Below are 56,202 nucleotides of genomic sequence, written 5' to 3'. Positions count from 1 at the left end.
TACGTCATGTCTCTACCTTAATTCAGCGGAATGGGGGCCCAAGGCGGCGACACCGGCATTCCACTGCATGCGCAGGACCGAACGCGGGTCGCCTAGATTCGGCGGCCGCCGCGGCGTCGGCGCACGACAGAGACGCTCACAACGAGCGTGGTCGACGGCTGAGCGCAAGGCATGGTGCGAGGTTACTCCTGTTTCACAATGGGCGGCAAATCGCGCCCGTCACATAACGACGGTGGGCGAGAGTCATCACTCTCGCCCACCGTCGTTTGATCGCGTTGATCTCGTCAGTCGCGGATCTGCGCGCCGAACTTCTCGGCAGCAACGGCGACGCCCGCAAGCTTGGCTTCTGTCGCCTCCGCCGCCGTGAGCGTGCGGTCGCTGGCGCGGAAACGCAGGGCGAACGTCAGGCTCTTCGACCCGGCGTCAACACCCTGGCCCCGGTAGTCATCAACGAGGCGCGTCGATTCGAGCAGCTCGCCCGCTCCGGCAACCAGCGCCGAAGCTACCTCGGCGGCCGGAACATCTGCGGCGACGATCAGCGAAACGTCTTGCGTCGCGGCCGGGAAGCCGCTCAGCGTTTCGGCGACCTGCAGCGGACCAACAGCGCCGATCACCGCGTCGAGGTCAAGCTCGGCAACGGTGATGCGACCGTGGAGGTCAGCCGCTTCGGCAACGGCCGGCAAAACCTCGCCGACATAGCCCACCGTGGTTCCGCCGACGCTGAGCACTCCGGTGCGCCCCGGGTGTAGCGCGGCACGCTCACCCTGCACCACGTCGATGCGCACACCTGCGGCCGCGGCGATAACACGAACCGCGTCGAGAGCTTCGCTGAGTCCGGCCGCCTCGGCCGCGTGTTCGGGCTGCTTGGGCGTGATGTTGCCGGCAAGCAGCACGGCGACATGCCGCGGCTGCGGCGGAATCGCGGCAAACAGTTCGTTCAGCGTTTCTTCGCTCGGGTGCTGCCCGAGAGCTGGAACATCCGCGGTTCCGTACTCGACACCTGGCTGCGGGAGAAACACCGTGCCCGTCTCAAACAGCGACAGGTCCGTGAGGCCGCGCGAGGCGTTGCGGTGAGCGACGGCCAACAGCCCCGGAACCAACGAGCGGCGCAGGTACGGCGACTGTCCGTCGAGCGGGTTCGCGAGCTTGATGCTGGGAACCTCCTCCCCCGTCGCCGAGCCGTGCAGGTTGTTAGCCTCAGCGGTTGTGAACGGGAAGGAGGGGGTCTCGACAAAACCGGCGGCCGCGAGCGCGTTCGAGACGCGGCGTCGAGCCTGCTGCGCGGCGGTGAAACCCCGACCAGAGGGCGGAGTGGGGAGCACGGAAGGAATGCGATCCAGACCGTGAACGCGAGCCACCTCTTCTGCGAGGGTCCACTTGTCGGTGAGGTCGGGGCGCCACGTCGGCGGCACAACCTCGTAGGCGTCGGCCTCGTCGGTGACATCGCAACCGATACGCGTGAGCGCGTCAACAACCTCAGCCGTCGAGTAATCAACGCCAATGAGCCCAGAAACAAAGCCGTGCGGCAGCGCGATGGCCTCGGTGAACACCTCGGTGAACAGCGCACCACCGACCGGGTCGTGGGTGCCACCGGCAAGCTCGACCATGAGGTCAGCCACGCGGCGTGCCGCGACGAAACCGATAAGCGGGTCGACGCCACGTTCGAAGCGCTTGGAGGCTTCGGAGGGCAGCTTGTGGCGGCGCGCGGCGCGGGCAATCGAAATCGTGTCGAAGTTCGCGGCTTCAATCAGCACGTTCTTCGTGGTTCCGGTCATTTCGGAGTGCAATCCACCCATCACACCGGCAAGACCAATCGGGCCGTTGTCGTCGGTGATGAGGAGGTCTTCGGTGTGGAGCTTGCGCTTTTGGCCGTCGAGCGTCTCGAAGGTCTCACCCTCGCGCGCACGGCGCACCGTGATGCCGCCGGTGAGCGTGTCAAGGTCGTAGCCGTGCATGGGGTTGCCGAGTTCGAGCATCACGTAGTTGGTGATGTCGATGAGGATTCCGAGCGGGCGAATGCCGGCAAGGGTGAGGCGTGCAACCATCCACGGCGGTGTCGGGCGGGACGGGTCGACGTCGCGCACGATGCGCAACACGAACTCGTTGACCGCAGCCTTGCCACGGATCGGGTTGTCGTCTTGCACCGCGAGCGGAAAGCCAGTGCCCTGTTCGAGCGCGGCGAAGTCAACGTCTGCCGGGTCGTGGAAGGCCGCTCCCGTGGCCAGTGCGTACTCACGTGCCACACCGCGCAGGCTCATGGCGTAACCGCGGTCGGGGGTGACGTTGATTTCAACGGCAACGTCGTCGAGCCCGAGGAGCGCGAGCGCGTCGCTACCCACCGGTGCGTCAACGCCCAGTTCGGCAAGGCGAATGATGCCGGCGTGCTCGGTGCCCAGACCAAGCTCCTTCGCAGACGCCATCATGCCGTCAGAGACGTGACCGTAGGTCTTGCGCGCCGCAATCGGGAACGGGCCGGGCAGCACGGCACCCGGAAGGGTAACAACAACCTTGTCGCCCTTGAAGAAGTTCGAGGCGCCACAGACAATGCCGTGCACGGCGTCGCCACCGTCAGCCGCGGTCTCCCCCTCGGGGGCAACCTGCACCTGGCACCAGCGGATCGTCTTGCCGTTGGACTGCGGCTCTTCGACAAAGTCGAGCACCTGACCAACGACGATCGGGCCGGTCAGCTCAAATCGGTGAACATCTTCTTCTTCAAAGCCGACAGAAACGAGCGACGCCAGAATGTCGTCGGGCGTTGCCTCCGCCGGAATTTCAACGTACTCGCGAAGCCACGAAAGCGGGACGCGCATCAGACCACCATTCCGAACTGCTCACTGAAGCGAACATCGCCTTCGGCCATGTCGCGCATGTCTTGAACGTCGCTACGGAACATGAGCGTGCGCTCAATGCCCATACCGAACGCGAATCCTGAGTACACCTCGGGGTCAAGCCCCGCCGCACGCAGAACGTTGGGGTTGATCATGCCGCAACCGCCCCACTCGATCCAACGCGCCCCACCCTTGAACGTGGGGTGCCACAGATCCAACTCAGCCGATGGTTCCGTGAACGGGAAGTAGTTGGTGCGGAACCTCGTCTTGGCTTCCGGCCCGAACAGCACCTTGGCGGCGTGGTCAAGCGTGCCCTTGAGGTGAGCCATCGTGATGCCCTTGTCAACGACGATGCCTTCGAACTGGCTGAACACCGGCAGGTGCGTGGCGTCGAACTCGTCGGTGCGGTAAACGCGGCCAGGGCACAGCGCATAGATGGGCACGTCGCGCTCCAGCATGGTGCGCATCTGCACCGGCGACGTGTGGGTACGCATCACCAGGTGACGCTCAACCGGGTCGACGAAGAACGTGTCTTGCATCTGGCGTGCCGGGTGATCGACGTCGAAGTTCAACGAATCAAAGTTGAACCACTCGTGCTCAAGCTCGGGGCCTTCGGCAATTTCCCACCCCATGCCGACAAAGATGTCGCTGATCTGCTCTTGCAGCAGGGTGAGCGGGTGGCGAGCACCAACGCGGGTGCGCGATGCGACTGCGGTGATGTCGATGCGCTCAGCCTCGAGGCGAGCGGCCGTTTCTGCCTGCGCGAGTTGTTCCTCGCGCTCGGTAAAGGCCCGGTTCACCTCACCTCGGGCCTGCCCCACAAGCTTGCCGAATTCGGCCTTGTTTTCGGGGGCAACAGAGCGCAACGAGGCGTTGAGCTTCGCCAGGGGCGAGGCTTCCGCAGCGTGCGCGGCTCGAGCCGCCTTCAGCGCGGCAGTGTCCTCGGCAGCGGTGAACGCGGCGAGGGCATCCTGCACGGCTGCGGCGACCGCTTCCGGAGTGATGGTGAGTGAATCAGACACAGTTACCGAGTCTACCGGCCGTGTCGCGCGGTGTTTCCCGCGACCGTAGGTCGGGGGTTCCGGGGTTTTGGGGTTTTGGGGTTTTGGGGTTTCGGGGTTCGGGGTTCGGGGTTCGGGGTTCGGGGGTTCTGGGTGTCTCTCCCCGGGTGGCGCTCCTGGGTTCCGCTCCCCTGGCGGTGCCCCCTGGTTCCGCACTCATGGTTCCGCTCCCGGGTTCCGCTCCCATGGTTCCGCACCCATGGTTCCGCTCCATGGGTGGTGCTCCCCTGTTGTGCACGATGAGAACCCTGTTATGCACGATGAGCGCCAGCAAAACCCCAAAATTCCCGGCGTGGCGCGGCCCAGACGCCATTTGATCGTGCAGAACAGGAATTTGGTCGTGCACAACAGGATTTTGATCGTGCGTAACGCGGGATGGACGTGTGAGTGAAGGTTCGCACAAACACCGATGGTGCCCGCCGGGAATTCTCACCGACGAGCACCATCCTTGTGGCGCGGGAAACTACCTCTTCGGCTTCTTGCCCGACGATTGTGCGGCGATGACCTCGGTCACGGTGCCTTCGTGCATAACAGCGGTCTCGTCAGCTTCCACGCGTACGGCCTTCGGCGACGCCGAAACGCGCTTCTGCACAACGTGAGCCAGCCACGACAACAACAGACACATGCTGATGTAGATCGCCGACACGATGATGGTTGCGGGGATGATGGGTCGCCCGCTTTGCGACATCAGCGTCTTCGCAAGATCAAGCAACTCGTCGTAGCCGATGATCGAACCAAGCGATGTGTCTTTCAGCGTCACCACGAGTTGAGCGATGATGACCGGAAGCATTGCGCGAATAGCCTGCGGGAATTGAATGAGCGCCAGCACGCCGGACTTACGCAAGCCGATGGCATATCCGGCCTCCGCTTGTCCGCGGGGCAATGCTTCAATGCCCGCGCGGAACACCTCGGCAAGCACGGATCCGTTGTATGCCACCAGTGCGACGACCACCGACCAGAAGGTACCGAGGTCGATGCCGATGCTCGGGAAGCCAAAGAACAGCAGCATCATCAGAACAAGCACTGGGATCGCTCGCAGGATCTCCGTCACCCACGTGACCGGAACGCGAATCCAGGCGCGATCGCTCAACCGTCCGACCACGAGAATAACGCCGAAGATCAAGGATCCGACAGCGGCGACAGCAAATGCGCTCAGCGTTGCCATCACGGCAGGAATGACCATGTTGGTCCACACCGTCGAGAACGTGAAAACATTCCACTTGGCGGCGGTGAACTGCCCCGTGTCAATAAAGCGCCAGATCACGAAGCCGACAAAACCAACGAGCGCGACAACTGTCGCGGCGCCGATCAACGCATTGCGTCGTCGGGCCTTAGGGCCGGGAACGTCGTACAGCACGGAAGTCATCGGGCGATCCTCCACTTCTTCTCGAGCGCACGCTGGAGCCAGCTCAGCAGCATGACCAATGCCACAAACACGGCAGCGGTCAGGAGCAGAATCTCCATCAGGGTTCCGGGACGATCGCCAGAGTCAGAAATCGAGGCCCGAGCGGCCGCCATCTCCGCGACGGAGAAGCCTGCGGCAACCGTCGTGTTCTTCAGAAGCGCGATAAACACACTGATCATGGGGGGCACCACTGCTCGCACTGCCTGCGGCAAGACGATCAGAGTCATGACCTTCCCATACGGGAGCCCAATCGCGCGCGCGGCTTCGGCTTGGCCGGGCTGCACGGTGTTGATGCCGGCGCGAATGGCCTCGGCAACATACGTCGCGGTGTAGACGCCCAGCGCCACGATCGCCGTGGGGATGTAGTCGAGCGGAACCAAATCCAGCTGCGGGTAGGCAAACACGAAGAAGAAGAAAACCAGTGTCAGCGGCGTGTTACGGATCCAGTTGACGTAGACGATTGCAACGGCGCGGGCGATCGGAACCGGTGACACACGCATCGCCGCGACGATGAACCCAAGCACCAGCGCAAGCGCGCCGCCACCGAAGAACAAGATGAGCGTGTTCCCGAGCGCCTCGCCCCAAAGATCGAGGTTGCCAAAGATGACGTCCATGGCCCTCCTCTCCGAAAGTTGACGAAGGGACGGAACCTGTGGTTCCGTCCCTTCGGTGAGTGATTAGTAGTTGTCGACTTCGGGCTGCTCGACAGTGATACCGGATTCACCCAGGTTCTTGTCGAAGATTGCCTGCCAGGTGTCGCCACCGTCGGTCAGCAGGGTGTTGATGTGCTCGCGCAGGGCGTCGTCACCCTTGGCAAGACCAATGCCGTACTTCTCGACCGAGAACGGTTCGCCGACGACCTTGATGAGATCCGGGTCCTTGGCGGCGTAGCCGATAAGGATGGCCTGGTCGGTCGTTACGGCCTGCACCTTGCCATCGATAAGGTCCTGCACGCAAAGGGAATACAGGTCATACTCCTTCGTCTCAACCTCGGGGAAGTTCGCCTTGATGTTCTGAATCGGCGTGGAACCCGTTGCCGAGCAGACGATCGTGTCGGCGTTCAAGTCCTTCTCGCTCTTGATGTCGCTGTCGGCAGCGACGAGCAGGCCCTGACCCGTGATGAAGTAGGGGCCAGCGAAGTCGATCTGCTCTTTGCGCTTGTCGTTGATCGAGTAGGTACCGACGTAGTAGTCGATGTTGCCGTTGACGATCTCCTGCTCGCGGTTTGCCGAGGGGATCGCCTTGAACTCGATGTCAGCCTCGTCGAAACCGAGCGAAGCGGCGATCCAGCGCGCGATGTCAACGTCGAAACCAGAACGCTCATTCGTCGTGGCATCGAAGTATCCGAGGCCCGGCTGGTCTTCCTTGACGCCGATAACAACCTTGCCGTCGGCCATCATCTTGTCAAACGTCGGTGAACCTTCGAGGGTGACGTCGGTCGCAACCGTCCACGGGTTCGCCGAGCTGCTGCTGCCGGAGTCTGAGCTGCCGGAGTCCGTGCTGTCGCCGGAGTCGGCGGGCGAGCCGCTCTGGCAGGCCGTGAGTGCGAGAAGGGCAACGGCTGCGATACCGATGCCGGTCAGGGTGCGTGACTTACGCATTTTTCCTCCTTGGTAGGGGTATGTGGAGCCCACGTCAGTGCGTGAGGAGCTTAGAAAGGAAGTCTTTGGCGCGAGCGCTCTTCGGGTTGTTGAAGAACTCTTCTGGCGTTGCCTCTTCAACGATCTGGCCATCAGCCATGAACACCACGCGGTTGGCTGCCTTGCGCGCGAAGCCCATCTCGTGGGTGACGACGATCATGGTCATGCCTTCTGCGGCAAGCTCAACCATGACATCGAGCACCTCGTTGATCATTTCTGGGTCGAGAGCCGAGGTCGGCTCATCGAAGAGCATGACCTTGGGGTGCATCGCCAGTGCACGCGCAATAGCAACACGCTGCTGCTGACCGCCGGAGAGTTGAGCGGGCATCTTCTGCGCCTGGTGCGCAACACCAACACGTTCGAGCAGCTTCATAGCCTCGGCCTCAGCCTCGGACTTCTTCTTGCCAAGTACCTGGATCGGGCCAAGCGTCACGTTCTGCAAGATCGTCTTGTGCGCGAAGAGGTTGAACGACTGGAACACCATCCCCACCTCGGCGCGCAAGTGCGCGAGCGCCTTGCCCTCGGCCGGAAGCTCCTGGCCATCGATCGAGATCGAACCGCTCGTGATCGTCTCGAGTCGGTTGATGGTGCGGCAAAGTGTCGACTTACCAGACCCCGACGGGCCGATAACGACAACGACCTCTCCCTTGTTCACGGTGAGGTTCACATCTTTTAGTGCGTGGAAGTCGCCATAGTGCTTTTGGACGTCTTTGACCACGACAAGGGGCTGTCCGCTCTCTGTCATGCTCCGACACTAGGAGCCTCAGGGTGCTTTCAGCCACCTGTGCGCGCGACGGTTACGCACTCGTAACATTCGTTAACCAACAGATGGCTGACCTATTCAGTCAGCGCCGTCTGCAATCCGCTAGGACGCGGAACGCTGCGCGAACGCGGATTCGTACAGGCACACGCTGGCGGCGGTTGCGAGGTTCAGCGATTCGGCTCGGCCGTAAATCGGCAGCTTCAACGCCCGATCGGCCAGCGCGAGCGCCTCGTCTTCGAGCCCCCGCGCCTCGTTGCCAAACAGCCACGCGGTCGGTTGTGCCAGCACGCCGGCGGAGCGCGCCGCGAGCAGGTCGTCGCCCTTCACGTCGGCAGCAATGGTGGTGAGGCCCGCAGCACGGCAGCGCGCCATCACGTCGGCAACGTCGGCGCCGACAACGATCGGAACGTGAAACAGCGAGCCGGTCGTCGAGCGCACCACTTTGGGGTTGTACGGATCCACCGTCTTGCCGGTCAAAATCACCCCGTCTGCCCCCGCCGCATCCGCCGCTCGAATAATGGTTCCGAGGTTTCCGGGGTCGCGCACCTGCTCGCAGACCGCAAGCAGCACGGGCTTCGCCGCGAACACCTCATCCAGCGTCGCCGGAGACTGCTTGGCCACCGCAATCACACCCTGCGGCGTGACCGTGTCTGCCATCGCGTCCAAGACGGCCTCGCTCGCCAGCGTCACCGCGATGCGATGAGCGTCTGCGTTGTCGCGCAGATCGGTGTGACGGTCCCACGCGGCTGGCGTCGCGTACAGGTCAACGATGCTCCGCGCCCGGTACTGCAGGGCCTCACGCACGGCCTGGGGCCCCTCCAGCAGAAACAGGCCGGAGTCGTTGCGCGCACTGCGCTTGGTCAGCTTTGCGACGGCGCGCACGCGCGGGGACCGGGGGTTCTCGAGCACATCACCAGTCTAGGGCGGCCATGGCACCCTTCGAGCGAGCGGCGCGTGAATTCTCGGCGGCGCAGGCGGGTGTCGGAACCACGGTGCAGGCGGGTGACGGAACCACGGTGCAGGCGAGAGGGTCATCTCGGTTGCAGAACACCAAGGGCGCCCTCTGAATCAGAGAGCGCCCTTAGAGAGTGAAGAGCTTATGCAGCCGACTTCGGTGCGTTGACATCGCTGGGCAGAGCTGCCTTAGCGGTTGCAACGAGCGAGGCGAAGGTTGCGGCGTCGTTCACAGCAAGCTCAGCGAGCATGCGGCGGTCAACCTGAACACCGGCAAGGCCAAGGCCCTGGATGAAACGGTTGTAGGTCATGCCGTTCGCGCGCGTTGCAGCGTTGATGCGCTGGATCCACAGGCGACGGAAGTTGCCCTTGTTCTTGCGACGGTCGCGGTATGCGTAGACGAGGGAGTGGGTGACCTGCTCCTTGGCCTTGCGGTACAGACGCGAACGCTGTCCGCGGTAACCGGATGCGCGCTCGAGAATAACGCGGCGCTTCTTGTGGGCGTTTACCGCCCGCTTTACACGTGCCATTTCTGGTTTTTCCTAATCTTCAAACGGGCGCGATTAGCGGCCGAGGAGCTTCTTGATGACCTTGAAGTCGTTGCCAGATACAACCTGGTCAGCGTTCAGACGACGCTTACGACGGCTTGCCTTCACCTCGAGGTTGTGGCGCATACCTGCCTGCTGCTTCATGATCTTGCCGGTACCGGTGACCTTGAAGCGCTTCTTGCTGCCCGAGTGGGTCTTCTGCTTCGGCATCTTCTCTTCCTTAGTGTTTCGCCCTGTGGGCGTCTGGTTCGCCCGGAGGCGAGGCTTATGTGCCTATTCGGCGGAATCCGAGGGAGCGGCAGCGCCGTCGACCTGCGACTTCTCAGTGCGAGCGTCACGTGCGGCCTGCTTCGACGCGGCGCGAACAGCATTCTGCTCGGCCTTCGCCTCCGACTTGTTCTTGTGCGGCCCGATCACCATCACCATGTTGCGGCCGTCAATCGTCGGGTTTGACTCGACGGTTCCGAACTCGGCGACGTCTTCTGCGAATTTCTTCAACAGACGAACACCCTGATCGGGACGCGACTGCTCACGGCCACGGAACAAGATCATTGCCTTGACCTTGTCGCCCGCCTTGAGGAAGCCCTCAGCGCGCTTGCGCTTGGTTTCGTAGTCGTGTGCATCGATCTTCAGGCGGAACCGCACCTCCTTGAGGACGGTGTTCGCCTGGTTGCGGCGAGCTTCCTTAGCCTTCTGAGCAGCTTCGTACTTGAACTTCCCGTAATCCATGATCTTGACAACGGGAGGCTTCGAGTTGGGAGCAACCTCAACAAGGTCAAGGTCTGCTTCCTGTGCGAGGCGAAGAGCGACCTGAATGGCGACAACGCCAATCTGCTCGCCACCGGGGCCGACGAGTCGGACCTCCGGAACGCGAATGCGCTCGTTGGTGCGGGGATCGCTGATGCGGAACTCCTCTGGATGCGTGGTTCATGGCCACTGCGATACGAGGGTTCGTGTCGCAGGCGAAGGTCTATCACTCCACCCGCACGGCGTCTAACGCCGGCTTTGCACCCTAACTACCCCCGACAGATTCGGGGGCGGAGCGCAGACCCGGTAGCCTAGAACGGCAAGCGCGGGTGGGATGTGATCCACTTTCGTACTGGAGCGTAAGCCCCAGAGCCCGCATAAGTTTAGCAGAGAGTTGCACGTGAACACGATTCCGGCCGAAAGTAGCCACGAACACGACCCTGAGCGCCTCGCGCAGTGGGAGAAAGCAGACCAGGCGGCAGCAGAAGCCGCGCGTGATATCGCCGATGTTCCGGCCGTTGAAGTCATCACAACGGCAGCAGTACACCTGCTGAGCGCCGCGGCCGTCAAGCTCGGACTCGCCGATGACCCCAACGCCGCCCAACAGATTGACCTGGATGAGGCGCGCAAACTTATCGACGCGCTCGCAGGACTCATTACGGCCGGCGCTCCCGCCGTGAGCGATATGCACGCCCGTTCGCTGCGTGATGGCCTGCGCTCCGTGCAGCTGGCCTTCCGTGAGGCCTCGGCCATTCCCGATCCGATCGGCAAGGGCCCGGGCGAGAAGTGGACCGGCCCGGTCAACTAACCCCGAAAAACTCCTGCGAGGCGGGCGCGAGTGCGAAGGCACTGACGCCCGCCTCGTTTCGTTGCGTGACGCCACCGCCCCGCAGGAGGCGTATCCTGGTGGCAAGCACACGTGCTCCGGGGTCAGTGAAAGTCTGAGCCGGCGGTGATAGTCCGCGACCCATCTCCTTCGGGAGGTGGTTGATCTGGTGAAATTCCGGAACCGACGGTTAAAGTCCGGATGGGAGGAGACGTGGCGTCATTGGTGGCGTCGCATATTTTTTGCAACCCCCGGTGTCGCCGTTGTTCCTGCATACCCCGGCGCCAGGACCGGAGGTAGCAATGTTCACGGGAATCATCGAAGAACTCGGTGAGATCACTCAAATCACGCCAGCGGCGGGCGGCGAGGTACGCGTTCGCATACGCGGCCCGCTGGTGACCAGCGACGCTCGCCTTGGCGACTCGATCGCCGTCAACGGCGCGTGTCTCACCGTTGCCGAGCTCATCGGCGACGAATTTGAGATTGAAGCGGTTCCGGAGACGATGCGCCGTACGGCACTCGGGGAGCTGAAGGCCGGTTCCCCCGTCAATCTGGAACGCGCCATGATCGCCGGCGCGCGGCTCGACGGCCACATCGTGCAGGGGCACGTCGATGGCGTTGGGCGCCTCCGCTCACGCACCTCTGGCGGCCGCTGGGAGGAGCTCGTGTTCGAACACGCACCGGAACTTGCCCGCTTCATCGCCGAAAAGGGCTCGATCGCCGTCAATGGCACCTCGCTCACCGTCACGACGGTGACGGCAGACTCTTTCGGCGTGGCATTGATCCCCCTCACCCTCGAGCGCACGACGCTTGGTGGCCTGGCCGTCGGCGATCCGGTCAACCTCGAAATTGACGTGATCGCCCGCTACGTCGCTCGCCTGCACGAGACGGAGGTCGCGGCATGACCATTGAACGCGCCCTCGAAGAATTGCGACGCGGCAGGCCGGTGCTGGTCGCAGACGCCGCGACCCGCGAGAACGAAGTCGACGTGATTCTGTCGGCGCAAGCAGCGACGGAACCATGGATTGCGTGGACCGTGCGGCACACGTCTGGCTATTTGTGCGCGCCGCTGCCCGCCGATGTTGCCGATCGTTTGGAGCTGCCGCTCATGGTTCCGGCGTCACAAGATCCGCGTCGCACCGCGTATGCCATCAGCGTTGATGCGGCCGATGGCATCACCACCGGCATTTCTGCCGCCGACCGCACCCGCACCCTGCGGGTGCTCGCTTCGCCCGATGCGACGGCGGCCGACCTCATTCGACCCGGCCACATTCTCCCGCTCCGCGCCGTCGGAGGCGGCGTTCGTGAACGCGCCGGCCACACCGAAGCGGCCGTTGATCTGTGTCGCGCAGCGGGGCTTCACCCGGTGGGCGTCATTGGCGAACTCGTGCACGACTACGGCCCGGTAATGCGGTGGGATGACGCCGCGAGCCTCGCCGCCGAATATGACCTCGTACTCATCAGCATCGAAGACCTCATCGCGTGGCTCAACAGCCACCCCGCTCACCAAGGAGAACTCGTATGAGCAAGCATGGCTCACCCACCCTCACCCCGCGCGGCGACGGCCTGCGCGTCACGATCGTCGCGGCAAGCTGGCACACCGTCATCATGAACGGTCTGATCGAGGGCGCCCAGCGCGCACTGCGCACCGCCGGCGTCACCGACGTGCATCTGCTGCGGGTTCCGGGCTCTTTTGAACTGCCCCTTGCCGCTCAGCACGCGGCGACCGCCGGGAGCGATGCCGTCATCGCGCTTGGCGTTGTAATTCGCGGGGGCACACCACACTTCGACTACGTGTGCCAGGCCGCGACCCTCGGCATCAACGACGTCGCCCTTACCACCGGTGTGCCGATCGGGTTCGGCCTGTTGACGTGTGACGATGAGGCCCAAGCGTTCGATCGCGCCGGGCTTGAAGGCTCGTCGGAAGACAAGGGCGCTGAGGCTGCCGAGGCGGCCGTGGAGATGGCGACGTTGCTGCGAGACAGCCCACTCAGGGCAGCCTCGTAGGGTGCTGATCTAGCTCGCGGAGCGGACGAGCTTGACCGAAAGCGAATCAACCAGCACGGCGACGCGGTTATCGGCCGCCCACCGCTGCGCGAGGCGCTGCAACACGGCATCGAGCTGCGTCTGGTCAAGCCCGTCAACGAGTTCCAGCGAGACGACGAGTTCAGGCCCGTGTAGCCGCGCTTGCGGGTCACCGGAGGCCATCGTGAGGTCGATGACGGCAAGCTCGGTTGCGACCGATTCTTGCAGCGCCGCGAATACCTCCGGCGACTCGGCGCTCGGCACCCACGGCACATCCTGCGCCAGCGCCCAGACTGCCGGGCGCCGCACGATGTACTCGGTTTCTGCCGTCGGGTCGATGACGATGAGGTCAGTTTGGTCGGATGCCGCGGAGAGGGCGGCACGGACGCCTGCGACCGGAATCGGCCGCGCCAGCGGATCCCACGTGCGCATCGCATCAACGCTGGTAAAGATGGGGAGCACCGTGCGGCCGTCAGGCGCCGCAACGGTCACGATGGAGAGTTCCTGCGTCTTGTCGACAGCAAGACCGCTGGGGGCGACACCCTCCTCACCCTTTTCGGCAATGAGCGGAATCAGCACCCGCGCCGTGCGCAGCGCCTCAACAATGGCGATCTGGTCGCCGGAACCATTGCGAAAGTTGGTGAGGGCGGCATACAGCGCCGGATCTGCGGAACCATCGTCGCCGGCCGCGGGATTGGGCTCGAATCGGCGCCCCTCCCACGGAACGCCCGCCGAGTCAGCCGAATTAGTCTCCGGCGACATCCAGCGCCTCTGGCAACGTGAACGCGCCGGAGTACAGCGCCTTGCCGATGATCGCGCCCTCGACGCCGAGCGGAACCAGGTCACGCAGTTCGGCAATGTCGTCGAGCGAAGAAATACCGCCCGATGCCACGACGGGCTTGACGGTGCGGGAGCAGACTTCGCGAAGCAGCTCTAGGTTCGGGCCGCGCAGGGTGCCGTCTTTGGTCACGTCGGTGACGACGTAACGCGAGCATCCCGCATCTTCGAGGCGTGCGAGAACTTCCCAAATATCGCCGGCGTCTTGCGTCCATCCGCGAGCAGCCAGCGTGGTTCCGCGAACGTCCAGACCGACCGCAATCGCCTCACCGTAGCGGCCGATAACGTTGGCTGCCCACTCGGGGTTTTCCAACGCCGCCGTGCCGAGATTGATGCGGGTTACGCCGGTCTCCAGCGCGGCCTCAAGAGACGCGTCGTCACGGATTCCGCCGGAAAGTTCGACGTTGAGCCCGCGCACCTGCTTGATCACGCGGCGGATAACGCCGGTGTTCGCGCCTCGCCCGAAAGCAGCGTCGAGGTCGACCAGGTGCAACCACTCGGCACCCTGCTCTTGCCACTGAGCCGCGGCGTCCACCGGGTCGCCATAGCTCGTCTCGGAGCCGGCCTCGCCCTGGGTCAGGCGCACAGCCTTTCCGCCCGCAACGTCGACGGCCGGCAACAGAACCAGTGCAGGGGTGTTGGTGAAGTCGTTCATGTGTCCTCTAGCAAACAAGCTTCGTGCAAACGGCATAGACGTTAGAGCGTAGTCCCGCCGAGCGTGCCGATCCAATTCGAGAGCAGCGCAATGCCGGCTGCACCCGACTTTTCGGGGTGAAATTGAGTCGCCGATAGCGGGCCATTTTCGACCGCGGCGATGAAACGGGAGTGGTGCGTCGCCCACGTCACCGTCGGTTGCGGAAACGGCGGCGTCACCTCGAGCGTCCAGTCTTGCGCGGCGTTGGAGTGCACAAAATAGAAGCGCTCATCTTCGATGCCGCGAAACAGCGTGCTGCCCTCCCCGGCCTCGACGGTGTTCCAGCCCATGTGCGGGAGAATCGGCGCTTCAATTTCACGCACGACGCCGGGCCACTCACCGAGCCCCTCGGCACCAACGCCACGCTCCACGCCGCGCTCAAACATCACCTGCATGCCGACGCAAATGCCCAGCACAGGTCGTCCGCCGGCCAGGCGACGGTCGATCAGCTCTTCGGATCGTTCGGCGCGCAACGCCTCCATGACGGCCGCGAATGCGCCAACGCCGGGCACGACGAGCCCGTGAGCGTCCATGATGAGTTTTTTGTCTTTGGTGAGCCGAGCATCGGCACCGGCCGCATCAAGCGCCTTGACGGCAGAGTGCACGTTGCCGGAACCGTAGTCGAGAACGGCGACGACGGGGCGGGTCACAACGCGCCCTTGGTGCTGGGAATGCCGGAGACGAGCGGGTCAAGCGCCTTCGCCTGGCGGAAGGCACGAGCAAAGGCCTTGAACTCGGCCTCTGCGATGTGGTGAGGGTCGCGCCCGGCGATCACATTGACGTGCACGGTGAGGCCGGCGTTGAGCGTGATTGCTTCGAACACGTGGCGAACGAGTGAGCCCGTGAAGTGGCCGCCAATGCGGTGAAATTCGAAACCGGCCGGCTCGCCCGTGTGAACCAAGAAGGGACGACCAGAAATATCGACGACGGCCTGTGCGAGTGCCTCGTCGAGCGGAACCAATGCATCGCCGTAGCGGGAGATTCCGGCCTTGTCTCCGAGCGCCTCACGAATAGCCTGGCCGAGCACGATCGCGGTGTCTTCGACGGTGTGGTGGGCGTCAATGTCAGTGTCGCCGGTGGCCTTGACGGTGAGGTCGGTCAGCGAGTGCTTGGCAAACGCGGTCAGCATGTGATCGAAAAACGGCACAGACGTGTCGATCGAGCTTTGACCGGTGCCATCGAGGTTGAGCTCAAGCTCAATCGTTGACTCGCTCGTAGAACGGCGACGGGATGCGGTACGGTGCGCAGTCATATTCAGAATTCTAGCGAGGCTAGCGCGTCGAGGAACGCGGTCGTTTCTTCTTCGGTACCGGCAGACACGCGCATGTGCCCCGGGATTCCCACATCGCGGATCAGGATGCCGCGCTCATAGAGGGCGAGGAATGTCGCCTGCGGGTCGGCCACACCGCCGAACAGCACGAAGTTGGTCCACGATTCGTATGGCCGATAGCCCAGCGCCGTGAGGGTCGCTGAAATGCGATCACGCTGTTCAACGATGTTGTCGACGGTGGCGAGCATGGTGTCGGCGTGACGGAGGGCTGCAAGCGCGGCAACCTGCGTCAATGAGCTGAGGTGGTACGGCAAGCGAACCAGGCGAAGAGCATCAATAAATGCTGGGTCTGCGGCGAGGTAGCCAACGCGCGCACCAGCGAAGGCGAATGCCTTGCTCATGGTGCGCGACACCACCAGGCGCGGGCGTCCGTCGAGCAGAGTCAGCGCACTGGGCGCGTCGTGCGGCGCGAACTCGAAGTAGGCCTCATCAACCACCACAATGCCGTCGGTCGCGTCATAGACGGCGGCGATCACATCAAGTGGCAGCGGCGTGCCTGTGGGATTATTGGGCGCGCAAAGCAAGATGACGTTCGGGTTGACCTCTTCGACCTGTGCCACCGCGGATGCCGCGGTGAGGGAGAAGTCGGGGCCACGCTCTCCCGCAAACCATTGGGCTCCGGTGGCCTGCGTGAGAAGCGGATACATCGAATAGGTGGGGCCAAAACCCATGACCGTTCGGTCAGGACCGGCAAACGCCTGCAAGATGTGTTGCAACACCTCGTTCGAGCCATTTGCCGCCCACACGTTCTCGGCACTCAAGCCGTGCCCGAGATAGCCGGCAAATGCCTCCCGCAACAGGCTGAACTCTCGGTCGGGGTAGCGGTTCAGATCACGCACCGCGAGCGACACCGAATCGACGATATCGGTTGCCACGTCGTCTGGAATCGGATGCGTGTTCTCGTTGACGTTCAGTGCGACTGGCAGCGGAGCCTGCGGCGCGCCATACGGTGTCATCCCGCGAAACTCGTCGCGGATGGGTAGATCACTGAAGGAGATCGTCACTCCCCCATCGTAGGTCTGCGGAGTACGGCCGCCGAAATCTATGTCGAGAAAATTACGTGCCATCTCGCTACGCCCATCCCGGCTTCTCAGCGCAGAATCGAGACGTGCGCCTACTTCGTGTACTCAGCCGGAATCGACAGCGTCTGACCGGGAACAATGGCCGAAGACGGCAATGCGTTGAGCGAAACAATGGCGTCGATGACATCACGGGGGTCGGCAGCTGGCGCGATCTCACCCGCGAGCGACCACAACGTGTCGCCCGGCATGACGTTAATGGTTTCGAAGGTCACCGGCGCTCCGCCCTCATCGAGAGACGCGAGGGCCGTGCCGCCGCTCAACACGGCGATGACGACGGCAACAACAATCGGAAGCGCCACGAGGGCCGCAAGCACCCGACGACCGCGCTCGGTGATGCGCAAGCGCGTGGCCATGATGGTGCGGTTGGAGATAGCGCCGGCAACGGATGCCTGAACGACACGAACGGGGCCACCGTTGGCGTTGATGCTGATCGTGCTCATGATTCCTCCTTATGGTGTGCTTCGGCCCGGTTCTCGGCCGGGAGAACCGGAACCGAAGCTACGTTCCGAATCTATGTTCGATCTTCGAACATGTCAACCTATTTTTCGAACGACTTCTCAAAATTTGTTCCGACACACTCGAACAAAAGTCTCTGTTTGCCCGGAAAGTCGGATACGGTTTCGATAGCGAAAGCACATCATCAACCTCCGACATTGGTCGTTGAGTGGCATAAGGAGAACGCAATGAGCGCCGAAGAGACCGTGAACGGTGCGGGCAACGAGGCCCCACGCACGCGTCGCCGCAAGAACCTCAGCGACAAGCAAATGGCCATCCTTGAGGTCATTCAACGCTCGATCGCACGCAACGGGTATCCGCCGAGCATGCGCGAGATCGGTGACGCGGTGAACCTGAAGTCGCTCAGCAGCGTCACGCACCAGCTCGGTCAGCTCGAGTTGAGCGGATACCTCCGCCGCGACCCGGGTAAGACCCGTGCCATGGAGGTGCTCATCGACATTCCGGGCATCGCTACCGAAAACCCCGCAGACGCAGCACCCGCCGTCGGCGACGCAGCCCTGGTTCCACTCGTCGGCCAAATTGCCGCGGGCATTCCCATCACCGCAGAACAGCAGGTTGAAGAGATCTTCCCGCTCCCCCGCCAGCTCGTTGGCAAGGGCGAACTGTTCATGCTCAAGGTCAACGGTGAGTCGATGATCGACGCGGCCATTTGCGATGGCGACTGGGTGGTCGTTCGCGTTCAGAGCGATGCCGAGAACGGTGACATCGTCGCGGCCATGCTCAACGATGAGGCGACCGTAAAGGTTCTGCGACGCCGCGACGGCCACACGTGGCTGCTGCCACGCAACAGCGCTTTCGAGCCGATCCTCGGCGACGAATCAACCATTCTCGGCAAGGTTGTCGCCGTGCTCCGCGCCGTCTGAGCACTACACACGAAACCCTAAGCACGACACACGAAATCGGCCTCACTCGCCCGACAGGGCAGGTGAGGCCGATTCTGTAGGTGGGCCGTTAAGCGCCGATCTTTTCGCGCACGTTCTTGGTGGCGGCCACGAGGTTCCGCAGCGACTCGACCGTTTCGTCGTAGCCACGCGTCTTGAGTCCGCAGTCTGGGTTTGCCCAAATGAGCTTGTGCGGCAGGGCATCGGCTGCGCGCTGCAGAATCGACTCCTGCTCATCGACCGACGGAACGCGCGGCGAGTGAATGTCCCAAACACCGGGGCCAACGCCGTGCGGGAAGCCCGCGTCACGAATGTCGTCAATCACTTCACCGCGGCTGCGCGCTGCCTCAATGGAGGTCACGTCAGCATCGAGCGCCGTAATCGCGTCGATGACGACGGCAAACTCGGAGTAACACAGGTGGGTGTGAATCTGGGTGGCATCCGCAACGCCTGCCGTTGCCAGCCGGAACGATCCGACCGACCAGTCCAGATACGCGGCCTGATCGGCCGTCTTCAGGGGCAGCAATTCGCGCAGTGCCGGTTCGTCGACCTGGATGATCGCAATACCGGCATTCTCCAGATCGGCAATCTCATCGCGCAACGCGAGACCCGCCTGGTTGGCGGTCTCAGCCAGCGGCTGGTCATCGCGAACGAACGACCACGCCAGAATCGTGACCGGCCCGGTGAGCATGCCCTTCACGTGTTTTTCGCTCAGCGACTGCGCATACTCAGCCCACCGCACCGTCATGGGCGCGGGTCGCGACACGTCGCCCCACAGCAGCGACGGGCGGGTAGCGCGCGAACCGTAGGACTGCACCCAACCGTTTTGCGTGACGGCAAAGCCATCCAGCAACTCGGCGAAGTACTGCACCATGTCGTTGCGCTCGGCCTCACCGTGAACCAGCACGTCGATGTCGAGATCGTGCTGCAGATCGATCACGCGGCTGATCTCAGCCTTCAAGAACTCGTCGTAGGCGGCGTCGTCAATCTCGCCGCGCGCGTGGGCGGCGCGAGCCTTGCGGATCTCCCCCGTCTGCGGGAAGGAACCAATCGTTGTGGTCGGCAGCACGGGCAACGCGAGGGCGGCGTCTTGCGCGGCGACTCGTTCTTCCTCGTTTCCACGCACAAAGTCGTCGGTGTGAAGCGCTGCGGTGCGCGCCCGGACCGCGTCAACGCGAACGCCGGGCGCTACGGCACGATCGGCCAGCGCCGCGGTTGCCGCATCCAGCTCACCGACAATCGCCTCGCGACCGTCCACGAGGCCAGCGGCGAGCGTCACGATCTGTGCGACCTTCTGATCGGCAAACGCCAGCCACGACACGAGGCGAGGGTGCAGTTGCGTCTCATCCGCGACGTCGTGCGGCACATGCTGCAGCGATGTCGTGGTTCCGGCGGCCACCTGAGCCGTGCCCAGAGCTCGCAGCTCCTCGAGCGTGTCAAACGCGCCGGCGAGGTCGCCGCGCCAGATGTTTCGGCCGTCAATCACGCCGCCGACCAAGACTTTGTTGTCGAGCCCCGGGACGGCCGCGGGGACGGAACCACGACGCAGGTCGATCGCGATGCCGTCGACGCCAGAGGCGGCGAGTACGCTCCACGCTTCAGGCGAGAGCTGCGCGTAGCCGGCGGCCACCAAAATCTGAGGACGGTCGGCGGCGTTCGCGAGAACGTCGTAGGCGACACGTGTAGCCTCGGCGAGCTCCGCCGGGCTGTACGGCAGGCTCTCGCTCACGAGCGCTGGTTCGTCCAGCTGCACCCACTCGGCACCGGCATCCTTCAACGCCGCCAACAGTTCGACGTACACCCCAAGTACGTCTGCGAGCCGGGACAGCGGCGAGAATCCTTCGGCTGCCTCATCGCTCGCCTTGGCGAGCGCCAAGAACGTCACCGGGCCGACAATGACCGGACGCGTGACGAATCCATCGGCACGCGCCTCAGCGACCTGGTCCGCAAAGCGGGTGCTCGAAAGCGAGAACACGGTGTTCTCGTCGATTTCTGGAACCAGGTAGTGGTAGTTGGTGTCAAACCACTTGGTCATCTCCAGCGGTGCCCGGTCGCCGTCTCCGCGAGCAGCGGTAAACAGCGCGTCGAGCCCAAAGGTTCCGTCTTCGCGGCGCAAGTGTGAAAAGCGCGTCGGAAGCGCCCCCAGGGTGACGGCAGCGTCAAGCACCTGGTCGTAGAAGGAGAAGGACTCCGGAATCGATGAGTCGGCCCGACCGAGCCCGAGCTCGGCGAGACGCGCACGCGTGGCCTCGCGAAGCGACGCCACGGTCGCCTCCAGCGCGTCAGCGTCGGTCTTTCCGGCCCAGTGCGACTCCACGGCGCGCTTAAGCTCGCGCTGACGCCCGATGCGCGGATAGCCGAGGATGGTGCCTGCGGGGAAGGTCATCGTACGTTCTCCTTTTGGATGAGGATTCCGGCCTCGCGAAGTACCGCGAGAACCGTGTCGTGATTGTTGAAGGCGTAAAGGTGAATGCCGGGTGCGCCGCCATCCGCGACGGCGCGCGCGAGGTTGGCGGCATACTCGATGCCCAGGTCGCGCTGACCCTCGGCGGTGGGCTCAATCTCGAGCGCGATAGCCAGCTCGCTGGGAAGCTCTTCACCGCTGAGCTCCAGCACGCGATTGAGCCGGGCCGGATTCGTGATCGGCATGATGCCGGGCAGGATCGGAATCGTGACGCCAGCCTGACGCGCGCGCTCAACGAATGCCAGGTACGCGTCGGCGTGGAAGAACAGTTGCGTAATTGCCAAGGTCGCGCCAGCCGCCTGCTTGGCCAGCAGTGCGTCAATGTGCTCCCTCGCGTGGCGAGATCGCGGATGCCCATTGGGAAATGCGGCGACGGCGATATTCACGCGACTGCGCCGATCGACACGGGCAGCACCCGGAATTCCGGGAACATCGCTTTGCCGGAACGGCACCCGTTCGGCTTGCACGCGGTCGATGAGCTGCACGAGCTGGGCCGAGCTTTCCAGGTCGCCGAGATAGATGTCTTCCTCGCGGGTGCCTGCGGGCGGGTCGCCGCGTAGCGCCAGGAAGCTGGAGATTCCGGCATCCAAGAATTCGCGAATCAGCGCTGTCGCGCCGGCATAGGTGTTGCCGACACACGTGAGGTGTGCCAGCGGATCAACGCCGGTGTGCTCCCGAATGTAGGTCAGCACCTCAAGCGATCGCCCCCCGGAGGAGCCGCCGGCACCGTAGGTCACGGAGATAAATTGCGGATTGACGGCGGCGAGCTCATCAATCGTGCGGTGCAGCGCCTGCACAGAGGTATCTGTGCGCGGCGGATACAGCTCAAAGGAGAACGGAAGCGTGGCGATTTCATGTGTCATCTGTGTCTCCTTTCCGGGTGAATCATCCGCGCATGGGGCCGGTTTGCACGCCCACCAGCACTCGGCCGGTGGGCGGGTTTTGGCCCGGATATCGCTGAAGCTATGAGGTTTCGAACGTCGTGGCACCACGCTAATGGCGGGTCTTTGCGGCGCCACAATCTTCGGTGACGAAATGTGTTTCTCAGTGACGAAATGTTTCGGCGCCGCATGACAGACCCACCCGATAACCTCGAGACATGGCACGTTCTCTTCCCTTCGGCTCCTGGCCCTCGCTCCTGTCTGCGGCGGACGCTGCCGCTGGTTCCGCTCGTTTTGACGGTGCCTCCTTTGCCTCGGGCGAGGCATATTGGGCGCAGTCTGTCGGCGGCAGAATGACGGTGTTTCGGCAACATCAGGAACAGCCGCTGCTGCCGGAACCGTTTAACGTGCGTTCGCGGGTTCATATGTACGGCGGCGGCGCGTGGACGGTCACCGCTGACGGCACGGTGTTTTTCGTTGAAGCCAGCGACCAGCGCGTCTGGGTTCTTCCTCCCGGCGAGGCGCCGCGCGCGCTCACGCCCGCCTGCGAGGCGACAACCTACGGCGGGCTCACTCTCAGCGCCGGCGTGCTGCTCGCGGTGCGTGAGCGTCGCCTCCCCGGCGGTATCGAACGCGACATCGTGATGATCGCACCGCGCCCCGATGCCGACGAGCCCATCGTGTCGCTTGCCTCCGGCACCGATTTCGTCGCGCAGCCGGCCCTTAGCCCGGATGCCGCCAATCTCGCCTGGGTGGGATGGAACCACCCCGATATGCCGTGGGATCACGCCGACGTTTACGTGCGATCGCTCGTGACCGAAGGCCACCCGTTCTCCGTATCCCAGGGCGCTGGCGTCCAGCCGCAGTGGAGCGCGCGCGGCGACCTGTTCTTTGCCGATGACCGCACCGGCCGATGGAACCTGCGCGCCGTACCTGCTGGTTCCGCCACCTCCCTGCCCGTGGCCCCCGCCGATGGCGACACGGGTGGCGCGCTGTGGGTGCTGGGGCTGTCGTGGTACCGGCTTCTTGATGACGGGCGCATTCTCGCGGTACGTACCGACGGCAGTGACCGTCTCGTGGTGATTTCGCCCGACGGCCAGCGCGAGGTTTCGACGCCGCTATCGGCCGGAATCATGGTTCACGACGTCGACGGAACCCGCGCACTGGTGAGCGGGGCAGGCGAACGTGTTCCGGGCGGAATCTGGGTGATCGACGTTGACGATGAGGCCGTGGCGCACCCGGTGGCAGGGGGCGTGGCCGCCTGGCCCGACGAGTGGCTCCCGCGCGCCGAGCCGATGACTTTTGCGGGGCCGCAGGGCGACGTTCATGCGTTCTTTTATACCCCCACGAACCCTCGGGCCGAGGCGTTGCCTGGCGCCCTCCCGCCCGCCCTTGTCATGGTGCACGGCGGGCCTAGCGATCACACGTCGCCGGCGCTCTCCCCCACCATTACCTACTTCACCAGTCGCGGTATTGCGGTGTGCGACGTGAACTACGGCGGATCCACCGGGTATGGTCGCGCCTATCGCGAGCGCCTTCGTGGCCAATGGGGCGTTGTCGACGTTGCTGATGTTGTGGCGGCCGCCGATGCCCTTGCGGCATCGGGTCTCGTCGATGCGAACCGGATCGCGGTGCGCGGCGGGTCGGCCGGCGGGTGGACCGTGTTGAATGCGTTGGCTCGCACCGACCGATTCGCCGCAGGCATCGCGCGCTACCCGGTCACCGATGCCCGCGCTCTCGCCAGCGACGACGGCGAGTTTGAATCTCGTTACTTCGACGGCCTTATCGGCCCGCTCCCCGAGGCGAACGATCTGTACGTTGAGCGATCGCCACTGACGCATGCCGCGGAAATCAAGACTCCCGTCTTGCTGGAGCAGGGAACCGACGATCCGGTGGTTCCGCAAAGCCAGCCGGAGATGATTCGCGACGCCCTGGCCGCCAATCGTGTGCCGCACGCGTATCTGTTGTTCGAGGGCGAGGGGCACGGATTCCGCCGGCCAGAAACCCTGGTGGCGTCGCTGGAGGCCGAGTTGGGCTTGCTCTCGACGGTGTTCGAGTTCGAGGCCGATGTGCCGCCGCTCGCGCTCAGCTAGGGGTGAGCGGCTAGCGGTTTGCGGTTTGCGGTTAGCGGCTAGCGGTTAGCGGGGGTCGTCGAGACGAGCGGAACGTCGTGCGCGCCACCGCGTCACGGGTGGCAAGAACAGCTGAATCAGCGGGCCGACACCAAACGCAAACAACAGGGTTCCAACGCCCACCGTGGTTCCGAAGCCCCATCCAATCAGCGCCCAGCCAAGCAGCAGCACGCTGCCCTCGAGCACCGTGCGCACCAGCCACACCGGCTGCTTTGTGATGCGAACCAGGCCCGTCATGAGCCCATCGCGCGGGCCAGGCCCGAAGTCAGCGTCGATGTACAGCACCGTCGCGAACGCGAGAATGACGAGGCCCGCGCCGAAGTAAATGCACCGCAACCACAGCTCATCGGTGACCGGCACCACCAGCAGGGCAAGATCAGCCCAAAGGCCGACGGTGAGCCCGTTCATCAGCGTGCCAATGCCGAAGCGTTGGCGCAGCGGAATCCACAGCAGCAGCACCACGATCGACACGGCCACCGTTGCCATGCCGTAGCTCAGGTGGAAGTTTTCGATCAGGCCAAAGCTCAACACATCCCACGGCGCGACACCGATATGCGCGCGCACCATGAGGGCAAGCGCCAAACCGTACAGCGCCAGGCCCACGATGAGCTGCACCCAGCGGTCGATCGTGTCCTTCCGGCCCGAAGTGGTGGCCGGAAGGAAGAACTTGAACCACATTTAGACGGCGTACTTTTGCAACTCGGCCGCGAGGCGCTCGCCAACCCGCGCGTGCACGAGAGTTCCGTCAGCCTCATGCGTCGATGAGATCAGCATGCCGCTCTCGTGAATCTGCGACACCAGCGATCCTCTGTCGTACGGAATCAGGGCGTGCACTTCGACGGCCGGAACCGGCAGTGCGGCCTCGACGGCGGCGCGCAGTTCTGGGATACCCTCGCCGGTGCGGCTGGAGACGAAGAACGCGTCGGGCTGTAGCCCGCGCAATACCAGGCGGGTGTCGTCATCGACGAGGTCGGCCTTGTTGAAGACCACAATCTCGCGCGCCTCGCGAGCGCCAACGTCTGCCATCACATCGCGAACCGTCTGAAGCTGGCTACCCGGATCGGGGTGCGCGGCATCAACCACGTGCAGAATCACACCGGCCCCGGCGACCTCCTCCAGCGTGGAGCGGAACGCCTCAACCAGCTGGTGGGGCAGGTTGCGCACAAACCCAACCGTATCGGTCAGCGTGAACACACGCCCGTCCGCGGTCTCGGTGCGGCGGGTCGTGGCATCAAGGGTGGCAAAGAGCGCGTTCTCGACCAGAACGCCAGCCTCGGTGAGGCGGTTCAGCAGGCTGGATTTTCCGGCGTTCGTGTAGCCGGCGATGGCGACAGACGGAATGGTGTGGCGCTTGCGCTCAGCACGCTTCGCCTCGCGCGCCGGAGCGAAGTCACGAATCTGCTGACGCAGCTGCGCCATCCGCGTGCGAATGCGGCGGCGATCCAATTCAATCTTGGTTTCACCGGGGCCGCGCGAACCCATACCGGCACCACCGGCACCAACCTGGCCACCGGCCTGACGGCTCATCGAGTCACCCCAACCACGCAAGCGAGGAAGGAGGTACTCGAGCTGCGCAAGCTCAACCTGCGCCTTACCCTCACGGCTCTTAGCGTGTTGGCTGAAAATGTCGAGAATCACGGTGGTGCGGTCAATCACCTTGACCTTGACCACGTCTTCCAGCGCACGACGCTGGCTGGGGGCAAGCTCGGAGTCGGCAATGACGGTGTCGGCGCCGAGCGCGGCGACGATATCACGCAACTCCTGCGCCTTGCCGCGACCGATGTAGGTCGCAGGGTCGGGGTGCGGGCGACGCTGCAGCAGACCGTCGAGCACGATGGCACCGGCCGTCTCGGCTAGCGCGCTCAGCTCACGCAACGAGTTTTCGGCATCGGCCTGGGCGCCCTGCGGGTAAACGCCAATGAGCACGACGTTCTCAAGCCGCAACTGGCGATACTCGACCTCGGTAACATCTTCGAGTTCGGTCGAGAGTCCGGGCACGCGGCGCAGGGCGTGGCGCGCCTCCAGGTCCCACTGCTCGCCGTCGGTCGAGCCGTGGCCCGCTGTGGCGGCATCTTGCAGTGCCTGTGCGGCACCGAACACCCGCGTTGTGGAGCGGCTTTCAGCGTGCGCCAACACGCGCTCCACCGGGTCAATAGCGTCGTCGCTCTCGCCCGTCGTTTCGGTCGCTTCGTTCGCGACCGGGTTGACGGCGTCGTCAACCGAACGGGCGTCTTCAGAAAAATCGTTCTCGCTGGGCAGGGTAATCGTCCTCTCGCACCGCTTCTGCGGTTCAGTCAAGCCTAACCTCCACGGCGGCCTTCGCTCCGATAGTCTTAACCCCCATGAGCAGTGATCACTATTTCAGTGCCACGCCGTCCAGCTCCTACGCCCCGCGCACCATCCAGGTCACCCTGCAGGGCCGCGCCGTGGAGCTGACTACGGCGGGCGGAACCTTTTCGCCCGACCGGTTGGATGCTGGCACCGGCGTGCTGCTCAACAACGTGCCCGCACCGGCTCCAGGCGGAAACCTGCTCGACATCGGATGCGGGTGGGGCCCCATCACGCTGAGCCTGGCAATGGCCTCACCACACGCGACGGTGTGGGCCGTCGATGTCAACGAGCGCTCGCTGGAATTGACCCGGCAGAACGCGGCATCGCTTGGGCTCGAGAATGTGCGAGTATGCAAGCCCGATGAGGTTCCCGACGACATCGTGTTTCGCACGATCTGGTCCAACCCGCCGATTCGCGTCGGCAAGGATGAGCTACACGGCCTGCTGCGCCGCTGGCTCCCCCGCCTCGACGAACGAAGCGACGCCTGGCTCGTTGTGGCTCGAAACCTCGGCTCCGACTCGCTGCAGCGTTGGCTCGACGCGACCCTCGACTCGACGTTCAGTACCTCTCGTGCGGCCACCAGCAAGGGCTACCGCGTGTTGCGCGTGCGCAAGCACGGCACTCCTCGCACCGACACGATCAACCTGGTCTAGCTCGAAACGGTACCCGCGCCGCGTGGGCCAGCGCGCTATGCCAGCGAAATGGTTCCGCTGAAGACCAGCGATGCCGGCCCCGAGAGCGCGACGTGCTCGCCCTCTTCGGTGGGGAACATCCGCACTGCGACGACACCACCCGGAACCTCAACACGCCAATTGTGCGGCGCCTGCGGCCCTGCCCAGTGACGCACCGCGAGGGCGGCCGCGGCGATGCCCGTGCCACACGACAGCGTCTCACCGACGCCACGCTCAAAAACGCGCATGCGAAGGTGCCCGACCCCGTCAACGATCATCGGATCTTCCGGAACCACAAATTCGACGTTCGCGCCGGCGGCGGGCGCGGGATCGAGATGCGGGATGACTGCGAGATCGAGGTCGTCCAGCTCGGCGTTTGATGCGAGAGCGACCACGACGTGCGGGTTACCGAGGTTGACGCTGAGGCCCGGACGCGCCACCGCCATGCCACGGGTGCGCACGAGCGGCTCCGCGCTCTCCAGCTTCCAGCGGCCGAGATCGACCTGGAATCCCTGAGCTGAGCGGGTGAGATCTTTGATGCCGGCGCGGGTGCCGATCGGCAACGTCGAACCCGGCTCAATGGTTGCCAGACCCGAATCCAGCAGGTACTTCGCGAACACGCGCGTTCCGTTGCCGCACATTTCAGCCTTCGAGCCGTCGGCGTTGCGATAGTCCATGAACCACTCCGCGGCGGGATCTTCGGCGACGATGGCCGCACCCTCCTCGATGGCCGCGGAGCGAACCACGCGCAACAGACCGTCAGCCCCAATACCAAAGTGGCGATCGCACAGCGCTGCCACCTGGTCATCGGTCAGCTCAAGCTCACCGTCTGGGTCGGCGATGATGACGAAGTCGTTGCCGGTGCCGTGGCCTTTGGTGAACGCAATCTGAGGCATGTCACCAGTCTAGGGACGACTGACGACGTCGCGGCGCTCGGCGTCGCGCTCTTTTTCGAGCTTGAGCTAGTTGATAGCGTCGGGCTCGACGAGGAGCTGCTCGGCACGGGTTTCGCGCGCGTCGATCCATTCGGCATGCTGATACCGGCGGAACCAGGAGACCTGGCGGCGGGCGTAGCGCCTGGTCAGCGCCTGCGTTTCTGCGATCGCTTCGTCTTCGGTCGCCTCGCCTCGCAATTGCGCCAATGCCTGCGCGTAGCCAATGGCGCGCGGCGCAGTGGTTCCGTCTGCCAGACCATGCTCGCGGAGCGCCGCAACCTCGGTAATCATGCCCTGTTGCCACATGCGTTCGACGCGAGCGTCGAGGCGCACCACCAGCTCGTCGCGCGGAATGCCGGTGGCGATAATGCGGTGCGGCTGCCAGTTGACGGGCGTCTCCGGCAGCGCAGCCTTGTGTGTGTCTTTGCCCAGTTCGAGAATTTCAAGCGCGCGAACGATGCGGCGGCCGTTGTGCGGGTCGATGCGCGCGGCAGTCTCGGGGTCTTTTTCGGCGATGCGTTGAAAGAGCACGCCCGGTCCGAGCTCAATCAGCTCGCCTTCGAGTCGAGCGCGCAGCGCCTCATCTCGCGGCGGAAACTGAAAATCGAACAGCACGCTGGAGACGTAAAGCCCCGACCCACCGGCAAGGATCGCACTATTGCCGCGGGCCTGGATGCTCTCGATCGCCGCGCGTGCCTCACCCTGATACCAGGCAACAGCCGCGTCTTCGGCCGGGTCAAGCACATCCAGCATGTGGTGTGCGATGCCCCGCCTTTCGGCAACCGGCAGCTTCGCGGTTCCGATATCCATGCCGCGATACAGCTGCATGGCGTCAGAGCCAACAATTTCTGCCTGCTCGCCGCGGCGCTCAAGTGCCTCGGCGAGATCGAGGGCGAGGTCGCTCTTGCCTGTGCCGGTAGCCCCGACGACGGCGATCAGCCGAGGCGTCACGCCTGCGGGCGCAACACCGGCAGGCCAAGCCCGACGATGCGCTTGCCGTCTTCGCCGACGGTCGTTGCCGGTACGGGCACGCCGCACGATTCGGCCTGCGAGCGGTCCCACGCGTCTCCGGCACGGGTGCGGCGAATACGCAGCTGCTCACCCTCGGCAACGTCGGCGACGAGGTAGTGGGGAGCACCGCGGGTAACGGTCACGGTGACGACGTCGCCGGGGCGCGGAACCTCGGAACCCTCAGGAACGGAGAAGTGCACCAGGCGGTTGTCTTCGGCGCGGCCGGAGAGGCGGTGCGTCGCCGCGTCTTTTCGCCCTTCGCTGGCACCGACGAGAACGTTGACCTCACGCCCAACCTGGGCCTCGGCCTCAGCCTGGCCGACGCGCTCCTGCAGCGCGAGCAGGCGGTTGTAGCGCTCCTGCACGACCTCCTTGGGAACCTGGTTCTCCATGGTGGCCGCCGGTGTGCCTTCGCGAATGGAGTACTGGAAGGTAAACGCGCTGGCAAAGCGTGACTCTTCGACCACGCGCATGGTCTCCAAGAAGTCTTCTTCGGTCTCGCCGGGGAAGCCCACGATGATGTCAGTGGTGATCGCGGCGTGCGGCATCTTCTCGCGTACGCGGTCAAGAATGCCGAGGAACTTCGCCGACCGGTAGGAGCGGCGCATGGCCTTGAGCACGGTGTCGGAACCAGACTGCAACGGCATGTGTAGCGACGGCATGACTGCCGGCGTCTCGGCCATCGCGTCGATGACATCGTCGGTGAAGGCGGCGGGGTGCGGGCTGGTGAAGCGGATGCGTTCCAGGCCTTCAATTTCGCCTGCGGCACGCAGCAGCTTGCTGAATGCCTGACGGTCGCCAAACTCAACGCCGTAGGAGTTCACGTTCTGACCGAGCAGGGTGACCTCAACCGCGCCGTCATCGACGAGCATCTTGATCTCGTTGAGAATGTCGCCGGGGCGGCGGTCCTTCTCTTTTCCGCGCAGCGCCGGCACGATGCAGAACGTGCAGGTGTTGTTGCAACCGACCGAGATCGATACCCAGCCGCTGGAGACCGAGTCGCGCTTGGTCGGCAGCGTCGAGGGGAAGATTTCGAGGGACTCAAGAATCTCTAGTTGCGCTTCGTCGTTGTGTCGCGCGCGTTCGAGCAAGCTGGGGAGGGAGCCGAGGTTGTGCGTTCCGAAGACCACGTCAACGTACGGCGCCTTGTCGATGACCGCCTGCTTGTCCATCTGAGCCATGCACCCGCCGACGGCGATCTGCATGCCCTCTTTGCGGCGTTTGACTGATGCCAAGTGACCCAGGGTTCCGTACAGCTTGCCTGCCGCGTTCTCACGGACGGCGCAGGTGTTGATCACGATGACGTCGGCTTCGTCGCCAAACTCAGCGGGAACGTAGCCAGCCGATTCCAGTGACCCCGAAAGGCGCTCAGAGTCGTGAACGTTCATCTGGCAGCCGAGGGTACGCACTTCATAGGTGCGCTGGGTGCCATCGGGGCGAAGCGCGGCGGGCGACGGCTCGATCAGCGTCGGGGCATTGGAAGGTGAAGACATGATTCTGCCATTCTACGTTCCCGCCGGCGAGGCGGTCTCGCCGGCGCTAGCGGAACCGCGGGCCGCTGACTTCACGGAGAGCTTGCTGTGCGGCTTCACGCGCCACGGTGCCAGCGAACCCGCGCCGAGCGAGTTGGCCGAGGAGCCGTCGCAGGGCAACATCGGGTTGCAGACGCGAGAGCGCGGTTGCGCGAGATCGTGCGTATTCCAGCGCCCGCTCGTCGTCATCGTCTTCCAGCCCAGCCATCGCTGCGGTGATGATCTCGCGGTCGATGCCTCGCGCCGACAGCGCCATGGCGATGGCACGACGCCCCTGCCCCTTGCGCGTAGAACCCGCATAGACGATCTGCTCCGCCAGCACCGCGTCGTCGAGATATCGACGGGCGACGCACGCTTCGACCACGTCGTTTTGCACGTCATCGCCGAAACCGAGACCACGAAGGTACGAGCGTGCCTCAGAGATAGACAACCCCTTGCCGCGCAGCTTCTTGAGCAACGCCGTTTCAGCCTGCTCCCGCTGCTCTTCTGGCGACGCTTCTGGCACCTCGTCGTCGGCACTTTGCACAACGCGCAGGCGCGGACGCGAACGCGCAGTGGCAGCGGCCGGAAATTCTGCCCGTCGAGCAACGTCATCACTCATGGGTTCACCCGGCGATTGCGCATCTTGCCTCTCCGACGCCTCAGGCATGGCGTGCGGCCGGCGCTGATCGGCAGGCTTTGCCAAGTCAGAAGCACGCATCAACGTGGGCTTCTTGGCGCGCCCCATTTCGGGGAGCGTGATCGAGGACGACGTTGGATGCCGCCGGCGAGACCCCGCTTCGTCGTCAGCGTGAGCCGCCGACGGGGCCGAAGACAACGGCACGGGAGGTGTTGGTGCCTCTGGAGCAACCCACCACCCCTCGTCGTCGGTGGCGTGAACGGGATTGGCTTCGCTGACCCAGGCGTTATCGGGCGATGCCGGCTTGTCGAAGCGCCGCCCGAAGATGGGAATCACGGGGGCAAGCTCCTCTCCCCCGTGATTCACATGCTCATTCATGCCGAGCGACGCTCCTCGGTGACGGGCTCTTCGGCGACAGCGCCGCCAATGCCCAGCTTGGCGAGAATCTTCTTCTCGATCTCGTTTGCGGTGTCGGCGTTCTTCAGCAAGAAGTTGCGGGCGTTCTCTTTACCCTGACCAAGCTGCTCACCGTCGTAGGTGTACCAGGCGCCAGACTTCTTGACAATCGCGTGCTCGACACCGAAGTCGATCAGGCTGCCTTCACGCGAGATTCCGACGCCATACAGAATGTCGAACTCTGCCTGCTTGAAGGGTGGAGCCATCTTGTTCTTGACGACCTTGACGCGGGTGCGGTTACCAACGGCCTCAGAGCCGTCTTTCAGCGTTTCGATGCGACGGATGTCGAGACGAACCGATGCATAGAACTTCAGCGCCTTACCACCGGCGGTGGTCTCTGGCGAGCCGAAGAACACACCGATCTTCTCGCGTAGCTGGTTAATGAAGATCATGGTGGTGTTCGTCTGGTTGAGCCCACCCGTCAGCTTTCGAAGAGCCTGCGACATCAGACGAGCCTGCAGACCAACGTGGGAGTCACCCATCTCGCCTTCGATTTCAGCGCGCGGCACGAGGGCGGCAACGGAGTCGATGACGATCAGGTCGATAGCACCAGAACGCACGAGCATGTCGGCGATTTCAAGCGCCTGCTCACCGGTGTCTGGTTGCGATACGAGAAGCGCGTCAATGTCGACGCCCAACTTCTTCGCGTATTCCGGGTCGAGCGCGTGCTCTGCGTCAATGAACGCGGCAATACCGCCAGCACGCTGCGCATTGGCGATGGCGTGCAGCGTGAGGGTGGTCTTACCTGACGATTCTGGGCCGTAGATCTCAATGATGCGGCCGCGCGGAAGACCACCAATGCCGAGAGCAACGTCGAGTGCAATCGAGCCGGTAGGGATGGTCGCGACGGGCGCGCGTTCATCGCTACCGAGCCGCATAACGGAACCCTTGCCGAACTGACGGTCAATTTGGGCGAGGGCTGTTTCTAGTGCCTTTTCGCGGTCTGCGGGTGATGGCATGACGTGCTCCTTGGTGTCGCGTTCTTTGTCGCCTATAGGCTGTCGCGCCGCCCGCTGATGCGAGGCGTGCCTTCGACAAGGCGTCGGTTTTGATGAAGCTGACGCTACGCCTGGCCTCCGACATTGCATTTGTCGAAGGTCAATACGTGGACAACAGCCGCAACATCAACCGTTGTGCAGGAGCTTACGCCCAGTTCGAACGAATATTCGAGGACACGCCGGAGAAAGTTTCGAACACTCGGTGCGTCACACCACAACGAAGCGCAGGCAGTAGCTACCGACGGGCACGATCAATGCGCCCCGCGCCATGCCAGCGCTCCTGGGGCACATCCATCTCGGCGCACAACGCCAGCCAAATATCGCGAGGCGCAATGCCAGCCTCAAGCGCGAAGGTCGAGGTCATGCCGATGGCGGGCAAATGCAGATCCTGAAGGATCGACACCGCCCGCCCACCGAATTCACCATCGACGGCGCGCAAAAACTCGCTGCGACGCATGAAGTATTAGTGCAGTGAAAGCTCAGGCTCTACGGCAGCCACCAGCTCGTCGGGAACGGTGTCTGGGAAAGAACTCACCGTCTCGAAGGTCGTCAGACCCTCCAAAACAGCAATGCGATCCCCCACCTCACGCATCACGACAGAGATCGGAACATCGAGCGCTTCAGCGACGGCCGCGAGAATCTCGCTCGACGCCTCTTTCTGGCCGCGCTCAACTTCGCTCAGGTAGCCCAATGCAACGCTTGCGCGGCTTGCGACCTGGCGAAGGGTCTGCCCCTTTTGCTGGCGGAGGTCGCGAAGCACGTCGCCGATTTCCTGACGTACCAGAATCATTTCGTCCTCCTCCAAATGAACACCCTAGCCGGGTGGACAACAGTACCTTACGAATGCTCATCATTCGAACCGGTTTACATCGAGCGTATTACTCGAATCCCTCAGAACAACCCTGAACAGCCGTACTTCATTCCCGAGATCCCTATGCATTCGCTGAACGCCGGAACCCGGGTCAGCTTACGAGATTTCGACTGCGAGCAATCGTTGCATCGAGTCGATAAACGCGTTGTAGCCGGCACGCAATCCCTCCTGCGCCTCGGCGGGCCATCCCGGAGTCGGTTGATGCAGCACGAGCCGGGTTTCGGCGTCTGAAAGCTCATCAAGATCGAAGCTCACGGCAAGACGATCCGGGCTCTCCGGCTCATCCGTGATCAGCAGTACCACTCGCGTTGGTTCCACCAGCTCGGCAAACTCCCCCGCCCAGTGCTTCTTCTCACCGTCAGGCAAGTGCATGACCGCAGTCCATTGGCCCCCGACGCGGGCGTCCCAGGTCATTTCTTCTCGCGGAACGGCAACGGCGTCGGTGCCAAACCACACACGAAATGAATCGGCGGTCACAATTGCGTCGTAAACCGCTTGGCGCGAAGCGTTCAGCGTGCGTTCGACAATAATCTCGTCTGCCATGGTGTTCCTCTCAGGTTTCTGGTGAATCTATCGCGAGCGCCCGCGCCACAGCCTCGACTGCGCTCACCACGCTCTGCTGACGGATGCTGGCGCGGGTTCCGCTGAGCTGAAGCGGAACCACAAACTCGGTTTCGGGGGTGGAGACCGCGATGTAGACGGTGCCGACGGCATGTCCGTCGGCGGGGTCGGGGCCAGCAACACCCGTCGTCGCGACGCCGACGTCGACCCGGTGCTCGGCAGAGACGGCACCCCGCACACCCCGAGCCATCTGGAGGGCAACGTCAGGATCAACGGCGCCGCGCGATTCAAGCAGCGCCGCATCAACGTGCAGCAGGCTGTGCTTCACGCTGGTGGCGTATGACACCACGCCTCCGATATACACGGCCGAGGCGCCAGGAACCGAGACGAAGGCATCGGCAAGCAGACCGCCGGTCAGCGATTCGGCGGTGCTCAGTGTGTACCCGCGCCGGGCGAGTTCAGCCAGAACGCGCTCAGCTGTGCTCATCGCTCTTTCCGCGTTGGGCGCGACGGCCACGCAGTTCTGCCGCAATGATGTCGATGCCGCTGACCACGGTGAGCACGACGGCAATCGTCATGGTGACGGTGTTCACGATGTGAATCCAGTCGCCAACGACGTTCCACAGCGGTAGCAGCGCCAACGACAGCGCGAGTGCCTGTGCCACGGTCTTCAGCTTGCCCATCCACGCGGCGGCTACGACGTGGTCAGAGGCCACCGCGAGGCGCATGATGGTGATGCCAATTTCGCGCACCAGCACGATGATCGTGATCCACCACGGCAGTTCTGCAAGCATCGACAACCCGACGAACGCGAGCCCGGTTAGCGCCTTGTCGGCAATCGGATCTAGCAGCTTGCCGAGGTTGGTGACGATGTCGTATTTGCGGGCGAGGTATCCGTCGATGCCATCGGTGGCGATCGCGACAATGAACAGGATCGCCGCCGCCCACCGCAGCGTGCCGTCCCGGCCGTCGTCGCTCAGCAGCATCCAGAAGAACACGGGTGCGCACAGAATGCGCACGATGGTGATGGCGTTAGGCAATTGCCGAGGAATAGTCATTAGTCACGACCCGTCAGGTTCCAGGCGTCTTCGTCGCCATCATCGTCACTCTCGACGACGGGAAGCCCATCGTGCTGTGCCGCAATTGCGTCTTGTCCGTAGCGGTCGGTTTCGTCGAGCTGAGCGGGCTGCGCTGGCGGAACCACGGCTGCCGTTGGCAACGGCGGCGCCGGTGGTACGTTGGCGGGTGCCGCAGGTGCTGGTGCGGGCGGTTCCTCGCCGCGCAGTCGAGCCAGAACCGCAGGCAATTGTTCCGTCGTCACAAGCACATCGCGAGCCTTCGAGCCTTCGGATGGGCCAACAATCTCGCGGGATTCGAGCAGGTCCATCAGACGGCCAGCCTTCGCAAACCCGACGCGGAGCTTGCGTTGCAGCATGGAGGTCGAACCAAACTGGCTCGAGACAATGAGCTCGGCGGCGGCGAGCAGCAACTCAAGGTCGTCGCCAATGTCGGCATCGACCTCTTTCTTCTCGGCAACCTGTTCGACGTCGGCACGGTACTCCGGGCGTGCCTGGCCGGTGACATGCTTGACGACCTTTTCGATTTCAGATTCGCTCACCCAGGCGCCCTGCACGCGCAGAGCCTTGGAGGCACCCATCGGCAAGAAGAGGCCATCACCCTGACCGATCAGTCGATCGGCGCCGGGCTGGTCGAGGATAACGCGAGAGTCGGTAACGCTTGTCACGGCGAATGCCAGTCGCGACGGCACGTTGGCCTTAATCAGACCGGTCACGACGTCGACAGACGGGCGCTGTGTTGCCAGCACCAGGTGAATACCCGACGCACGTGCCAACTGCGTGATGCGCACGATCGAGTCTTCAACATCGCGCGGCGCGACCATCATCAGGTCGGCGAGCTCGTCAACAACGACCAGGAGATAGGGGTAGGGCTTGAGCACGCGCTCACTGCCTGCCGGAACCTCGATTTCACCGGCAACGACCGCCTTGTTGAAATCGTCAATGTGACGGAACCCGAACGACGCGAGATCGTCGTAGCGCATGTCCATCTCCTTCACGACCCACTGCAGCGCTTCTGCCGCCTTCTTGGGGTTCGTGATGATGGGCGTAATCAGGTGGGGCACGCCCGTGTAGGAGGTGAGTTCGACACGCTTGGGGTCAATCAGAACCATGCGAACTTCGCTCGGCTTGGCGCGCATCAGCAGGCTCGTGATCATCGAGTTCACAAAGCTGGACTTACCCGAACCGGTCGAACCGGCAACGAGCAGGTGGGGCATTTTCGCGAGGTTGGCAACGACGTAGCCACCCCCAACGTCTTTACCAACGCCGATTGTCATCGGGTGAGTGCTCTTCTTGGCTGCGTCCGAGCGGAGGATGTCACCCAGCGTGACGATCTCACGATCTGCGTTCGGAATTTCGATACCGATGGCGCTCTTGCCAGGAATCGGCGCGAGAATTCGCACCTCGTTGGAGGCGACCGCATACGCGATGTTGTTGGTCAGCGCCGTAATGCGCTCAACCTTGACGCCCGGGCCGACTTCGACCTCGTACTGTGTGACCGTCGGCCCGCGCGAGAAACCGGTCACCTTCGCGTCGACGCCGAACTGTTCGAATACACCGCTCACGGCGGCAACGACGGCGTCGTTCGCCGCGGAGTGTGCGACACCCGGGGTGCCCTGTTTCAGCGCGCCGTCGCTGGGCAACGAATAGGGCGCCGCGGGCGAACCCATGCCGTGCTCCCCCGGCCCCTCCGTGCCGAAGCCGGTGAGACCGGGAAGGTCGGTTGCGGTCTCGTTCTGGTCGAAGTCGTCCATGATGGACGTCGCAGGCGACTTGACCGCCGTATCTGCCGCGTTACGGAGTTCGGTCAGCACCTGTGTCGCGGCGTCGGGCGAAATCGTCGGCGCAGGCACGGCCGGTGTCGCCTTCGTGACTGCCTGCTCAAAGCTGCCGTCGCCCTTGGCGGGATCAAGCAGGGCGGTCAGCGCATCGGAGTCGAGTCCGGAGTCATCGGCCTCTTCACGACCAGACTTGTTCCGGCGCCACCACGGCACACTCTCATTGGTCGCCGCGGCCTCATCTTCGGTGTCGCGGAATGTGGGCGAGGACGACGGCGTCTGACGCTCTTCACCAAACAGCCAGGCGTACAGGTCGCCGAGGCGCTGGGGAATGCGGTTGGGCGGCGTCTTGGTCAGGATCAGAACGCTCAACACGGTGAGCAGCGACAGCAGGATGTAGGCCACGACATCGCCCAGCAGCGAGAGCGGCTGCCCGAGCATCCAGCCAAACAGACCACCGGCAGCGCTCAGTGCCGGCATGCCCTGAATCGTGTCGGCAGCGGCGCTGTCTGCCACCGTGGGCTGCGGTTTTCCGCCGGCGATGTGGCAGAAGGCGGCCAGTGCAATCGTGAAAATGCCAAAGCCAATGCCGATGCGGCCGTTGTCGTGCACGGAGGACGGGTGACGAAACAGCCACCCGGCAAGCAGAATGAGCATGACGGGAAAGACGAAGGCGACACGGCCGATCAGGCCGCCGAACGAATACGCGCTAATCGTGGCGGCAGCGTCGTTGCCGATAAAGAACCACTCGTTGACGGCACCAGCAACGGCCAGCAACACGAGCAAAAACGGGAGCCCATCGCGGCGCTGCTCCTTCTCCAGCGACTCCGGCCCGAAGGCACGAAACAGGCCGCCAACACCGTGCGCGAGGGCCATATAGGCGCGCGTCGCCGCACCCGGCTTGACCGGGGTGTCGGCATAGTTTTTCGGTGCGGGTTCTACCTTTTTTGCGCGCGACGATGAGCCCTTCGCGGGCGCCTCAGCTTTCGCGGCTTGGCTGTTCGTCCTGGCCATTCCTCAACGGTACGACCGAGCCCCGACATTTGCCCGGATTGCGCTCGGCTAGGCGCAACACCTGCAACGAGAAATCGTGCCGCCCCCGATATTCAGGGACGGCACGATTCACGCGGTTTTACGCTTCGATGACGAGCGGAACAATCATCGGACGGCGGCGCAGGCGCTGGTTGACCCAGCGGCCAATGGTGCGGCGCACGACTTGGCTCAGGGCATGAGAGTCACGCACGCCGGAGGCAGCAGCCTCCGCAAGCGCGGCCTCAATCTTTGGCTTCACATCATTGAAGACGGCATCATCTTCCGCGAAGCCGCGGGAGTGAATCTCCGGCCCCGAGATGACAGCGCCGGAGGACGAATCCACGACAACAATGACGGAGATGAATCCCTCCTCGGCCAGAATCCGGCGATCCTTCAGGTCAGCGTCGGTGATGGCGCCGACGCTGGAACCATCGACGTACACCTTGCCGACGTCGAGCTGACCGACCACCGTGACGTCGCCATCTTTCAGGTCCATCACGGTTCCGTTTTCGGCCAGAATGGTGCGCTCGGCGTCAATACCGGTCTGCTGCGCAAGCTTGGCGTTTGCGACCAGGTGACGGTATTCACCGTGCACCGGAAGCACGTTCTTCGGCTTCAAGATGTTGTAGCAGTACAGCAATTCGCCTGCGGCCGCGTGACCAGACACGTGCACCATCGCGTTGGCCTTGTGAACCACGTTGGCACCGAGCTTGGTCAAGCCATCGATCACACGGTAGACCGCGTTTTCGTTGCCCGGAATGAGACTGGAGGCCAAAATCACAGTGTCGCCCGGGCCCGGCTCAATAGCGTGGTCTAGGTTTGCCATGCGACTGAGCACAGCCATTGGCTCACCCTGCGAGCCGGTGGACATGTAGACAATCTGATCTTCGGGAAGATCGCGTGCCTTCTTGTAGTCGATCAGAACGTTGTCTGGCACTTTGAGGTAGCCGAGTTCTTCTGCGATGGTCATGTTGCGCACCATGCTGCGACCGAGCAGAGCAACCCGGCGCCCATTGGCTGCCGCGGCGTCAAGAACCTGCTGCACACGGTGCACGTGGCTGGAGAAGCTGGCCACGATGACACGACGCGGCGACTTTGAAATCACCTGTTCCAGCACCGGACCAATGCCACGCTCGGTGGGCGTGAACCCGGGAACATCGGAGTTGGTCGAGTCGACCAAAAACAGGTCAACGCCCTCCTCGCCCAGTCGGGAGAAGGCACGAAGGTCGGTAAGACGGCCATCGAGCGGCAACTGGTCCATCTTGAAGTCGCCAGTTGCGAGCGCCATTCCTGCTGGCGTGCGAATAGCGACGGCCAGCGCGTCAGGGATGGAGTGGTTAACCGCGACGAACTCGAGCTCGAAGGGGCCGACCTGTTCGCGCTGCCCCTCCTTGACGACCAGCGTGTAGGGCCGAATCTTGTGCTCTTTCAGCTTCGCCTCAACGAGCGCGAGGGTGAGCTGCGAGCCGATCAGCGGAATATCGGGCTTCAGACGAAGCAGATACGGAACGGCGCCGATGTGATCTTCGTGTCCGTGCGTCAACACCACGGCCTCGACATCGTTCAGACGATCACGAATCGAGTCGAAGTCGGGCAGGATCAGATCGACACCGGGCTGGTGTTCTTCGGGAAAGAGCACACCGCAGTCAACGATGATGATCTTGCCGTCGTATTCGAAGGTCGTCATATTGCGACCGATTTCTCCGAGCCCACCGATGGGCGTGACGCGAAGAGTGCCGGCTTCAAGCGGCGGCGGGGAGTAAGTCGTGGTGGGCATGAACGCCTTTCAGCGAGTCGTCCCGTGCACCTTCGGCAGCGCGCCGCCTGCAGCGGCATTGCGGTCGGGGCGGAAGTTCGAGAAGTCAACGCCGACGACGTCGCGCACCAGCGCGAGTTCGTCTTCAATCTTGGCGGCTTCCCACTCTTCCGGTCCGACGAGCGGAAGACGGACACGGGGGCTATTGATACGGCCGAGGCCGTGCAGGATGTACTTTGCCGCGACGGTGCCTGGAACGTGCGTCATTGCTGCGCGCACGAGGGGCTCCAAGCTGCGATGCTGCTCGGTTGCCGCGTGAAGGTCGCCGCGGTTTACGGCGTCCACGATGGCTCGATACGGTGCGGCGGCAATATTCGCCGTCACGCCGATGAGACCAGATGCACCAATCGACAGGTGCGGAAGAACATTGGCGTCATCGCCAGAAAAGTAAAGCAAGTCGGTCTGGTTGAGCACGCGGCTCACCTCACTAAAGTCACCCTTGGCGTCTTTGACGGCCAGAATGTTGGGGTGCTTTGCGAGGCGCAGAATCGTCTCGTAGTTAATGGGAACGCCGGTGCGTCCGGGAATGTCGTAGAGAATAACCGGCAGGTCGGTCGCGTCTGCGACGAGGCGGAAGTGCGTGAGAATGCCCGCCTGGGTCGGCTTGTTGTAGTACGGCGTGACGATCATGATGCCGTCGGCGCCGGCCTTCTCGCTGGCCTTGTACAACTCGATGGCGTGCGCGGTTTCGTTTGACCCACCACCGGTAATGATCTTGGCTCGACCGGCCGAGACGCTCTTACCCACCTCGACAAGCTTCAACTTCTCGGCGTCGGTCAGCGTCGAGGTCTCTCCCGTGGTTCCGGTCACCACGATGCCGTCGGCACCGTCGGCGATGACCCGATCCATGTGCTTCTCGACCGCGGGCCAATCAACTTCACCGTCGGCCGTCATCGGAGTGACGAGCGCAACAAGAACCTGTCCGAAGGGATTGGGAGTAGCGGCCATGCTCCCAGCGTACCCGTCAGAGTCGACCGGGGCGAAACACTGTATCGCCGCACGTCGGAGATGTCGCCACATGTTCAGGACCACGCCGACAAGTTGCCTCAGCAGTCGCACGCCCTCCGACCTGAGACAACACAGCAAGAGAGCCACGGAGCGGGAACCACGCAAGCAGCAGCGGAGACGGAACCGGGCAGCCCCAGAGACCAGGCGTTCCAGCGCAGAGTCCGGAGCGCTGGAACGCGGAGTGGGCTGGCAAGGATGTGAGTCTCAGTCCTCAAGGGCCGCCAGAATGGCTGCGATCACGCGCGGCCAGTCGTACATGACCATCGCATAGTCGAAGCGCAACACCCGAAATCCCTGCGCCGTTGCATCAGCATCGCGGATGAGATCTTTGTGCCGACGCGAGTATCCGTCATGGTTCGCTCGCCCATCGACTTTGATGATTAGCCGCCCGATCAGAAAGTCGACCCGCCCAACACCGTGAACCGGCACCTGAGCGCGAACGAGCAACCCAAGACGAAACAGTCGCAGTCGAACGAGCGATTCCAGCCCACTCTCGGAGTCGCCTCGCGCAAAATCGACAAGCAGCCGAATCCGCGCGGGCACCTGCCCACGAATCCAGTCGCGATCTTTACGCGTCAGCAGCCCTTGGTTCCATGCCGATTCCAGCGCGACGAAGAATGCCTCATCGCCCTGACACGCGGCAAGTTGCACGAGCGCAACACGCACCGACGCAATACCGAAGCCGCGCGAATACTGGTCGTGGTGATCGGTGCATGAGCAGTCGGCGTGGGTGAACGTGCGCGCGTGGGACGCGACTCCGACGTGGAGACCTTTGGCCACCGGTAAGACCCAGACTCCACGCTGCTTCAGCGCTGAGACGCACGCGAGCTGTCCGCCGTGCGCGGCGGCGAGGGTGCTCGGCAGGTCGAGATTTACGGCTATCACGCCGAGGCGAACCCGGCTGAGTCGGCGATCGTCAACCGCGCGCGAAATCTCGTAGGGTGTGAAGCCGTGCGCTCTCAGTTGGCGCGTTCGCACCACACCGCCGAATTGCGCGACCGTCTCTCGTATGTCCATGAACGAAGTGTGCGGTTTCGCGTTTCGCGCCACTCTAAGTCTCAACCCAACTGCGGACAACCGCCCCTTGGTTCCGCCCTGTGGAGGAAAACTCTCGCCTCCTCGGCTAAGTGGGCGCCGAAACCGTGGCGACACGCCCCGGGCGTCTGAATGGTGCCGACCCGCACTCGGCATCGAAGCCTCGCCGACACTTGCCGGGCGTCGGAAGCCCTGTGGCCGAAGTGACGAATCGTCGGCGTGTCGGCTGACGTGCGGCCACTTCTCCGACGTGAGCTGAGATTCGCCCCAGCCCGAATCCGAGGGCTAGGTTCGCCCGAGACCCGAGCTGCGGTCGCCCGAGTCTCGAGATGCCGTCCCCTAGGCCCGAGCTACCGCCGCGCTAGGCCCGACCTGCCGTCGCCCTAGGCCGATCGGCGTTGCCGCGCGTCGGAACTGTTGTCTCCAGTTTCACGCCCGTTCTCCTTACCTCCCGCGCAGGCTCCCGCGTTCCCTACCTCCCGCGGGAGCCCAGCCGCGCGAGCGCGGGGTCAGGCAGGATGGCCGTCAGCTTGGCAATGAGTTTGTATTTGAGGGACGGAATCGACACGGCCTTTCCTCGCGCGGCATCCCGCAGGGACTCGGCAACGACGTCAGAGGCATTGAGCCACATCCACCCGGGTACTCCCTCGTTGCCGGGCTCGAGTCCCATCCGCTCATGAAAGTTGGTGTGGGTGTAGCCCGGGCATACCGCCGTCACGGTCACGTTTTCATAGTGCGTATTCGCCCACCGCGAGAACGACACTAGCCACTGCTTACACGCACCATATGTGGAACGCGGAATATAGGCCGCGATCGAGGCCACGTTGAGAATGCGTCCGCCGCGCGTCGCCATGACCTGCAGAGCCGCGTGCGAGAGTTGCAGCGGTACGGCGACATGCAGCGTGAGGTGATCAAGCTCGGCCGACACATCGTTGGTGGCGAAATCAAGCGGCAGTCCGAAGCCCGCGTTATTGATCAACATGTCGATCGGCAAATCCTCGGACTTTACGCGGTCTACAACGCGCGCCAGATCGTCCGGCTTCAACAGGTCGGCAACCAGCACGGTCGCGGAACCACCGAGGCGCTCGGCCTCGTCGGCAACCGTTTGCAGGGCACTCGCCGCTCGTCCCACGAGCACGACGTGTGCCCCTCGGGCGGCGAGCTGACGTGCGTATTCGGCGCCGAGTCCGGAGCTGGCGCCAGTGATCAGGGCGGTGCGAGGCATGACCCCAACCTAGGCGGTCATGAAAGATTTCGACACAAAACGCCGGCGCGTCAGCGCGAGACGTACGATTCGAGACGTGGAAATTACGCCCGCACTTGCCACGCTCGCCGCCATCATCGCGGTGGTCGCGGGCATCGGCGTGCTCCTGCGCTCGCGCGATGGTCGGGTCAGAGTTCTCTCCGACAACGCCGCTCGAGTCGACGCCGTCGATCTTGCGGTTGAACGGTTTGCCCCCGCCGGAACGCTGGTGCAATTCTCCACCGACATGTGCGCTCGCTGCCCCGGCGTTCGCCGCCTGCTCGGCGAACTTGCCGCAGAGAGCAATGGCGTTGAGCACGTCGATGTCGACCTCACGAATCGAGCAGACCTTGCCGCGCGCTACGGCATCTTGCAAACACCCACCACCCTGATCGTCAATGAGCGCGGCGTCGTCACCGCACGCATTGTCGGAGTTCCCACGCCCGATGCGGTTCGCCTGCACCTCGCGGCGCTCCGAAAGGACCACGATGTCTCAACCTCACGGCATTGATCCACGCGGCCCCCGCTTTGCGGCGACCATCACGGCAACCCTGCTCGCCGTCACGATCCTTCTCGCGTTGACGGCGCCCGCGGGCGTCATTCTCACTCCCGCGTTTTTCGCGCTGCTCATCGTTACCGCGCTGTTCGCGTGGGGTGTGGCCTCCCCCGAGACCGCTCCGTGGGGCGTTCTATACCGGCGCGTGGTCGCGCCACGTCTGGCGCCGCCGACAGAACGGGAAGATCCGCGTCCGCCGCGTTTCGCGCAGGGTGTCGGGCTCGTTGTTGCGGGCGCTGGCGTACTCCTTCACCTCATCGGGGTTCCGCACGCCATCCTGATCGCCGCCGTCATCGCTTTCGCCGCGGCGTTTCTCAATGCTGCGTTCAACTTCTGCCTCGGATGCCAGATGTATCTGCTGCTGCAACGGATCCGGTCGCGCGCGACAGCCTAGCCACGCGCGCGCAAACCTCGTTAGGCTCGATGCACAGGCCAACGACAGGAGGACCCATGGCGGTAACGAGCGAAGCAACAACAGTATGGGAAGGCTCGCTGACCGAAGGTAGCGGCACGGTGGCGCTCGACACGTCACACGTCGGCACCTTCAACGTGAACTGGAAGGCGCGCTCGGAGGGTTCTGACTCGACGACAACGCCCGAAGAGCTCATTGCGGCGGCTCACGCGTCGTGCTTCAGCATGGCACTCTCGCACGCTCTGACGCAGAACGGCACTCCCCCGGAGCGTCTGCAGACGACGGCATCGGTCACGTTTCAGCCCGGTGTCGGAATCTCCGGCAGCCACCTCAACCTGAACGCCTCGGTTCCGGGTCTTTCAGAAGAGGACTTCCAGCGCATCGCCGCTGAAGCCAAGGCCGGTTGCCCGGTTTCGGCAGCACTGGCCGGCATCGACATCACCCTCGAGGCAACGCTTGCCTAACGAGTTTGTCGTCATCGGGGGCGCGTCTGGCTTTATCGGACGCGCCCTCGCTGCGTCGTTCGAGAATGACGGCATTCGGGTCGTGCGCCTGGTGCGGCGCGACGCTACCTCGCCTGACGAGGTTCGGTGGATGGACGGTCGCGACCTTGACCCCACTGTTCTTGCCGGCGCGAGCGCGGTGTTCTGTCTCAACGGTTCGTCCGTCGGATCGCTGCCGTGGACGAAGAAGAAGCGCGCCGAGTTTCGACACTCTCGCGTGGTTCCGCGCCACCTGATCGCTCGAGCACTCGCGACACTCGGGCCCGACGCGCCCCACTTCGTGCATGCCTCCGCCGCAGGCATCTACGGTTTTGACGCCGGTCGCGTCGACGAGAGCTCCCCGATCGGATCAGGCTTCACGGCGGCACTGGCCGAGGTCACCGAGGTTTCGACCAGGCTGACAACCACGCCGACAACGCATGCCCGCATCGGTGTGGTGTTGCACCCCGACAGCGTGTTGCGCCCGCTGATTCCGTTGACGCTCGCGGGCGTTGCTGGTCGCCTCGGCACCGGAACCCAGAGTTGGCCGTGGGTCGCCTACGAAGATGCCGTCGCCGGCTTGCGCTTTGCTGCAGAACGCCGTCTCGCCGGCCCCGTCAACATCACGGGTCCGACACGGGCCACCGCGACCGACATCACGTTCGCGGTCGCGCGCGAACTCAACAAGCCCTACCTGGTTCCGGTTCCGGCGTTCGCGTTGCGCGCCGTGCTCGGCCGCGAGGCTGCCAACAACCTGTTGCTCATCGACACCGAGGTGAGGCCGCAGCGCCTGCTCGATGCGGGCTACGCGTTCCGCTACCCAACGGCAGAAGAAGCCATTCACGATTCGCTCGCCGGGCTCCGCCTCGACGCCTAGAACTTTCGCGGCTACGGAACCGCGCTTCGGCTGCGGAACCACGAGCTACGGAACCACGAGGTGCGGCTACGCGGTCGCGTGCTTTTCGAGAGAGATCGCCTTGCGAATTGCCTGTCGTGCGCGCGGACGGTCACCCGCGGCGTCATACACCAGGCCGAGGCGGTACCACGAGCGCCAATCGGTCGGGTTGGCCTCAACGTCGGCGCGATACTGCGGAAAGAGCTCGTCGCCAGCATCTTTGCGGGGGCGCCCGCTCGGATACACCGCAACCTCTTCATGCGGCAGCGCATCCTCGGCCTCAAGCACGCGGCCAAGCCGGTCGGAGTGACGGCCAAACTGCACCTCACGCCACAGCGCCCACGCGCCGATGAGCGGGAGCACCAAAAGAGCGATGCCCATCGTGACCGCGATCGGGTCTCCGGTCGAGAGCATGATGACGCCGCGCTGAGCCACAAAAACGATGTAGAGCGCAAGAACCACCGCCATCACGATGGCGCCGATGCGGTTGGTCACTGGTCGCCTCCGGCCGGGGCGCCGATTCCGATGTCGACAAAGTTCTCGAGACCCACGACGATGCCGGTGACATCGAGTGCGGAGCGCACCGCGATGGCAATGCCGGGCGCGTAGGCTGCGGCTGAATCGATGGTGTCGTGCGTAATCGTCAGCGACTCCCCCGGGCCCGACAAGATCACGTCTTGCCTGGCGATGACTCCCGGCCTGCGCAGGGAATGCACGGGCACAGATGCCACCTGCTGGCCGCGAGCACGCTGATCAACGTGCGGCGCGGCCACCGGAACCTCGCGCGCGGCAGCAATCAACTCTGCGGTGCGCACCGCGGTTCCGCTGGGCGAATCAATCTTGGTGTCGCGATGCGCCTCGACGATCTCCACGGAGTCAAACAGGCGTCCGGCCGCGGCAGCAAGTGCGGTCGCCACGATCGAGCCCAACGAAAAGTTGGGAATGAACACCACCCCGATGCCGGCTTCGGCCACCGCGGGGCGCAGCGCGCTGATCCGATCCGCCGACCACCCCGACGTTGCTACCAGCACGTTAACCCGTGCGGCAATCGCCTCAGCGACGACCTCAGCGCTGACAACCGGGTGCGTTGCGTCAACAACCAGGTCGACCTCGGAGAGGGACGCAAAGGTATCTCGCGAGCCGAGAGCGTGCGTCACCTCGATACCGTCGAGCCCATCGATAACGCGATGAATGATGGTTCCGAGCTTGCCGGAAGCGCCAACGAGGGCAACACGGGTGGTCATGGTTCCATCCTAAATCGCTCGCCGTCTGACGGCTCAGACGAGGGTATTCTCCGGCAAGCCGGTACGGTCTTCGAACGGCAAGTGCGCGAGATCGTTGTGCGTGATGAGCGTCCACGGACGGCTCTGCTTCTGCGCCAGAATCGTGAGGCCAGCGTTGGCCTGGTTCAGCGTCATCCAGCGCCAGGCCGGGGCGCCGAGCACCTCGGTCACAAAGCGCGCGATGACGAAGTTGTGGGTGATGAGCAACTCGTGCACGTCTCCCGACTTGCGACCCAAGAATTCGGCGACCGCGTCAGACATCTGAGCCTTGCCAGCCTCGATCTCCTCGTCGGTGACGGAACCAAAGAAGGGTTCGAACACGGCGGGGGTATCGTCTTCCATCCCGGTAGGGATGCAGTCGAAGAGCAGGGCGTGTGGCTGCGGCTCAATCGCCGGTAGGCGCTGCGCGACGATGCGCGCGGTCTCGCTGGCGCGCTCTAACGGGGAGTGCCACACCGCGTCCAGCGGCACGCCGGAAAGTCGGTCGGCGATGGCCTCTGCCTGCCGCACACCGCGTGGAGAAAGCGGTCCGTCGGGAAGCCCGTGCTCGGCATCTTGTTGCTCGCCGTGCCGGACCAGGTAGATGTAGTGCGTCACGAAATCACTCGTCTCTTTGCCGGAACACCTCCACCCTACCCGGCACCGCCGACAGGTGAGGTCAGCTCAGCGCGCGGGTGAGTTCTGCCAGGTTCGCGCGCCCCAAAGACACGCCAACACCCTGCATGAGCTCGTCGACGTGGGCCTCGGCGTACACGTTGACAATTGGCGCTGTGATCAGGCGCTGAGCGCGCAGCCACGCGATCGCGATAGCGGCATCTGGCACGCCGAGCTCGGCCGCGATGGCATCGAGCGCCCGAAGGAGCCGGGTTCCGCGGCGGTTCAGATTGGTGCGCAGCTGGTCACCGCGCACACCCCGTTGCAACCGCGCACGAGATCGGTGAGCGCCAGACAGGAAGCCGTGTTCGAGTGGATGAGACGGCGTCACCGCCAGGCCCTGAGCGCCGGCCACAAGTCGCAGGTTCGAATCAAATTCGTCGCGGCGCACCATGTTGTATGGCACGTCGATCACCGTGATGCGCGGGTAGCCTGCGGATGCCAGAATTCGCGACTGCACGAGGCGTTCGGCGCTGAAACCGTGCGCTCCGATAGCGCGGACCTTGCCCGTCTCCACCAACCATTCGGCCGTAGCGAGAGTGTCTTCAGTGAGCGCGCGCGTGTCGGTGCCATCGAGGTACAGCACGTCGATATGCGTGGTTCCGAGCCGCTGCAATGATGCTTCGACGGCGCGCACCAGATTCGTGGAACCAAGGCCCGGGTTGTCGGGGTGGCCACCAACGCGCGTGGCGAGAACGATATCGTCGCGCACGGCGCGCGATGCCATCCACTTGCCGATGATGAGTTCGCTGCGGCCGGCTGCAAAACTGTCAGCGGTGTGCACCATGTTGCCGCCGAGATCGAAGAAGCGATCCAGAATGCCGTAGGAGTGCTGCTGATCGACCTTCCAGCCGAACTCGCCGCCGCCCAGGATGACGGGGAAAATCGAGAAGCCCGTCTCGCCAAGGGCGACACGAACATGGCTGCCAATCGGTCGGCCCTGAACGGGAATGGGAGCCGATGGATGCGTCTCCGGGGCGACCACGACCGAGGGATGAGCGATTGCTTCCCCGCTGGTCATGATTCACCTGCCTCCGACATTCGCGCCATACCCCCTGTATGTTGCGTTCTGCCTCTTACGAGAGTACGGTGCGCACTCTGTGAAATTCGCGTGTGACGCGAACTTTTCCGAAACAGCGCATAACGTTCCGGTTACAACACAAAGAGCCCATCCCCGCGGGGATGGGCTCTTTGCTAGCGATTAGTCTTCGGCCGGAGCCTCAGGTGCTGCTTCGCCTTCTTCGACGACCGGCTCCAGCGACAGCTTGCCGCGGTCATCGATCTTCGTGATGCGAACCAGCAGCTTCTGGCCAACCGAGACAACGTCTTCGACGTTTTCGACGCGCTTGCCACCGGCGAGCTTACGAACCTCGCTGATGTGCAGCAGGCCGTCCTTGCCGGGCAGAAGCGAGATGAATGCGCCAAAGGTTGCGATCTTGACGACCGTACCCAGGAACTGCTCGCCAACCTCGGGGTTGGTCGGGTTTGCGATCGCGTTGACCTGAGCGCGGGCAGCCTCGGCCGACGGGCCATCGGTTGCGCCGATGTAGACGGTTCCGTCTTCTTCGATCGAGATCTGAGCGCCAGTCTCATCCTGGATCGAGTTGATCGTCTTGCCCTTCGGGCCGATCAGCTCGCCGATCTTGTCGACGGGGATCTGCACCGAGATCACGCGCGGTGCGGTCGGTGCCATCTCATCGGGCTCGTCAATTGCCGCGTTGAGCACGTCAAGAATCGTGTTGCGCGCGTCGTGTGCCTGCTGCAGAGCAGCGGTCAGCACCGACGAGGGGATGCCATCAAGCTTCGTGTCGAGCTGGATCGCCGTGATGAACTCACGAGTACCGGCAACCTTGAAGTCCATGTCGCCCAGGGCATCTTCAGCACCGAGAATGTCGGTCAGCGCGGCGTAGCGCGTCTCACCGTTAACCTCGTCAGACACCAGACCCATGGCGATACCCGCAACAGCGGCGCGCAGCGGCACACCAGCGTTCAGCAGCGACAGCGTCGAGGCGCAGACCGAACCCATCGAGGTCGAACCGTTCGAGCCGAGAGCCTCAGACACCTGACGGATCGCGTACGGGAACTCCTCGCGGCTGGGCAGCACCGGAACCAGTGCGCGCTCAGCGAGGAAGCCGTGGCCGATCTCGCGGCGCTTCGGGCTACCAACACGGCCGGTCTCACCGGTCGAGTAGGGCGGGAAGTTGTAGTGGTGCATGTAGCGCTTGCTCGTGGTCGGCGACAGCGAGTCAATCTGCTGTTCCATCTTGAGCATGTTCAGCGTGGTGACGCCCAGAATCTGGGTCTCGCCGCGCTGGAAGATCGCCGAGCCGTGAACGCGCGGGATGACCTGCACCTCTGCGTCGAGCGGACGGATGTCTGCCAGGCCGCGACCGTCAATGCGAACACCCTCAGAGAGGATGCGGCCGCGAACGATCTTCTTGGTGACCGACTTGTAAGCAGCCGAGAACTCGAGCGTTGCCACTGCGGGCAGCTCGCCTGCTTCTACCTTGGCGATGAGCTCAGCCTTGACGCGGTCCTTGACCGCGTCATCGGCGTTCTGACGCTCCTGCTTGTCGGCGATCTGGTACACGTCGACGAGCTCGGCGAAAGCCTTCTCGTTGACGAATGCGTAGGTCTGCTCGCTGTACGGCAGGAAGACGGGGTAGACACCCGGCTCCTTCGCGGAGTGCGAAGCCATTTCGGCCTGCGCCTCGACGAGCTGCTTCAGGAACGGCTTTGCGGCCTCAAGACCAGCAGCGACGATTTCTTCGCTCGGCTTGGTGGCGCCGCCCTTGATGAGCTCCCAGCTGTGCTCGGTTGCCTCAGCTTCAACCATCATGATGGCGACATCTTCGGTTCCGTCGTTGTTCGTGACAACGCGACCGGCAACCATCAGGTCAAAGACGGCCTGGCCGACCTGCTCATGGTTGGGGAACGCGACCCACTGGTCTTCGTGCGCACCCATGCCCGGGATCAATGCCAGGCGAACGCCGGCAATCGGACCCGAGAACGGCAGACCAGAAATCTGGGTCGATGCGGAAGCTGCGTTGATCGCGAGTGCGTCGTAGTACTCGCCAGGGGCGATCGACAGCACGGTGACGACAATCTGAACCTCGTTGCGCAGGCCGTCAACGAACGACGGGCGCAGCGGGCGGTCGATGAGGCGGCACACCAGGATGGCCTCGGTCGAGGGACGGCCTTCACGACGGAAGAACGAACCGGGGATCTTGCCTGCTGCGTACGAGCGCTCTTCAACGTCGACGGTCAGCGGGAAGAAGTCAAAGCCCTCACGCGGGCTCTTCGATGCGCTTGTTGCCGACAGCAACATGGTTTCGTCATCGAGGTAGGCGGCTACGGCACCCTGCGCCTGCTGAGCGAGGCGACCGGTTTCGAAGCGGATGGTGCGCTTGCCGAAGCGTCCGTTATCGAGAACGGCTTCAGCAGCGGTGATTTCAGGACCTTCCAAGAGGTCTCTCCTTCTTTGTTTTGACTCGCGCCTCCGTGTGAGAAGCGAGTTTCGTGAAGGAGCGGAACGTTCAGATTTGAGCGTGCATCATTGATGCGAACCGCTAACGCTGGCCACCAGTAGAAGATCACTCGGCCCAGTTGACGAGGAACCCACCACAGGGGACCAGCTTTCTGCCCAGTCCGCTCCGCTGATATTGAGTTGTCAGCCCGCCTGTGGCGAGCCTCACTGATGCTATCAGTCACACCTGACAATCGGCGGATTCTTGGCCGACCAGGCAGAAAACGCGGCGGCAACCGATCGCCGTGTCTTGCTCGCCTCCGTATGAGCGAGCGCGGAGCTCCGTGCCCGCACCCACCGGCCTGTCGAGTCGGTACTCGCGGTGCTAGCTTGGCAATGGGACGCACAGCGACCTCCGTGGGGCGGAGAGACCGCGCGCGCAATTGGAAGGGAATCATCGTCATGGACATGGATCGACAAGTTCTCCCGAATCAAACGCCGTAAGGGCGCAGCGCCACCCCGGTGGACATCCGGGATGTCGGTGATGTGCCGTTCCCGGCCCAGGTGCGAGCACCAGAAGGCGCGCCCAACGTGCTCGTCATCATGATCGACGACATGGGTTTTGGCGCGCCATCGTCGTTCGGTGGGCCCTGCCAGATGCCGACGTCTGAACGGCTCGCCGCGGGTGGCGTGAAGTTCAGCCGTTTCCACACTACGGCGCTGTGCTCGCCAACGCGTGCTGCCCTGCTGACCGGGCGCAATCACCATTCGGTCGGCATGGGCACCCTCACCGATCTGTCATCGGGTCATCCGGGATACAACACGGTGCGCCCAGATTCGGCCGCCAACGTCGCCGAAGTGCTTCGACTCAACGGATATAACACGGCGGCGTTTGGCAAGTGGCACCAGACTCCGACGTGGGAGCTCGGCGCTACCGGCCCGTTTGATCGTTGGCCAACCGGAGAAGGTTTCGAGCGGTTCTACGGATTTCTCGGCGGCGAGGCTGACCAGTGGAATCCCTCGCTGGTTGATGGCACCACGCCCATCGAACCGCCGGACACCGAGAACTACCACCTGTCTGAGGACTTGGCCGATCGCACGATCGCGTTTGTTCGCGCGCAAACCGGCTTGGCGCCAGACAAGCCGTGGTTCGCATATCTCGCCTTCGGCGCGACTCACGCGCCGCACCATGCCCCCGCCGAGTACATCGAGCGTTACCGCGGGCAGTTCGACGACGGCTGGGATGCGCAGCGCGAGCGCACGCTGGCAGCGCAGAAGCAGCTGGGCGTCGTACCGGCGGACTGCGAGCTCAGTCCCCGACCAGACGCCATTCCGGCGTGGGATGACGTGACTGACGATGAGCGTCGCCTCTACGCCCGGATGATGGAGGCGTATGCCGCGGCCGCAACGCACACCGACGATCAGGTCGGCCGCATTGTGGACGAGCTCGAAAAACTCGGCCGTCTCGATGACACGTTGATCGTGTACATTCTGGGCGACAACGGTGCCAGCGTTGAGGGCGGCGCCGAAGGAACCTTGAATGAATTTGCGCAGTACAACAGCGTGCCCGAAACAGTGGCGTTCATGCTCGAGCGAATCGATCAGATCGGCGGCCCCGAGCTGTTCAACCACTACACCTCGGGGTGGGCCCACGCAATGGACACCCCCTACCAGTGGACCAAGCAGGTTGCCTCGCACTGGGGAGGCACGCGCAACGGCATGGTGGCGCACTGGCCCAATGGCTTCGCCGCTCGCGGTGAGGTGCGTGAGCAATTCACCCACGTGACATCCGTGGTTCCGACCATCCTTGAGGCCGCCGGATTGCCGTTGCCCGAAATCGTGAACGGTGTCGCCCAGATGGCCTACCCCAACCCGGCATTCGGATACGCTTTCGACAGCGCAGAGGCCCCCGAACAGCACACCACGCAGTACTTCGAAACGGTTGGCAATCGGGGTATTTATCATGAAGGCTGGTCGGCGTGCGCCATTCACTCCGTGCCATGGGATCTCACCGGACAACTCCCCCGCTTTGAGGAGGACGAGTGGGAGCTCTACGCGCCTGGCGACCATTCGCAGGCACACAATGTGGCTGCGGAACACCCGGAACAGCTGGCCAGGATGAAGGAGCTGTTTCTGACCGAAGCCGCGCGCTTCAACGTTCTGCCGCTCGATGACCGCAAGACCGTCAAGCTCAATTCCGCGCTCGTTGGGCGCCCGGACCCGATGGCGGGCCGCACTCGCATGCGGCTATACCCCGGGGCGCGACACATCGCCGAGAACAGTGTCCTCGACGTCAAGAACCGCACTCACAGTGTGACCGCGACGGTCACAATCGGCGAAGAGCCGGCAGAGGGCGCGATCATCGCTCAGGGCGGTCGCTTCGGTGGATGGACCCTGTACTTCGACGAGGGCCGCCTCGCCTACGCCCATAACTGGGTCGATCACGAGCGATACTACGTGCGCTCTGAACAGGTCATCGCGGCTGGCGAGCATGAGGTGCAAATGGTGTTCGATTACGATGGCGGCGGCGTCGGCAAGGGCGGAACCGCGACGCTGTTTGTCGACGGTGAGCAGGTGGCGTCGGGTCGTATCGACAATACGTGCGGGTACCTGTTCGGCACGAGCGAAGTGATGGACGTCGGACGCGATAGCGGAGCACCGGTGATCGACGGCTATCGCACACCGCATGGCATTTGCACGGCCATGATCGACTCGGTTGTGATCGACGTGGACCCACAGGTGGACCGGGATGACGCGGGAATGGTGCGCACGTTGCTCCAACGTCAGTGACCGTCAGCGCGGGGCAGGCGTGACTTCTGGTTCCGCCTCTCTCGTCTGCCGCGCGCGGCGGATGCCATCTATTGGCGCAAAGACACCGGTTCGCACTGGCCACACCATGGTCCCGCCGGTATGCTGACCGCATGTCTGACACCAACGAAGATATGAAGGCGAAGTTCCGCGAGGCACTTGCCAAGAAGAACGCGCAGGCACGCAGCGGAGAAGCGCACGAAGACGCGCGCGGCGCGGTCACCGGAACGCACGATGTTACCAGCCACAAGCGTGAGTTCCGCCGCAAGAGCGGGTAACCAAGAGTCCGACGGGGCGGTGATCCAACGGGATCGCCGCCCCTTTCACGTTTTAGCGAGCAGCTTGAGGGAGCAGGGCAAGCTCCTGCGAGCGCCGGTTGTACGCAACACGACCGCCGTCGGCGGTGTAGACCTGCGTGGGCCGTTCACGAGACCAGCGCTGCCAGCCGGGGTCACCGGTCTTGACAAAAGCGACCCAGGCGGCGTGCATTTCGTCGGCAAGTTGCTGCGGTGCACCCTGCCCCGCTAGCGCCTGCGAATCTGCGGACGCCAGGCGATCAAAGACGAATCCAAGCTCCATCACGTGAGCCGCCCCCAGTTTGTCGACGGGGCTTCGCCAATCAAATTCGTAGACGTAGGTCGCCGCATCGGCGTCAACGCGACTGTCGGCAAATTCAGCGACCGCGCGGCCCAGTAGCAGGTCGGCAGATATCGACCCCAATATCTCCCCCGGCGCCGCGCCCGGCCGATTCTCTCGATAGGTCTTGACCGTGCGCCTGCTGACCCTGGTGACCATGCGAGCCAGCGTCACGGTGAGCCACGAGATGCGATCAAGCTTGCCGGAGGGCACCAACCACAGCCGATACTCCTCGCTGGTCGACCCGATGAGCACGGGGATACTCCGGCCAGCACCGGCTCGAAACGCCGCCATCGGATCACGCGGAACCGCATCGCCGCCGGCAACGAGCGCGAACGTCGGACCGCCGCCCAGGGGCGAACCGGTCGCGATGGCCGCTGTCTGAGCGGTGACGAGATCGGCCGGGCTGTTCGCCGCAAATGCCTGCTTCGTCGCGTCAACCCCGAGTTGCTTCGCCGTCGCTGCTGTCATGCGCCGGCTCTTTTCTGCGGCAATCGCGCTCAGCGGCCCGCTCTGCAGGATCACCCGATCGAAGTAGGCGTCTGCGTCGGGGTGGGCGAGGATCGCGGCAAGCGCATTTGCACCCGCGGAATGCCCCATCGCCGTGATGTTGCTCGGATCACCACCGAACGCAGCGATCTCACGCCGCACCCATGCGAACGCGGCCATCTGATCAAGAAGGCCGAGGTTTTGCGGCACGCCATCGAGTACCGAGAACCCCTCGGATCCCAGTCGATAGTTGAGCGAAACATAGACGATGCCGTGCTTCGCAAACGCGGCACCGTCGTACGCTGGCAGTGCCGAGGTTCCGCGGCTGAACGCACCGCCGTGCACAAACACCATTACCGGCAGCCGTCCGCCTGGACTCTGCTCGGCGGGCACCCAGACGTTCAGCGTGAGAATGTCGTCGCCGGCAATCGCTACCGTCGGCAAGTACTTTTCCAGCCCGCCAACGTAGGCGGTCTGCGGCGCGGTCGGCCCGAACTGTGTGGCGTCGCGCTCGCCTTCCCATGCCTGCGGTGGGTGAGGTGCGGCAAAGCGTCGCTCGCCGAACGGCGGCGCCGCATACGGAATTCCGAGAAATCGGTCGATGGTTCCGTCTCGCTGCCCGCGCACCGTGCCGCTCGAAACCGTGACGATCGGGTCGCCTTCGTGTCGCTCGCCGTGCGCGCGCGTATCTGAATTCATGCCACTCCCCGCCAGGCGGCCGGGTCTGCGGGCCGCGTCAACGGTCTCAGACTCCTGCACCGTGAGACTGCGTGTCAAGCATGCAGCACGGCATTCCCGCCTCACGTCGGTGCGCCCGTGCGACGGCGAATTTTCGCTAATCGCTGGCATCCGCGAACGGACAGTGATACCTTGCTCAGACGGAAACGTTTCCACCAACGAGTCTCGTCAAATTTGGAAACGTTTCCAAAACCACCTGATCAATGATGACCGAGGAGCTTCGCCGTGGATGACAAGCCGATGAAAGTCACCCTTGTCGAGGTTGCTGAACGTGCCGGTGTCTCCCTCGGATCTGCTTCTCGCGCGATGAACGATCAGGGCGCCAGCGAAGCCATGGTGGAACGCGTGCGAACGGCTGCGGTTGAACTCGGCTACCGACCCGACGCGAGCGGTCGGTCACTGCGGATGAAGCAGACCAAACAGATCGCGTTCGCCGTCGCCGACATCGGTAACCCGGTCTACGTCGAGATGCTGTCCGCCATTCACGAGACAGTGTCTCCCGCTGGGTACCGCGTCGTGGTCATGCAAACCGGACAGACCGCCCATAGCACGGCCGAACTCGTGCGCACCATGAGCGCGGGCATCATCGACGCCATGATCTTGTCGCCGCTTCGTCTTGACGACGAACTCCTCGCCGCTTTGACCAGCGCACCCATGCCCATCGTCGTGATTGGTCGCCCGCTGCCCGAGCACGGCATTGATTCCGTCTCCACTGACTCCGCGGTCGCGATCGGTATGGCCGTTGACCACCTGATCGACATCGGGCGCACCCACATCGGCTTCATTAACGGCCCCCTCGACACCACGCCGGGCGCCGCTCGTCAGCGCGGCTTCGTCAGCGCCGCACAACAGCGTCTCGCCAGCGAGGCAAGCCCCATCGAGATCGCCGATGACTTCACCGTCGCCGCGGGTCTGATCGCGGCCAACACCCTGCTCACCCGCGCGCAAGAATCTGGCACGCCCATCAATGCGATCGTCGCGGCCAATGACCTTCTCGCGATCGGCGTGATCCGCGCCGCCAAGAACCTGGGGCTGCGCGTTCCGGAAGACCTTGCCGTTACCGGTGTTGACAACACCGAAATCGGCGGGCTTTTCCAGCCCAGCATCACGAGCGTCTCGCTGGGATCGACAGAACGCGCCCACGTCGCAGCCCAGATCGTGCTCGAGCGCATCGCCCCCGATGCCGGTCACGGCGG

General features: G+C 63.7%; 57 protein-coding genes and 1 riboswitch (2 of these 58 only partly in view). Of the genes, 15 read left to right on the top strand and 42 right to left on the bottom strand.

The features are described 5' to 3' along the window. The 8 genes from argC to FVP60_RS08410 all read right to left on the bottom strand — a co-directional run. Positions 1 to 8: the 5' portion of an N-acetyl-gamma-glutamyl-phosphate reductase gene (argC, locus tag FVP60_RS08445; RefSeq protein ID WP_147825823.1), read on the bottom strand. 1,039 nt of this gene lie to the left of the window's left edge; 8 of the gene's 1,047 nt are visible here — the first part of the coding sequence; it begins with the start codon at positions 6 to 8; its stop codon lies off the left edge, out of view. A gap of 276 nt (positions 9 to 284) precedes the next feature. After that, on the bottom strand, positions 285 to 2,810 hold the full coding sequence (pheT, locus tag FVP60_RS08440; protein WP_147825822.1) for a phenylalanine--tRNA ligase subunit beta: 2,526 nt from the start codon (positions 2,808 to 2,810) through the stop codon (positions 285 to 287). Continuing rightward, positions 2,810 to 3,850, bottom strand: a complete 1,041-nt coding sequence (pheS, locus tag FVP60_RS08435; RefSeq protein ID WP_147825821.1) for a phenylalanine--tRNA ligase subunit alpha — start codon at positions 3,848 to 3,850, stop codon at positions 2,810 to 2,812. Before pheS ends, pheT begins: the two co-directional genes overlap by 1 nt. Before the next feature lie 502 nt (positions 3,851 to 4,352). Beyond that, positions 4,353 to 5,255, bottom strand: a complete 903-nt coding sequence (locus FVP60_RS08430) for an amino acid ABC transporter permease (protein ID WP_147825820.1) — start codon at positions 5,253 to 5,255, stop codon at positions 4,353 to 4,355. Continuing rightward, a complete protein-coding gene (locus tag FVP60_RS08425; RefSeq protein ID WP_147825819.1) occupies positions 5,252 to 5,908 on the bottom strand; it encodes an amino acid ABC transporter permease in 657 nt (218 codons plus the stop codon). The genes FVP60_RS08430 and FVP60_RS08425 overlap by 4 nt, the downstream gene beginning before the upstream one ends. A 63-nt stretch (positions 5,909 to 5,971) precedes the next feature. Next, a complete protein-coding gene (locus tag FVP60_RS08420) occupies positions 5,972 to 6,895 on the bottom strand; it encodes a glutamate ABC transporter substrate-binding protein (protein ID WP_147825818.1) in 924 nt (307 codons plus the stop codon). Between the two features lie 34 nt (positions 6,896 to 6,929). Continuing rightward, positions 6,930 to 7,679: an amino acid ABC transporter ATP-binding protein gene (locus FVP60_RS08415; RefSeq protein ID WP_147825817.1), complete on the bottom strand. Its 750-nt coding sequence runs from the start codon at positions 7,677 to 7,679 to the stop codon at positions 6,930 to 6,932. Positions 7,680 to 7,799: 120 nt separating this feature from the next. Continuing rightward, positions 7,800 to 8,606 carry a TrmH family RNA methyltransferase gene (locus FVP60_RS08410; protein ID WP_147825816.1) on the bottom strand — a complete coding sequence of 269 codons (807 nt, stop codon included), beginning with the start codon at positions 8,604 to 8,606 and terminating at the stop codon, positions 7,800 to 7,802. Positions 8,607 to 8,626: 20 nt separating this feature from the next. Here FVP60_RS08410 and FVP60_RS13025 point away from each other — a divergent pair, with 20 nt between their 5' ends. After that, positions 8,627 to 8,764: a hypothetical protein gene (locus tag FVP60_RS13025; RefSeq protein ID WP_187240615.1), complete on the top strand. Its 138-nt coding sequence runs from the start codon at positions 8,627 to 8,629 to the stop codon at positions 8,762 to 8,764. A gap of 30 nt (positions 8,765 to 8,794) precedes the next feature. Here the strand turns inward: FVP60_RS13025 and rplT are convergent, their stop codons facing one another. From rplT to infC, 3 genes are all read right to left on the bottom strand, one after another. Further along, positions 8,795 to 9,181, bottom strand: coding sequence for a 50S ribosomal protein L20 (gene rplT, locus FVP60_RS08405; protein WP_147825815.1), 387 nt, complete (start codon positions 9,179 to 9,181; stop codon positions 8,795 to 8,797). A 33-nt stretch (positions 9,182 to 9,214) separates the two neighbouring features. Next, entirely contained in the window at positions 9,215 to 9,409 is a 195-nt protein-coding gene (rpmI, locus tag FVP60_RS08400) for a 50S ribosomal protein L35 (protein ID WP_147825814.1), read from the bottom strand. A gap of 63 nt (positions 9,410 to 9,472) precedes the next feature. Next, positions 9,473 to 10,102, bottom strand: a complete 630-nt coding sequence (infC, locus tag FVP60_RS08395; RefSeq protein WP_147825813.1) for a translation initiation factor IF-3 — start codon at positions 10,100 to 10,102, stop codon at positions 9,473 to 9,475. A gap of 244 nt (positions 10,103 to 10,346) precedes the next feature. Here infC and FVP60_RS08390 point away from each other — a divergent pair, with 244 nt between their 5' ends. The 4 genes from FVP60_RS08390 to ribH all read left to right on the top strand — a co-directional run bounded on the left by FVP60_RS08390 (position 10,347) and on the right by ribH (position 12,779). Next, entirely contained in the window at positions 10,347 to 10,754 is a 408-nt protein-coding gene (locus FVP60_RS08390; RefSeq protein WP_147825812.1) for a DUF1844 domain-containing protein, read from the top strand. 107 nt (positions 10,755 to 10,861) lie between these two features. Continuing rightward, a riboswitch (FMN riboswitch) is annotated at positions 10,862 to 10,989 on the top strand. Positions 10,990 to 11,074: 85 nt separating this feature from the next. Further along, complete coding sequence (locus FVP60_RS08385) at positions 11,075 to 11,677, top strand: riboflavin synthase (protein ID WP_147825811.1); 603 nt, start codon at positions 11,075 to 11,077, stop codon at positions 11,675 to 11,677. Then, on the top strand, positions 11,674 to 12,297 hold the full coding sequence (gene ribB, locus FVP60_RS08380; protein WP_147825810.1) for a 3,4-dihydroxy-2-butanone-4-phosphate synthase: 624 nt from the start codon (positions 11,674 to 11,676) through the stop codon (positions 12,295 to 12,297). Before FVP60_RS08385 ends, ribB begins: the two co-directional genes overlap by 4 nt. Beyond that, positions 12,294 to 12,779 (top strand): 6,7-dimethyl-8-ribityllumazine synthase, encoded by a 486-nt coding sequence (gene ribH, locus FVP60_RS08375; RefSeq protein WP_147825809.1) that lies wholly within the window; start codon positions 12,294 to 12,296, stop codon positions 12,777 to 12,779. The genes ribB and ribH overlap by 4 nt, the downstream gene beginning before the upstream one ends. Before the next feature lie 9 nt (positions 12,780 to 12,788). Here ribH and FVP60_RS08370 read toward each other — a convergent pair whose 3' ends face one another. The 6 genes from FVP60_RS08370 to FVP60_RS08345 form a co-directional block, all read right to left on the bottom strand. Then, positions 12,789 to 13,559, bottom strand: coding sequence for an SseB family protein (locus FVP60_RS08370; protein ID WP_147825808.1), 771 nt, complete (start codon positions 13,557 to 13,559; stop codon positions 12,789 to 12,791). Beyond that, a complete protein-coding gene (priA, locus tag FVP60_RS08365) occupies positions 13,543 to 14,289 on the bottom strand; it encodes a bifunctional 1-(5-phosphoribosyl)-5-((5-phosphoribosylamino)methylideneamino)imidazole-4-carboxamide isomerase/phosphoribosylanthranilate isomerase PriA (RefSeq protein WP_147825807.1) in 747 nt (248 codons plus the stop codon). Before priA ends, FVP60_RS08370 begins: the two co-directional genes overlap by 17 nt. Positions 14,290 to 14,330: 41 nt before the next feature. Then, the gene (gene hisH, locus FVP60_RS08360) at positions 14,331 to 14,978 is read right to left on the bottom strand and encodes an imidazole glycerol phosphate synthase subunit HisH (protein WP_147825806.1); all 648 of its coding nucleotides are present in this window, start codon (positions 14,976 to 14,978) and stop codon (positions 14,331 to 14,333) included. Further along, a complete protein-coding gene (hisB, locus tag FVP60_RS08355) occupies positions 14,975 to 15,580 on the bottom strand; it encodes an imidazoleglycerol-phosphate dehydratase HisB (RefSeq protein ID WP_147825805.1) in 606 nt (201 codons plus the stop codon). The genes hisH and hisB overlap by 4 nt, the downstream gene beginning before the upstream one ends. 2 nt (positions 15,581 to 15,582) lie before the next feature. Then, the gene (locus tag FVP60_RS08350; RefSeq protein WP_246132545.1) at positions 15,583 to 16,614 is read right to left on the bottom strand and encodes a histidinol-phosphate transaminase; all 1,032 of its coding nucleotides are present in this window, start codon (positions 16,612 to 16,614) and stop codon (positions 15,583 to 15,585) included. A gap of 158 nt (positions 16,615 to 16,772) precedes the next feature. Beyond that, positions 16,773 to 17,180, bottom strand: a complete 408-nt coding sequence (locus FVP60_RS08345) for a LysM peptidoglycan-binding domain-containing protein (RefSeq protein WP_147825803.1) — start codon at positions 17,178 to 17,180, stop codon at positions 16,773 to 16,775. A gap of 243 nt (positions 17,181 to 17,423) precedes the next feature. Here FVP60_RS08345 and lexA point away from each other — a divergent pair, with 243 nt between their 5' ends. Next, positions 17,424 to 18,119, top strand: coding sequence for a transcriptional repressor LexA (lexA, locus tag FVP60_RS08340; RefSeq protein ID WP_147825802.1), 696 nt, complete (start codon positions 17,424 to 17,426; stop codon positions 18,117 to 18,119). 88 nt (positions 18,120 to 18,207) lie between these two features. On the opposite strand, the gene metE is transcribed toward lexA, so the two are convergent. Together metE and FVP60_RS08330 are read right to left on the bottom strand one after the other, a co-directional pair. Then, entirely contained in the window at positions 18,208 to 20,523 is a 2,316-nt protein-coding gene (metE, locus tag FVP60_RS08335) for a 5-methyltetrahydropteroyltriglutamate--homocysteine S-methyltransferase (RefSeq protein ID WP_147825801.1), read from the bottom strand. Next, positions 20,520 to 21,464, bottom strand: a complete 945-nt coding sequence (locus tag FVP60_RS08330; RefSeq protein ID WP_147825800.1) for a methylenetetrahydrofolate reductase — start codon at positions 21,462 to 21,464, stop codon at positions 20,520 to 20,522. Before FVP60_RS08330 ends, metE begins: the two co-directional genes overlap by 4 nt. Before the next feature lie 236 nt (positions 21,465 to 21,700). Here FVP60_RS08330 and FVP60_RS08325 point away from each other — a divergent pair, with 236 nt between their 5' ends. Then, entirely contained in the window at positions 21,701 to 23,575 is a 1,875-nt protein-coding gene (locus FVP60_RS08325) for a S9 family peptidase (protein WP_147825799.1), read from the top strand. Between the two features lie 45 nt (positions 23,576 to 23,620). Here the strand turns inward: FVP60_RS08325 and yczE are convergent, their stop codons facing one another. Next, entirely contained in the window at positions 23,621 to 24,292 is a 672-nt protein-coding gene (gene yczE, locus FVP60_RS08320; RefSeq protein ID WP_147825798.1) for a membrane protein YczE, read from the bottom strand. Beyond that, positions 24,293 to 25,759: a GTPase HflX gene (gene hflX, locus FVP60_RS08315; protein WP_246132543.1), complete on the bottom strand. Its 1,467-nt coding sequence runs from the start codon at positions 25,757 to 25,759 to the stop codon at positions 24,293 to 24,295. Positions 25,760 to 25,956: 197 nt separating this feature from the next. Between hflX and FVP60_RS08310 the strand changes: the two genes are divergently transcribed. Next, the gene (locus tag FVP60_RS08310) at positions 25,957 to 26,598 is read left to right on the top strand and encodes a class I SAM-dependent methyltransferase (protein ID WP_147825797.1); all 642 of its coding nucleotides are present in this window, start codon (positions 25,957 to 25,959) and stop codon (positions 26,596 to 26,598) included. A gap of 35 nt (positions 26,599 to 26,633) precedes the next feature. Here the strand turns inward: FVP60_RS08310 and dapF are convergent, their stop codons facing one another. From dapF to FVP60_RS08235, 15 genes are all read right to left on the bottom strand, one after another. Beyond that, complete coding sequence (gene dapF / locus FVP60_RS08305) at positions 26,634 to 27,512, bottom strand: diaminopimelate epimerase (protein ID WP_147825796.1); 879 nt, start codon at positions 27,510 to 27,512, stop codon at positions 26,634 to 26,636. A 66-nt stretch (positions 27,513 to 27,578) separates the two neighbouring features. Next, positions 27,579 to 28,502 carry a tRNA (adenosine(37)-N6)-dimethylallyltransferase MiaA gene (gene miaA, locus FVP60_RS08300; RefSeq protein ID WP_147825795.1) on the bottom strand — a complete coding sequence of 308 codons (924 nt, stop codon included), beginning with the start codon at positions 28,500 to 28,502 and terminating at the stop codon, positions 27,579 to 27,581. Next, entirely contained in the window at positions 28,499 to 30,055 is a 1,557-nt protein-coding gene (miaB, locus tag FVP60_RS08295; RefSeq protein WP_147825794.1) for a tRNA (N6-isopentenyl adenosine(37)-C2)-methylthiotransferase MiaB, read from the bottom strand. The genes miaA and miaB overlap by 4 nt, the downstream gene beginning before the upstream one ends. 46 nt (positions 30,056 to 30,101) lie before the next feature. Beyond that, positions 30,102 to 31,091: a regulatory protein RecX gene (locus tag FVP60_RS08290; protein ID WP_147825793.1), complete on the bottom strand. Its 990-nt coding sequence runs from the start codon at positions 31,089 to 31,091 to the stop codon at positions 30,102 to 30,104. Next, complete coding sequence (gene recA, locus FVP60_RS08285; protein WP_147825792.1) at positions 31,088 to 32,128, bottom strand: recombinase RecA; 1,041 nt, start codon at positions 32,126 to 32,128, stop codon at positions 31,088 to 31,090. Before recA ends, FVP60_RS08290 begins: the two co-directional genes overlap by 4 nt. A 274-nt stretch (positions 32,129 to 32,402) precedes the next feature. Then, entirely contained in the window at positions 32,403 to 32,624 is a 222-nt protein-coding gene (locus FVP60_RS08280) for a DUF3046 domain-containing protein (RefSeq protein ID WP_147825791.1), read from the bottom strand. A 6-nt stretch (positions 32,625 to 32,630) separates the two neighbouring features. Next, complete coding sequence (locus FVP60_RS08275) at positions 32,631 to 32,957, bottom strand: helix-turn-helix domain-containing protein (protein ID WP_147825790.1); 327 nt, start codon at positions 32,955 to 32,957, stop codon at positions 32,631 to 32,633. A 177-nt stretch (positions 32,958 to 33,134) separates the two neighbouring features. After that, positions 33,135 to 33,581 carry an SRPBCC family protein gene (locus FVP60_RS08270; RefSeq protein ID WP_147825789.1) on the bottom strand — a complete coding sequence of 149 codons (447 nt, stop codon included), beginning with the start codon at positions 33,579 to 33,581 and terminating at the stop codon, positions 33,135 to 33,137. A 10-nt stretch (positions 33,582 to 33,591) separates the two neighbouring features. Further along, positions 33,592 to 34,086 carry a CinA family protein gene (locus FVP60_RS08265; RefSeq protein WP_147825788.1) on the bottom strand — a complete coding sequence of 165 codons (495 nt, stop codon included), beginning with the start codon at positions 34,084 to 34,086 and terminating at the stop codon, positions 33,592 to 33,594. Beyond that, positions 34,073 to 34,657, bottom strand: a complete 585-nt coding sequence (gene pgsA, locus FVP60_RS08260; RefSeq protein ID WP_147825787.1) for a CDP-diacylglycerol--glycerol-3-phosphate 3-phosphatidyltransferase — start codon at positions 34,655 to 34,657, stop codon at positions 34,073 to 34,075. The genes FVP60_RS08265 and pgsA overlap by 14 nt, the downstream gene beginning before the upstream one ends. Continuing rightward, a complete protein-coding gene (locus FVP60_RS08255) occupies positions 34,657 to 37,467 on the bottom strand; it encodes a DNA translocase FtsK (RefSeq protein WP_147825786.1) in 2,811 nt (936 codons plus the stop codon). The genes pgsA and FVP60_RS08255 overlap by 1 nt, the downstream gene beginning before the upstream one ends. Before the next feature lie 118 nt (positions 37,468 to 37,585). Further along, complete coding sequence (locus FVP60_RS08250; RefSeq protein WP_147825785.1) at positions 37,586 to 39,262, bottom strand: ribonuclease J; 1,677 nt, start codon at positions 39,260 to 39,262, stop codon at positions 37,586 to 37,588. A 9-nt stretch (positions 39,263 to 39,271) separates the two neighbouring features. Next, positions 39,272 to 40,249 carry a 4-hydroxy-tetrahydrodipicolinate synthase gene (gene dapA / locus FVP60_RS08245; RefSeq protein ID WP_147825784.1) on the bottom strand — a complete coding sequence of 326 codons (978 nt, stop codon included), beginning with the start codon at positions 40,247 to 40,249 and terminating at the stop codon, positions 39,272 to 39,274. Between the two features lie 264 nt (positions 40,250 to 40,513). Beyond that, a complete protein-coding gene (locus FVP60_RS08240) occupies positions 40,514 to 41,326 on the bottom strand; it encodes a type IV toxin-antitoxin system AbiEi family antitoxin domain-containing protein (RefSeq protein WP_187240613.1) in 813 nt (270 codons plus the stop codon). Between the two features lie 490 nt (positions 41,327 to 41,816). Then, positions 41,817 to 42,569, bottom strand: a complete 753-nt coding sequence (locus tag FVP60_RS08235; protein WP_147825782.1) for an SDR family NAD(P)-dependent oxidoreductase — start codon at positions 42,567 to 42,569, stop codon at positions 41,817 to 41,819. Between the two features lie 76 nt (positions 42,570 to 42,645). On the opposite strand from FVP60_RS08235, the gene FVP60_RS08230 reads away from it, so the two are divergent. From FVP60_RS08230 to FVP60_RS08215, 4 genes are read left to right on the top strand one after another with little or no spacing between them, the layout of a single operon-like run. Next, a complete protein-coding gene (locus tag FVP60_RS08230) occupies positions 42,646 to 43,098 on the top strand; it encodes a thioredoxin family protein (RefSeq protein WP_246132528.1) in 453 nt (150 codons plus the stop codon). Then, positions 43,076 to 43,537, top strand: coding sequence for a DUF4395 domain-containing protein (locus tag FVP60_RS08225; protein ID WP_147825780.1), 462 nt, complete (start codon positions 43,076 to 43,078; stop codon positions 43,535 to 43,537). The genes FVP60_RS08230 and FVP60_RS08225 overlap by 23 nt, the downstream gene beginning before the upstream one ends. Before the next feature lie 56 nt (positions 43,538 to 43,593). Beyond that, the gene (locus FVP60_RS08220) at positions 43,594 to 44,019 is read left to right on the top strand and encodes an OsmC family peroxiredoxin (protein WP_147825779.1); all 426 of its coding nucleotides are present in this window, start codon (positions 43,594 to 43,596) and stop codon (positions 44,017 to 44,019) included. Further along, a complete protein-coding gene (locus FVP60_RS08215; RefSeq protein ID WP_147825778.1) occupies positions 44,012 to 44,914 on the top strand; it encodes a DUF1731 domain-containing protein in 903 nt (300 codons plus the stop codon). The genes FVP60_RS08220 and FVP60_RS08215 overlap by 8 nt, the downstream gene beginning before the upstream one ends. A gap of 66 nt (positions 44,915 to 44,980) precedes the next feature. Here FVP60_RS08215 and FVP60_RS08210 read toward each other — a convergent pair whose 3' ends face one another. The 5 genes from FVP60_RS08210 to FVP60_RS08190 all read right to left on the bottom strand — a co-directional run bounded on the left by FVP60_RS08210 (position 44,981) and on the right by FVP60_RS08190 (position 50,335). Continuing rightward, positions 44,981 to 45,427, bottom strand: coding sequence for a tetratricopeptide repeat protein (locus FVP60_RS08210; RefSeq protein WP_187240612.1), 447 nt, complete (start codon positions 45,425 to 45,427; stop codon positions 44,981 to 44,983). Beyond that, positions 45,424 to 46,176 (bottom strand): 4-hydroxy-tetrahydrodipicolinate reductase, encoded by a 753-nt coding sequence (gene dapB / locus FVP60_RS08205; protein ID WP_147825777.1) that lies wholly within the window; start codon positions 46,174 to 46,176, stop codon positions 45,424 to 45,426. The genes FVP60_RS08210 and dapB overlap by 4 nt, the downstream gene beginning before the upstream one ends. Before the next feature lie 33 nt (positions 46,177 to 46,209). Further along, positions 46,210 to 46,812 carry a histidine phosphatase family protein gene (locus FVP60_RS08200; protein WP_147825776.1) on the bottom strand — a complete coding sequence of 201 codons (603 nt, stop codon included), beginning with the start codon at positions 46,810 to 46,812 and terminating at the stop codon, positions 46,210 to 46,212. Between the two features lie 61 nt (positions 46,813 to 46,873). Continuing rightward, the gene (locus FVP60_RS08195) at positions 46,874 to 47,890 is read right to left on the bottom strand and encodes an aldo/keto reductase (RefSeq protein ID WP_147825775.1); all 1,017 of its coding nucleotides are present in this window, start codon (positions 47,888 to 47,890) and stop codon (positions 46,874 to 46,876) included. A 180-nt stretch (positions 47,891 to 48,070) separates the two neighbouring features. Further along, positions 48,071 to 50,335 carry a polyribonucleotide nucleotidyltransferase gene (locus FVP60_RS08190; protein WP_147825774.1) on the bottom strand — a complete coding sequence of 755 codons (2,265 nt, stop codon included), beginning with the start codon at positions 50,333 to 50,335 and terminating at the stop codon, positions 48,071 to 48,073. Positions 50,336 to 50,926: 591 nt separating this feature from the next. Here FVP60_RS08190 and FVP60_RS08185 point away from each other — a divergent pair. Both FVP60_RS08185 and FVP60_RS13020 read left to right on the top strand, forming a co-directional pair. Next, positions 50,927 to 53,125 carry an arylsulfatase gene (locus FVP60_RS08185; RefSeq protein ID WP_222705910.1) on the top strand — a complete coding sequence of 733 codons (2,199 nt, stop codon included), beginning with the start codon at positions 50,927 to 50,929 and terminating at the stop codon, positions 53,123 to 53,125. 131 nt (positions 53,126 to 53,256) lie between these two features. Beyond that, the gene (locus tag FVP60_RS13020; RefSeq protein WP_187240611.1) at positions 53,257 to 53,421 is read left to right on the top strand and encodes a DUF5302 domain-containing protein; all 165 of its coding nucleotides are present in this window, start codon (positions 53,257 to 53,259) and stop codon (positions 53,419 to 53,421) included. Between the two features lie 52 nt (positions 53,422 to 53,473). Here the strand turns inward: FVP60_RS13020 and FVP60_RS08180 are convergent, their stop codons facing one another. Next, a complete protein-coding gene (locus FVP60_RS08180) occupies positions 53,474 to 54,967 on the bottom strand; it encodes a carboxylesterase/lipase family protein (protein WP_147825773.1) in 1,494 nt (497 codons plus the stop codon). 264 nt (positions 54,968 to 55,231) lie between these two features. On the opposite strand from FVP60_RS08180, the gene FVP60_RS08175 reads away from it, so the two are divergent. Then, positions 55,232 to 56,202, top strand: the 5' portion of a protein-coding gene (locus tag FVP60_RS08175; RefSeq protein WP_246132527.1) for a LacI family DNA-binding transcriptional regulator. Its footprint extends 121 nt past the window's final position; the window shows 971 of its 1,092 coding nt (coding positions 1-971); its start codon is at positions 55,232 to 55,234; its stop codon lies beyond the right edge, outside the window.

The sequence above is a fragment of the Microbacterium mitrae genome, assembly GCF_008017445.1.
Lineage (GTDB): Bacteria > Actinomycetota > Actinomycetes > Actinomycetales > Microbacteriaceae > Microbacterium > Microbacterium mitrae.
The sequence above is the reverse complement of the archived record's forward strand: the minus strand, read 5'-3'. Positions and strand labels throughout refer to the sequence as shown.

Excerpts from the sequence above, each read along its gene's own strand:
- FVP60_RS08430 (WP_147825820.1), bottom strand. The coding sequence starts at position 5,255 with ATGACTTCCGTGCTGTACGACGTTCCCGGCCCTAAGGCCCGACGACGC.
- FVP60_RS08350 (WP_246132545.1), bottom strand. The coding sequence starts at position 16,614 with ATGACACCGTATGGCGCGCCGCAGGCTCCGCTGCCAGTCGCACTGAAC.
- FVP60_RS08415 (WP_147825817.1), bottom strand. The coding sequence starts at position 7,679 with ATGACAGAGAGCGGACAGCCCCTTGTCGTGGTCAAAGACGTCCAAAAG.
- FVP60_RS08225 (WP_147825780.1), top strand. The coding sequence starts at position 43,076 with ATGTCTCAACCTCACGGCATTGATCCACGCGGCCCCCGCTTTGCGGCG.
- ribH (WP_147825809.1), top strand. The coding sequence starts at position 12,294 with ATGAGCAAGCATGGCTCACCCACCCTCACCCCGCGCGGCGACGGCCTG.
- FVP60_RS08275 (WP_147825790.1), bottom strand. The coding sequence starts at position 32,957 with ATGATTCTGGTACGTCAGGAAATCGGCGACGTGCTTCGCGACCTCCGC.
- FVP60_RS08290 (WP_147825793.1), bottom strand. The coding sequence starts at position 31,091 with ATGAATGAGCATGTGAATCACGGGGGAGAGGAGCTTGCCCCCGTGATT.
- metE (WP_147825801.1), bottom strand. The coding sequence starts at position 20,523 with ATGACCTTCCCCGCAGGCACCATCCTCGGCTATCCGCGCATCGGGCGT.
- lexA (WP_147825802.1), top strand. The coding sequence starts at position 17,424 with ATGAGCGCCGAAGAGACCGTGAACGGTGCGGGCAACGAGGCCCCACGC.
- FVP60_RS08325 (WP_147825799.1), top strand. The coding sequence starts at position 21,701 with ATGGCACGTTCTCTTCCCTTCGGCTCCTGGCCCTCGCTCCTGTCTGCG.
- pheT (WP_147825822.1), bottom strand. The coding sequence starts at position 2,810 with ATGCGCGTCCCGCTTTCGTGGCTTCGCGAGTACGTTGAAATTCCGGCG.
- FVP60_RS08330 (WP_147825800.1), bottom strand. The coding sequence starts at position 21,464 with ATGACACATGAAATCGCCACGCTTCCGTTCTCCTTTGAGCTGTATCCG.
- FVP60_RS08235 (WP_147825782.1), bottom strand. The coding sequence starts at position 42,569 with ATGCCTCGCACCGCCCTGATCACTGGCGCCAGCTCCGGACTCGGCGCC.
- FVP60_RS08265 (WP_147825788.1), bottom strand. The coding sequence starts at position 34,086 with ATGAGCACAGCTGAGCGCGTTCTGGCTGAACTCGCCCGGCGCGGGTAC.
- FVP60_RS08255 (WP_147825786.1), bottom strand. The coding sequence starts at position 37,467 with ATGGCCAGGACGAACAGCCAAGCCGCGAAAGCTGAGGCGCCCGCGAAG.
- dapF (WP_147825796.1), bottom strand. The coding sequence starts at position 27,512 with ATGCCTCAGATTGCGTTCACCAAAGGCCACGGCACCGGCAACGACTTC.
- yczE (WP_147825798.1), bottom strand. The coding sequence starts at position 24,292 with ATGTGGTTCAAGTTCTTCCTTCCGGCCACCACTTCGGGCCGGAAGGAC.
- FVP60_RS08280 (WP_147825791.1), bottom strand. The coding sequence starts at position 32,624 with ATGCGTCGCAGCGAGTTTTTGCGCGCCGTCGATGGTGAATTCGGTGGG.
- hisB (WP_147825805.1), bottom strand. The coding sequence starts at position 15,580 with ATGACTGCGCACCGTACCGCATCCCGTCGCCGTTCTACGAGCGAGTCA.
- FVP60_RS08220 (WP_147825779.1), top strand. The coding sequence starts at position 43,594 with ATGGCGGTAACGAGCGAAGCAACAACAGTATGGGAAGGCTCGCTGACC.
- miaB (WP_147825794.1), bottom strand. The coding sequence starts at position 30,055 with ATGTCTTCACCTTCCAATGCCCCGACGCTGATCGAGCCGTCGCCCGCC.
- FVP60_RS08420 (WP_147825818.1), bottom strand. The coding sequence starts at position 6,895 with ATGCGTAAGTCACGCACCCTGACCGGCATCGGTATCGCAGCCGTTGCC.
- FVP60_RS08370 (WP_147825808.1), bottom strand. The coding sequence starts at position 13,559 with ATGTCGCCGGAGACTAATTCGGCTGACTCGGCGGGCGTTCCGTGGGAG.
- FVP60_RS08270 (WP_147825789.1), bottom strand. The coding sequence starts at position 33,581 with ATGGCAGACGAGATTATTGTCGAACGCACGCTGAACGCTTCGCGCCAA.
- FVP60_RS08385 (WP_147825811.1), top strand. The coding sequence starts at position 11,075 with ATGTTCACGGGAATCATCGAAGAACTCGGTGAGATCACTCAAATCACG.
- FVP60_RS13025 (WP_187240615.1), top strand. The coding sequence starts at position 8,627 with ATGGCACCCTTCGAGCGAGCGGCGCGTGAATTCTCGGCGGCGCAGGCG.
- FVP60_RS08425 (WP_147825819.1), bottom strand. The coding sequence starts at position 5,908 with ATGGACGTCATCTTTGGCAACCTCGATCTTTGGGGCGAGGCGCTCGGG.
- recA (WP_147825792.1), bottom strand. The coding sequence starts at position 32,128 with ATGCCATCACCCGCAGACCGCGAAAAGGCACTAGAAACAGCCCTCGCC.
- FVP60_RS08180 (WP_147825773.1), bottom strand. The coding sequence starts at position 54,967 with ATGAATTCAGATACGCGCGCGCACGGCGAGCGACACGAAGGCGACCCG.
- ribB (WP_147825810.1), top strand. The coding sequence starts at position 11,674 with ATGACCATTGAACGCGCCCTCGAAGAATTGCGACGCGGCAGGCCGGTG.
- dapA (WP_147825784.1), bottom strand. The coding sequence starts at position 40,249 with ATGGCCGCTACTCCCAATCCCTTCGGACAGGTTCTTGTTGCGCTCGTC.
- FVP60_RS08195 (WP_147825775.1), bottom strand. The coding sequence starts at position 47,890 with ATGACCAGCGGGGAAGCAATCGCTCATCCCTCGGTCGTGGTCGCCCCG.
- pgsA (WP_147825787.1), bottom strand. The coding sequence starts at position 34,657 with ATGACTATTCCTCGGCAATTGCCTAACGCCATCACCATCGTGCGCATT.
- FVP60_RS08240 (WP_187240613.1), bottom strand. The coding sequence starts at position 41,326 with ATGGACATACGAGAGACGGTCGCGCAATTCGGCGGTGTGGTGCGAACG.
- dapB (WP_147825777.1), bottom strand. The coding sequence starts at position 46,176 with ATGACCACCCGTGTTGCCCTCGTTGGCGCTTCCGGCAAGCTCGGAACC.
- FVP60_RS13020 (WP_187240611.1), top strand. The coding sequence starts at position 53,257 with ATGTCTGACACCAACGAAGATATGAAGGCGAAGTTCCGCGAGGCACTT.
- rpmI (WP_147825814.1), bottom strand. The coding sequence starts at position 9,409 with ATGCCGAAGCAGAAGACCCACTCGGGCAGCAAGAAGCGCTTCAAGGTC.
- priA (WP_147825807.1), bottom strand. The coding sequence starts at position 14,289 with ATGAACGACTTCACCAACACCCCTGCACTGGTTCTGTTGCCGGCCGTC.
- FVP60_RS08310 (WP_147825797.1), top strand. The coding sequence starts at position 25,957 with ATGAGCAGTGATCACTATTTCAGTGCCACGCCGTCCAGCTCCTACGCC.
- FVP60_RS08250 (WP_147825785.1), bottom strand. The coding sequence starts at position 39,262 with ATGCCCACCACGACTTACTCCCCGCCGCCGCTTGAAGCCGGCACTCTT.
- rplT (WP_147825815.1), bottom strand. The coding sequence starts at position 9,181 with ATGGCACGTGTAAAGCGGGCGGTAAACGCCCACAAGAAGCGCCGCGTT.
- FVP60_RS08345 (WP_147825803.1), bottom strand. The coding sequence starts at position 17,180 with ATGAGCACGATCAGCATCAACGCCAACGGTGGCCCCGTTCGTGTCGTT.